Origin of the sequence: Micromonospora sp. DH13 (assembly GCF_020873825.1) — a bacterium.
Lineage (GTDB): Bacteria > Actinomycetota > Actinomycetes > Mycobacteriales > Micromonosporaceae > Micromonospora > Micromonospora haikouensis.
Map to the genome: position 1 here is coordinate 57672 of NZ_JAHWGR010000022.1, position 57319 is coordinate 114990.

Annotated in this window: 49 protein-coding genes and 1 riboswitch (2 of these 50 only partly in view); of the genes, 18 read left to right on the plus strand and 31 right to left on the minus strand. The window is 75.3% G+C overall.

Going from position 1 to position 57319, the window contains the following annotated elements:
* On the plus strand, positions 1-1194 hold the 3' portion of the coding sequence (locus LPA42_RS20865) for a bifunctional pyridoxamine 5'-phosphate oxidase family protein/GNAT family N-acetyltransferase (protein ID WP_228986794.1). 51 nt of this gene lie to the left of the window's left edge; only the last 1194 of its 1245 coding nucleotides appear in the window; the start codon falls outside the window, past its left edge; it ends in the stop codon at positions 1192-1194.
* Complete coding sequence (gene leuE / locus LPA42_RS20870) at positions 1191-1859, plus strand: leucine efflux protein LeuE (RefSeq protein ID WP_077936756.1); 669 nt, start codon at positions 1191-1193, stop codon at positions 1857-1859. The genes LPA42_RS20865 and leuE overlap by 4 nt, the downstream gene beginning before the upstream one ends.
* Before the next feature lie 124 nt (positions 1860-1983).
* Here leuE and LPA42_RS20875 read toward each other — a convergent pair whose 3' ends face one another.
* The 9 genes from LPA42_RS20875 to LPA42_RS20915 form a co-directional block, all read right to left on the minus strand.
* Complete coding sequence (locus LPA42_RS20875; RefSeq protein ID WP_077936755.1) at positions 1984-2913, minus strand: sporulation protein; 930 nt, start codon at positions 2911-2913, stop codon at positions 1984-1986.
* A 139-nt stretch (positions 2914-3052) separates the two neighbouring features.
* The gene (locus LPA42_RS20880; protein ID WP_077936754.1) at positions 3053-4120 is read right to left on the minus strand and encodes a hemolysin family protein; all 1068 of its coding nucleotides are present in this window, start codon (positions 4118-4120) and stop codon (positions 3053-3055) included.
* On the minus strand, positions 4117-5505 hold the full coding sequence (locus LPA42_RS20885) for a hemolysin family protein (RefSeq protein WP_077936753.1): 1389 nt from the start codon (positions 5503-5505) through the stop codon (positions 4117-4119). The genes LPA42_RS20880 and LPA42_RS20885 overlap by 4 nt, the downstream gene beginning before the upstream one ends.
* 275 nt (positions 5506-5780) lie before the next feature.
* The gene (gene mnhG / locus LPA42_RS20890; protein WP_077936758.1) at positions 5781-6119 is read right to left on the minus strand and encodes a monovalent cation/H(+) antiporter subunit G; all 339 of its coding nucleotides are present in this window, start codon (positions 6117-6119) and stop codon (positions 5781-5783) included.
* 47 nt (positions 6120-6166) lie between these two features.
* The gene (locus LPA42_RS20895; protein ID WP_043962461.1) at positions 6167-6430 is read right to left on the minus strand and encodes a monovalent cation/H+ antiporter complex subunit F; all 264 of its coding nucleotides are present in this window, start codon (positions 6428-6430) and stop codon (positions 6167-6169) included.
* A complete protein-coding gene (locus LPA42_RS20900) occupies positions 6427-7071 on the minus strand; it encodes a Na+/H+ antiporter subunit E (protein WP_228986795.1) in 645 nt (214 codons plus the stop codon). The genes LPA42_RS20895 and LPA42_RS20900 overlap by 4 nt, the downstream gene beginning before the upstream one ends.
* A gap of 212 nt (positions 7072-7283) precedes the next feature.
* Positions 7284-8798, minus strand: coding sequence for a Na+/H+ antiporter subunit D (locus LPA42_RS20905; protein WP_077936751.1), 1515 nt, complete (start codon positions 8796-8798; stop codon positions 7284-7286).
* Complete coding sequence (locus LPA42_RS20910; RefSeq protein WP_077936750.1) at positions 8795-9268, minus strand: Na(+)/H(+) antiporter subunit C; 474 nt, start codon at positions 9266-9268, stop codon at positions 8795-8797. Before LPA42_RS20910 ends, LPA42_RS20905 begins: the two co-directional genes overlap by 4 nt.
* Positions 9265-12108 (minus strand): Na+/H+ antiporter subunit A, encoded by a 2844-nt coding sequence (locus tag LPA42_RS20915; protein ID WP_228986796.1) that lies wholly within the window; start codon positions 12106-12108, stop codon positions 9265-9267. Before LPA42_RS20915 ends, LPA42_RS20910 begins: the two co-directional genes overlap by 4 nt.
* A 174-nt stretch (positions 12109-12282) precedes the next feature.
* On the opposite strand from LPA42_RS20915, the gene LPA42_RS20920 reads away from it, so the two are divergent.
* The gene (locus tag LPA42_RS20920) at positions 12283-13881 is read left to right on the plus strand and encodes a DUF4139 domain-containing protein (protein WP_077936748.1); all 1599 of its coding nucleotides are present in this window, start codon (positions 12283-12285) and stop codon (positions 13879-13881) included.
* Between the two features lie 5 nt (positions 13882-13886).
* Here the strand turns inward: LPA42_RS20920 and LPA42_RS20925 are convergent, their stop codons facing one another.
* On the minus strand, positions 13887-14234 hold the full coding sequence (locus LPA42_RS20925; RefSeq protein WP_077936747.1) for a hypothetical protein: 348 nt from the start codon (positions 14232-14234) through the stop codon (positions 13887-13889).
* A gap of 191 nt (positions 14235-14425) precedes the next feature.
* Here LPA42_RS20925 and LPA42_RS20930 point away from each other — a divergent pair, with 191 nt between their 5' ends.
* Positions 14426-19084: an ATP-dependent helicase gene (locus LPA42_RS20930; protein ID WP_228986797.1), complete on the plus strand. Its 4659-nt coding sequence runs from the start codon at positions 14426-14428 to the stop codon at positions 19082-19084.
* A 179-nt stretch (positions 19085-19263) separates the two neighbouring features.
* On the opposite strand, the gene LPA42_RS20935 is transcribed toward LPA42_RS20930, so the two are convergent.
* Entirely contained in the window at positions 19264-20631 is a 1368-nt protein-coding gene (locus LPA42_RS20935; protein ID WP_077936738.1) for a ricin-type beta-trefoil lectin domain protein, read from the minus strand.
* 397 nt (positions 20632-21028) lie between these two features.
* Between LPA42_RS20935 and rox the strand changes: the two genes are divergently transcribed.
* Positions 21029-22456 carry a rifampin monooxygenase gene (gene rox, locus LPA42_RS20940; RefSeq protein WP_077936737.1) on the plus strand — a complete coding sequence of 476 codons (1428 nt, stop codon included), beginning with the start codon at positions 21029-21031 and terminating at the stop codon, positions 22454-22456.
* Positions 22457-22498: 42 nt separating this feature from the next.
* On the opposite strand, the gene LPA42_RS20945 is transcribed toward rox, so the two are convergent.
* Entirely contained in the window at positions 22499-23401 is a 903-nt protein-coding gene (locus LPA42_RS20945; RefSeq protein ID WP_198956486.1) for an aminoglycoside phosphotransferase family protein, read from the minus strand.
* Between the two features lie 84 nt (positions 23402-23485).
* Entirely contained in the window at positions 23486-24787 is a 1302-nt protein-coding gene (locus LPA42_RS20950) for an MFS transporter (protein ID WP_228986798.1), read from the minus strand.
* Between the two features lie 182 nt (positions 24788-24969).
* Here LPA42_RS20950 and LPA42_RS20955 point away from each other — a divergent pair, with 182 nt between their 5' ends.
* The 3 genes from LPA42_RS20955 (at position 24970) to LPA42_RS20965 (ending at position 26235) form a co-directional block, all read left to right on the plus strand.
* Entirely contained in the window at positions 24970-25371 is a 402-nt protein-coding gene (locus tag LPA42_RS20955) for a nuclear transport factor 2 family protein (protein ID WP_077936734.1), read from the plus strand.
* A 91-nt stretch (positions 25372-25462) separates the two neighbouring features.
* Positions 25463-25813 (plus strand): hypothetical protein, encoded by a 351-nt coding sequence (locus LPA42_RS20960; RefSeq protein WP_077936733.1) that lies wholly within the window; start codon positions 25463-25465, stop codon positions 25811-25813.
* Positions 25810-26235: a hypothetical protein gene (locus tag LPA42_RS20965; RefSeq protein WP_077936732.1), complete on the plus strand. Its 426-nt coding sequence runs from the start codon at positions 25810-25812 to the stop codon at positions 26233-26235. The genes LPA42_RS20960 and LPA42_RS20965 overlap by 4 nt, the downstream gene beginning before the upstream one ends.
* On the opposite strand, the gene LPA42_RS20970 is transcribed toward LPA42_RS20965, so the two are convergent.
* The 3 genes from LPA42_RS20970 to LPA42_RS20980 all read right to left on the minus strand — a co-directional run bounded on the left by LPA42_RS20970 (position 26210) and on the right by LPA42_RS20980 (position 29328).
* Positions 26210-27025: an SHOCT domain-containing protein gene (locus LPA42_RS20970; RefSeq protein ID WP_228986799.1), complete on the minus strand. Its 816-nt coding sequence runs from the start codon at positions 27023-27025 to the stop codon at positions 26210-26212. The two genes, LPA42_RS20965 and LPA42_RS20970, sit on opposite strands and share 26 nt — an antisense overlap.
* Before the next feature lie 86 nt (positions 27026-27111).
* Complete coding sequence (locus LPA42_RS20975) at positions 27112-28584, minus strand: oxidoreductase (protein WP_144082577.1); 1473 nt, start codon at positions 28582-28584, stop codon at positions 27112-27114.
* Between the two features lie 198 nt (positions 28585-28782).
* Entirely contained in the window at positions 28783-29328 is a 546-nt protein-coding gene (locus LPA42_RS20980; protein WP_077936729.1) for an alpha/beta hydrolase, read from the minus strand.
* 130 nt (positions 29329-29458) lie between these two features.
* Here LPA42_RS20980 and LPA42_RS20985 point away from each other — a divergent pair, with 130 nt between their 5' ends.
* The 4 genes from LPA42_RS20985 (at position 29459) to LPA42_RS21000 (ending at position 35369) form a co-directional block, all read left to right on the plus strand.
* Entirely contained in the window at positions 29459-30241 is a 783-nt protein-coding gene (locus tag LPA42_RS20985) for an S-adenosyl-l-methionine hydroxide adenosyltransferase family protein (protein ID WP_077936728.1), read from the plus strand.
* Between the two features lie 56 nt (positions 30242-30297).
* Complete coding sequence (locus tag LPA42_RS20990; protein WP_043964189.1) at positions 30298-30573, plus strand: CPCC family cysteine-rich protein; 276 nt, start codon at positions 30298-30300, stop codon at positions 30571-30573.
* 63 nt (positions 30574-30636) lie between these two features.
* Entirely contained in the window at positions 30637-31494 is an 858-nt protein-coding gene (locus tag LPA42_RS20995) for a zinc finger domain-containing protein (RefSeq protein ID WP_077936727.1), read from the plus strand.
* 179 nt (positions 31495-31673) lie between these two features.
* On the plus strand, positions 31674-35369 hold the full coding sequence (locus LPA42_RS21000) for a multicopper oxidase domain-containing protein (protein ID WP_077936746.1): 3696 nt from the start codon (positions 31674-31676) through the stop codon (positions 35367-35369).
* A 7-nt stretch (positions 35370-35376) separates the two neighbouring features.
* Here LPA42_RS21000 and LPA42_RS21005 read toward each other — a convergent pair whose 3' ends face one another.
* The 7 genes from LPA42_RS21005 to LPA42_RS21035 form a co-directional block, all read right to left on the minus strand.
* Positions 35377-36210 carry a hypothetical protein gene (locus LPA42_RS21005; RefSeq protein ID WP_228986800.1) on the minus strand — a complete coding sequence of 278 codons (834 nt, stop codon included), beginning with the start codon at positions 36208-36210 and terminating at the stop codon, positions 35377-35379.
* Between the two features lie 70 nt (positions 36211-36280).
* Entirely contained in the window at positions 36281-37162 is an 882-nt protein-coding gene (locus tag LPA42_RS21010; protein ID WP_077936725.1) for a PspA/IM30 family protein, read from the minus strand.
* A gap of 207 nt (positions 37163-37369) precedes the next feature.
* Complete coding sequence (locus LPA42_RS21015) at positions 37370-37828, minus strand: helix-turn-helix domain-containing protein (protein WP_043962444.1); 459 nt, start codon at positions 37826-37828, stop codon at positions 37370-37372.
* A 156-nt stretch (positions 37829-37984) separates the two neighbouring features.
* Complete coding sequence (locus LPA42_RS21020; RefSeq protein ID WP_043962443.1) at positions 37985-38560, minus strand: CinA family protein; 576 nt, start codon at positions 38558-38560, stop codon at positions 37985-37987.
* A gap of 26 nt (positions 38561-38586) precedes the next feature.
* The gene (pgsA, locus tag LPA42_RS21025) at positions 38587-39189 is read right to left on the minus strand and encodes a CDP-diacylglycerol--glycerol-3-phosphate 3-phosphatidyltransferase (protein ID WP_043962442.1); all 603 of its coding nucleotides are present in this window, start codon (positions 39187-39189) and stop codon (positions 38587-38589) included.
* Positions 39190-39266: 77 nt separating this feature from the next.
* Positions 39267-40766: a 30S ribosomal protein S12 methylthiotransferase RimO gene (gene rimO / locus LPA42_RS21030; protein ID WP_077936724.1), complete on the minus strand. Its 1500-nt coding sequence runs from the start codon at positions 40764-40766 to the stop codon at positions 39267-39269.
* A gap of 85 nt (positions 40767-40851) precedes the next feature.
* Positions 40852-41775: an ornithine cyclodeaminase family protein gene (locus LPA42_RS21035; protein WP_077936723.1), complete on the minus strand. Its 924-nt coding sequence runs from the start codon at positions 41773-41775 to the stop codon at positions 40852-40854.
* A gap of 91 nt (positions 41776-41866) precedes the next feature.
* A riboswitch (guanidine-III (ykkC-III) riboswitch) is annotated at positions 41867-41931 on the plus strand.
* A gap of 66 nt (positions 41932-41997) precedes the next feature.
* Here LPA42_RS21035 and LPA42_RS21040 point away from each other — a divergent pair.
* Positions 41998-42312: a multidrug efflux SMR transporter gene (locus LPA42_RS21040; protein ID WP_043962439.1), complete on the plus strand. Its 315-nt coding sequence runs from the start codon at positions 41998-42000 to the stop codon at positions 42310-42312.
* Between the two features lie 75 nt (positions 42313-42387).
* Positions 42388-42633, plus strand: a complete 246-nt coding sequence (locus tag LPA42_RS21045; RefSeq protein ID WP_077936722.1) for a hypothetical protein — start codon at positions 42388-42390, stop codon at positions 42631-42633.
* Between the two features lie 611 nt (positions 42634-43244).
* Here LPA42_RS21045 and LPA42_RS21050 read toward each other — a convergent pair.
* On the minus strand, positions 43245-45713 hold the full coding sequence (locus tag LPA42_RS21050; protein ID WP_077936720.1) for a DNA translocase FtsK: 2469 nt from the start codon (positions 45711-45713) through the stop codon (positions 43245-43247).
* A 113-nt stretch (positions 45714-45826) separates the two neighbouring features.
* Here LPA42_RS21050 and LPA42_RS21055 point away from each other — a divergent pair, with 113 nt between their 5' ends.
* Both LPA42_RS21055 and LPA42_RS21060 read left to right on the plus strand, forming a co-directional pair.
* Positions 45827-46306 (plus strand): YbjN domain-containing protein, encoded by a 480-nt coding sequence (locus LPA42_RS21055; RefSeq protein WP_043962436.1) that lies wholly within the window; start codon positions 45827-45829, stop codon positions 46304-46306.
* A complete protein-coding gene (locus LPA42_RS21060) occupies positions 46303-48087 on the plus strand; it encodes a YbjN domain-containing protein (protein WP_228986801.1) in 1785 nt (594 codons plus the stop codon). The genes LPA42_RS21055 and LPA42_RS21060 overlap by 4 nt, the downstream gene beginning before the upstream one ends.
* 66 nt (positions 48088-48153) lie before the next feature.
* Here LPA42_RS21060 and LPA42_RS21065 read toward each other — a convergent pair whose 3' ends face one another.
* The 6 genes from LPA42_RS21065 to LPA42_RS21090 form a co-directional block, all read right to left on the minus strand.
* Positions 48154-49365 carry a S1 family peptidase gene (locus LPA42_RS21065; protein ID WP_077936718.1) on the minus strand — a complete coding sequence of 404 codons (1212 nt, stop codon included), beginning with the start codon at positions 49363-49365 and terminating at the stop codon, positions 48154-48156.
* A 221-nt stretch (positions 49366-49586) separates the two neighbouring features.
* The gene (locus LPA42_RS21070; RefSeq protein WP_077936717.1) at positions 49587-51275 is read right to left on the minus strand and encodes a ribonuclease J; all 1689 of its coding nucleotides are present in this window, start codon (positions 51273-51275) and stop codon (positions 49587-49589) included.
* A 57-nt stretch (positions 51276-51332) separates the two neighbouring features.
* Positions 51333-52256 carry a 4-hydroxy-tetrahydrodipicolinate synthase gene (gene dapA, locus LPA42_RS21075; RefSeq protein ID WP_043962432.1) on the minus strand — a complete coding sequence of 308 codons (924 nt, stop codon included), beginning with the start codon at positions 52254-52256 and terminating at the stop codon, positions 51333-51335.
* Positions 52257-52302: 46 nt separating this feature from the next.
* Entirely contained in the window at positions 52303-53046 is a 744-nt protein-coding gene (gene thyX, locus LPA42_RS21080) for an FAD-dependent thymidylate synthase (RefSeq protein WP_074474055.1), read from the minus strand.
* Between the two features lie 428 nt (positions 53047-53474).
* Positions 53475-54041, minus strand: coding sequence for a DUF2752 domain-containing protein (locus LPA42_RS21085; RefSeq protein ID WP_077936716.1), 567 nt, complete (start codon positions 54039-54041; stop codon positions 53475-53477).
* On the minus strand, positions 54038-55267 hold the full coding sequence (locus tag LPA42_RS21090; protein ID WP_077936715.1) for a winged helix-turn-helix domain-containing protein: 1230 nt from the start codon (positions 55265-55267) through the stop codon (positions 54038-54040). The genes LPA42_RS21085 and LPA42_RS21090 overlap by 4 nt, the downstream gene beginning before the upstream one ends.
* 79 nt (positions 55268-55346) lie before the next feature.
* Here LPA42_RS21090 and LPA42_RS21095 point away from each other — a divergent pair, with 79 nt between their 5' ends.
* Complete coding sequence (locus LPA42_RS21095) at positions 55347-55898, plus strand: GNAT family N-acetyltransferase (protein WP_077936714.1); 552 nt, start codon at positions 55347-55349, stop codon at positions 55896-55898.
* On the opposite strand, the gene LPA42_RS21100 is transcribed toward LPA42_RS21095, so the two are convergent.
* Entirely contained in the window at positions 55820-57064 is a 1245-nt protein-coding gene (locus tag LPA42_RS21100; protein WP_077936713.1) for a glycosyltransferase family 87 protein, read from the minus strand. The two genes, LPA42_RS21095 and LPA42_RS21100, sit on opposite strands and share 79 nt — an antisense overlap.
* A gap of 35 nt (positions 57065-57099) precedes the next feature.
* Between LPA42_RS21100 and LPA42_RS21105 the strand changes: the two genes are divergently transcribed.
* Positions 57100-57319 carry the 5' portion of a GNAT family N-acetyltransferase gene (locus LPA42_RS21105; protein WP_077936712.1) on the plus strand. Its footprint extends 377 nt past the window's final position, so 220 of the gene's 597 nt are visible here — the first part of the coding sequence; the start codon lies at positions 57100-57102; its stop codon lies off the right edge, out of view.

Below are 57319 nucleotides of genomic sequence, written 5' to 3' on the forward strand. Positions count from 1 at the left end.
AGCTACGACCGGGCCGCCGCGCACGCCGTGCTCGACGAGGCGTACCACTGCGCGCTCGCGTTCACGGTCGACGGCGAGCCCCGGGTGCTGCCCACCCTGCACGTCCGCGTCGGCGACACGCTCTACCTGCACGGCTCCACCGGCAGCCGGCCGCTGCTCGCCGCCCGGGGCGACGGCCTGCCCGTCTGCGTGGCGGTCACCCTGCTCGACGGCCTAATCTACGCCCGCTCCCAGTTCCACCACAGCGCCAACTACCGGTCGGTGGTCGCGCACGGCACCGCGCACCTGGTCACCGACGCCGGGGAGAAGTCGGCCGCGATGACCGCCCTGGTGGAGAAGGCCGCCGCCGGGCGCAGCGCCGACAGCCGCCCGCCCAGCCGCCGCGAACTCGCCGAGACCGCCGTGCTGGCCCTGCCGCTGCGCGAGGTCTCCGTCCGCACCCGCACCGGCGGCGTACGCGACGAACCCGGCGACCACGACCTGCCGCACTGGGCCGGGGTGCTGCCGCTGCGGCTGACCGCCGGGCGGCCCGAGCCCGACGCGGGCGTGACCGCGCCGCTGCCTGCGTACCTGCGGCCGGACCGCTCGCCCTGGCTGGAGCCGGCCGTGCTGCGGGGCGCGCACGTCGTCCTCGAACCGCTGGACCTCGCGCACGCCGACGAGCTGCACGCCGCCACCGCCGACCCGCAGGTGTGGCAGCACCTGGGCAGCCACCGCCCCGCCGACCCGGCCGGCACGGCCGAGACGATCCGGGTCGCCCTCGACGCCCACCACCGCGGGGAGCGGGTGCCGTGGGTGCAGCGCTGCGCCGTCACCGGGGCGGTCGTCGGCAGCACGTCGTACTACGAGGTCGACCCCGACCGCCGGGCGGTCGCCATCGGCTACACCTACCTGGGCCGGCCCTGGTGGCGCACCGGCATCAACACCGAGGCGAAGCTGCTGCTGCTCACCCGCGCCTTCGAGGAGCTGGGCGCGGTGCGGGTGGTCTGGCACACCGACATCCGCAACGAACGCTCCCAGCGGGCCATCGAGCGGCTCGGCGCCACCCGCGAGGGGGTGCTGCGCCGGCACCGGCTGCGCCCCGACGGCACCTGGCGGGACACCGTGCAGTACTCGCTGACCGACGAGGAGTGGCCGAACGCACAGGCCAGGCTGCGGGAACGGCTTCGCCCCGGCCCGGTGCCGGCGCGATGATGTCGGGCGTGCTGGGCATCACCGACATCTGGACGTACGTGCTGGGGACCGTGGCGATCGTGCTGCTCCCCGGCCCCAACTCGCTCTTCGTGCTCTCCACCGCCGCCAAGCGCGGGGTACGCGCCGGCTACCGGGCCGCCGGTGGGGTCTTCCTCGGCGACGCGGCGCTGATGACGCTCTCCGCGGCCGGGGTGGCGTCGCTGCTCAAGGCGTACCCGCCGCTGTTCCTCGTGGTGAAGTACGCGGGCGCGGCGTACCTCGGGTGGGTCGGGCTGACCATGCTGCGCGGCGCGTGGCGGCGCTGGCGGGACCGCAACGACCCCGCCACGCCGCGCCTGATCGACGCCGCCGAGCCGGCGGAGCTGCGCAGCCCGTTCCGGCGGGCGCTGGTGATCAGCCTGCTCAACCCGAAGGCGATCCTGTTCTTCGTGTCGTTCTTCATCCAGTTCGTCGACCCCGGGTACGCCTGGCCGGCGCTGTCGTTCCTGCTGCTCGGGCTGATCGCCCAGGTCACCAGCGCGCTCTACCTGACCGCGCTGATCTTCGCGGGCACGTTCCTGGCGGCGCAGTTCCGGCAGCGGCGGCGGCTGGCCGCCGGGGCGACCACGGGGGTGGCGGCGGTCTTCCTCGGCTTCAGCATCAAGGTCGCCACCGCCTCGGTGTAAGGAAGGGCCCCTTGTTAACTCATACGGTATAGAAGGGTCCCCTTCTTACCGCGCCCCCGGCGCACGCGGCGCACGGCAGGCGGCGCACGGCAGGCGGCGCACGGCAGGCGGCGCACGGCAGGCGTCACGTGCCGTCGCCGCCTCCGCCGCCCCCGCCGATGCCCGCGCCACCGGCGGTGCCGCCGAGGCCATAGCCGGGGCGGACCGGCTGGTCCGGGGGCCGACTGACGTGCGCCGACTCGGTGATCTGGGCCGACCAGTCGGCGTGCGCTGCCGCGGCGGCGTGCCGGTTGATCGCGTGGCGCAGCCAGCCGTCGACCACCGCCACCCAGTCGAGCCGGTCCGCGCCCGCGTGCCAGACCCGGAACCGGCTGATGCTCTGGTGGGTGACTCCGGCGAGGGAGAGCCGGCGGTCGGCCCACAGGAGCACCTCCAGGCCCGCCGCGTTCGCCACGAAGATCACCTCCAGCTCGGTGATCGGGCCGGCGTACAGCGGGGCCACCCACCAGCCGAGCCGCTGGTGCAGCGGGAGCGCCTGCTCCACCCCGGGCAGCCGGCCGTCGACCAGGCCGGCCTGGCGCATGCTGAAGCCGAGCGTGTCCAGCGCGGCGAGGACGTGCTGCTGGGTCGGCAGGGGATGCACGAAGATCGGCACCAGCGCGCCCTGCTCCAGGTCCACGTCGAGGGACGCCTCCGTGCGCAGCCCCATCCGCAGGCTCATCAGCGGCACCCCGCCGAAGATCGTCACCGGGGTCTCCCAGGGCAGCGGCACGGCGAAGTCGACCGCCCGCCGCCGCCCGGCCGGCACCACGAACGCGCCCGCGATCGTCACCTGGTGGAACTGGACGAGCCGCCGCGGCGCTCCCGGGTCGTCCGGCTCGACCTGGGTGACCAGGCCGAGCCGCAGCCGCCGGACCGGCACGTCGTCCGGCCCGGCGTGCAGGGTGACCCGGCCGGGCAGCCGCAGCCCGGGACGGGTGCTCGGGTTGGGCAGCGTGGTCCGCACCGACAGCCCGGTCCAGCCGGACTCCGGCGACACCCCGGTCAGCCGCACGGCGCTTCCTCCGTACCCCCTCGGTGGTGGCACGGCTTTCCCCGCCGGCGGCCGGACAGTCCTGCCCGCCCGGCGCGGACGCCGGGGCCGGCCCGGTGGTGCCGGGCCGGCCGCAGGCGTCGACGAGCGGCAGAGGGCGTCAGCGCATCCGGCGGCCCCGGGGCACCGGGTCGGTCTCGTCGTCGAACTCGCCGATGACCTCCTCCAGCAGGTCCTCCAGCGCCACGAAACCAATCGGGCGGGTCGGGCCGCCGCCGTTGCGGACCAGGGCGAGCTGGGCCCGCCGGCCCTTCATCGCGGTCACGGCCTCCGTCACCGACGCGGACGCCGGCAGCGTGAACGCGTCGGTCATCAGCTCCCCGGCGGTCGCCGCCCGGCCCGTCGTGGTGGCCCGCACGGCCTCCCGCACGTGCACCAGGCCGCACACCTCGCCGCCGGCGTCCAGCACGGCCAGCCGGGACCGGCCGCTGTCGCGGGAGACCTGCTCGACCCGCTCGGCCGGGTCCTCCCGGCCGACCGTGACGATCCGGTCGAAGGGCTCCATCACCTGGGCGACCGTGGTGCCCTGCAGCTCCAGCATGCTGGTGAGCATCCGGTGCTGCTCCGCGCCGAGCAGCCCGTGCTCGCGGGACTGCTCCAGCAGGATCCGCAGCTCGTCGGGGCCGTGCACCTGGGCGAGCTGGTCCTGCGGGCGCACCCGCACCAGCCGCAGCATCGCGTTGGCCAGCGCGTTCAGCGCCGACAGCACCGGCCGCGCCACCCGGGCGAAGGCCCGGAACGGCAGCGCCAGCAGGGTCGCCGACCGCTCCGCGTCGGTGATCGCCCACGACTTCGGGGCCATCTCGCCGACCACCAGGTGCAGGAAGGTGACCAGGCCGAGGGCGAAGACCAGCGCCACGACGTGGCTCGCCGCGGCCGGCAGCCCCACGGCGTGCAGCAGCGGGCTGAGCAGGTGCTCGATCGCCGGCTCGGCCAGCGCGCCGAGGCCCAGGGTGCACAGCGTGATGCCGAGCTGCGCGCCGGCCAGCATCAGGGACAGCTCGCGTACGCCGTCCAGCGCCGCGCGGGCCCCCCGGCCGCCGCCGGTCGCGACGGCCTGCTCCAGCCGGTACCGCTTGCTGGCCACCAGCGCGAACTCGGCGGCCACGAAGAACCCGTTCAGCGCCAGCAGCACGACGGAGACGACGAGGGCGATGCCGGGGCTCATGCCGCCGCCTCCCCGTCCCGACGGCTGCCCGCCGCCCGACCCGTGGCGGCGGCGGTGCCGCCCGCGAGCCGGAGCCGGACCGAGTCGGCGACGTGCCGGTCCACGGCCAGCACCTCGACCAGGGCGCGCGCCTCGGTCTCGGCGTCGCCGTCGACGGGAAGCACGATCTCCAGCCGGTCGCCCACCTCGGGCACCCGGCCCAGCTCCCGCATGACCAGCCCGGACACGGTGTCGTACTCCGGCGCCTCGGGCAGCTCGATGCCGGTGCTGTCGGCGACCTCGTCGATCCGCCAGCGCGCCGGCACCACCCACGACCCGTCGTCCTGCCGGGCCGGCGCCCGCTCCGGCGGGTCGTCCTCGTCGCGGATCGGGCCCACCAGCTCCTCGGCCAGGTCCTCCAGCGTGATCACGCCGGCGAAGCCGCCGTACTCGTCGACCACGCAGGCGAGCTGCCGGTGCCCGGACCGCAGCCGGTCCAGCACCGTCGGCAGCGGCAACGTCTCGGGCACCAGCAACGGGGGTACGGCCACCGCGCTGACCGGGGTCGTCGCGCGCTCGGCCGGGGGCACCGCCAGCACGTCGGCGATGCCGACGACGCCGGCCAGGTCGTCGACGCCGTCGGCGCCGCGTACGGGGAACCGGGAGTGCCCGGTGTCGAGCAGCTCCACCACCCGGCTCAGCGGCTCGTGCGCCCGGACGGTGTGCACGTCGACCCGGGGCACCATGGCCTCCCCGGCGGTCAGCTCCCGGAAGTCGAGCCCCCGGTCGAGCAGGTCGGACATCTCCGCGTCGAGGTGCCCCTCCTCGCGGGACTCGGCGATGATCTGCTCCAGGTCCTCCGGGGTGGCCCCGCTGGGCAGCTCCTCGATCGGCTCGATGCCGAGCCGGCGCAGCAGCCGCACGGCGGCCTTGTCGAACAGGGTGATCACCGGCCCGGCGATCTTCAGGTAGATCAGGGTGGACCGGCTCAGCGCCCGGGCCAGCGACTCGGCGCGGGCGATGGCCAGGTTCTTCGGGGCCAGCTCCCCGAGGACCATCTGCACCACGGTCGCGATGACCAGCGCCAGCGCGACCGACAGCGGCAGGGCGACGGCCGTGGATACCCCGGCCACGCCGAGCAGCTCGGCCAGCCCCGCGCCCAGGTACGGCTCGGCGACGTAGCCGACCAGCAGCGCGGTCACGGTGATGCCGAGCTGCGCTCCGGAGAGCATGAACGACAGCCGACCGGTGACCTCCAGGGCCCGGGCGGCGGCCTGGTCGCCGTCGTCGGCGAGCTGCCGGAGGCGGCCCCGGTCGACGGCGACGTAGCCGAACTCCTGGGCCACGAAGTAGCCGGTGGCGGCGGTGAGAACGGTGATGAGGGCAAGCCCGACGACGATCAACACGGGTCGCTCAGGGCTCCCGGGGTCGTCGGGACGGGAAGATGCCGGGCACGACCCGGCTGGCTACTGCTGCCCTCCTGGGCAGAAGAGTCGATCATGCCGCCCATTTTATCGGCGTCGGCTGAGCGCCCGCTGAAGGTGCAAGGAAGGGCCCCTTGTTAACGCATACGGTAGAGAAGGGCACCCTTCTCACCCCGCTGGGTGGAACGTGGCCTGGGGCCCGATCTCGTTAACAAGGGGCCCTTCCTATACAGAATGCGTTAACAAGGGGCCCTTCCTTACCCCCCGTCGGCGAGTTCGTCGGCGTCGAGGAGGGAGCGGTCGACCCGGCCCGAGCGGTACGCCGCGCGGCCGACCATCTGGGCCGCCACCGGAGCGGTGGCCAGTTGGAAGACCGCCACCAGCACGATCATGCCGACGTCGTCGGGGGTACGCAGCCGCAGCGCCACCCCGGCGAGCAGCAGCAGCACGCCGAGCACCTGGGGCTTGGTGGCCGCGTGCATCCGGTCGAGCACGTCCGGGAAGCGCAGCACGCCGATCCCGGCGGCGAGGCTGAGCAGTCCCCCGGCGACCAGGCAGCCGGCGCCCAGCCAGTCGGCCACGACACCCGCACTCAGCGGAACGCCGAGAGCGGCGCCCAGCGGGGCGACGACGACACCCACGTTCACGACTCCTCCCGGACGGCGAAGCGGACCAGGGCCACCGCGCCGACGAAGCCGAGCAGGGAGAGCACCACGAGCACGGGCAGGGTCGTGGCGTGCCGGTTGACCGCCGCCTCCGCCCCGACCGCGCCGGCCATCGTGTTGAGCAGGACGTCGGCGGCGATCACGCGGTCCAGCAGGGACGGGCCGCGGTACATCCGGGCCAGCGCCAGCAGCGCGGTGACCGACAGGAGCACGGTGAGCACGGTGGCGAGGACGACCTTCACCGGTCGGCCCCCCTCTCGGTGGGAGGAACGGGAGCGGCGGGGGCGGCGAGGAGGCGGAGTTCGGCGGCCGAGCCGATCGCGCGGACGATCCGCGCCTCGGTGGCGAGGATCCGGTCGCGGCTGCCGGTCAGGTCCTCCGGTCCGCGTACGTCGAGCACGTGCACGTAGAGCACGCCTCGTTCCCGGTCCACCTCGACGATCAGGGTGCCGGGCACCAGCGAGATCGCCTCCGCCGTGAGCGCCAGGTTCAGGTCGGTGCGCACGCGCAGCCGCACCGCGATGATCGCGCCGCGGGGCCGGTAGCCCGGCTGCACCGCGATCCACGCCACGTGGATGCTCGCGCTGACCAGCTCGGTGACGAACCGGCCGGCCAGTTCCAGCAGCGCCCGCAGGCGCAGCCGGCCGCCGAAGGTGACCGGCGGCAGGGGGAAGAAGAGCAGCACCGCCCCGCCGACGAGCAGCCCGCCGAGCAGGTTGCCCCAGGAGAACCGCCCCCAGAGCAGGCACCAGATCAGCGCCATCCAGGCCAGGGTCAGCAGCCGGTCCCGCCAGCGGCCGAGCCGGGCGCGCACCCGGGTCACCGGGGCGTCGGGGTCGGCGACCGGCCCCCGACGCCGGCCCCCGGCCGCCCGGCCGCTCACCGCACACCCCCGACGACCGCCGGCGCATCGCCAGGACGAAACGCCCGGCCGCTCACCGCACACCCCCGACGACCGCCGGCGCATCGCCAGGACGAAACGCCCGGCCGCTCACCTCGCACCCCCGACGGCCGCCGGCGCATCGCCAGGACGAAACGCCCGGCCGCTCACCGCGCTCCCCCGACCGGGACCGCCGGGACGGCCGGCCCGCCCGGTCACGGCGCGCCGCCGGGGAGGACGGCGCGCACGTACGGGGTGCGGGCGCGCAGGTCGGTCGCCGCGTCCGTGGTCACCCCGAACAGCGGGCCGGCGGCCACGGTGAGCACCAGGCCCAGCGCGACCAGCGCCGTGGTGGCGCCGACCATCAGGGTGGGCAGTCGGGTCGGCGGGTCGGTGGCGACCAGCTGCGGTGCCCGCCAGAACGCGATGTTCCACACCCGGGACGCCACGTAGAGGGTGAGCAGGCTGGTGGCGGTGCCGGCGGCGACCAGCACCCAGGGGAGCGCGCCGCCTTCGCCGACGCCCGCCTGGAGCAGGCCCAGCTTGCCGAGGAACCCGGACAGCGGCGGGATCCCGGCGAGGTTCATCGCCGGCACGAAGAAGAGCACCCCGAGCAGCGGGGCCACCCGGGCCAGGCCGCCGAGCCGGCGCAGGTCGGTGCTGCCGGCGCGCGCCTCGACCAGCCCGGCGACCAGGAACAGGGTGGTCTGGATGGTGATGTGGTGCACCACGTAGAAGATCGCCCCGGACAGGCCGGCGACGCTGCTCAGCGCCACCCCGAAGATCATGTAGCCGATGTGGCTGACCAGCGTGAACGAGAAGAGCCGCTTCATGTCCGACTGGGCGACCGCGCCGAGGATGCCGACCACCATGGTCAGCGCGGCCACCACCATCAGCAGCCCGGCGACGTCGCCGCCGGGGAACAGCAGGGTCTCGGTGCGGATGACCGCGTACACGCCGACCTTGGTGAGCAGGCCCGCGAAGACCGCGGTGACGGGGGCGGGCGCGGTCGGGTAGCTGTCCGGCAGCCAGGCCGACAGCGGGAACACGGCCGCCTTGATCCCGAACGCGAGCAGCAGGGTGAGCTGCAGGGCGAGCCGTACGTCGTCGGGCAGCGCGTCGAGCCGCCCGGCGAGCTGGGCCATGTTGAGGGTGCCGGTGGCGGCGTAGACGAGCCCCACCCCGGCCAGGAAGATCATCGAGGACAGGATGCTGACCACCACGTACGTCGAACCGGTCCGGATCCGGCCCTCGGTGCCGCCGAGCGTGATCAGCACGAAGCTCGCCGCCAGCAGGATCTCGAAGCCGACGAAGAGGTTGAACAGGTCGCCGGCGAGGAAGGCGTTGGTGACGCCGGCGGTGAGCACCAGGTAGGTGGGGTGGTAGATGGTGACGGGGGCGGACTCGCCGATGTCCCCCCGGCCCTGCCCGATCGAGTAGAGCAGCACGCACAGCGTCACGGCGGAGGAGACCACCAGCATCAGCGCGGCGAGCTGGTCGGCGACCAGCACGATCCCCACCGGCGGGGGCCAGCCGCCGATGCTCACCACGACCGGCCCGTGCCGGTACGCCTCGACGAGCAGCACCACGGCGACCACCAGGGTGACGGCGAGCACCGCCACGCTGACGGCGCGCTGGAGCCGGGGCCGGTTGGCCAGCAGCAGGGTGAGGGCGGCGCCCAGCAGCGGCACCACCACCGGCAGCGGAACGAGCGGCCCGTACCCCGTCACGGCGTCTCCCCCCGGTGCTGCCGGCGCAGGTGCGGCTCCGGGTCGACCTGTTCCGGGTCGCCGTCGGGGCCCTCGCCGCCGAGGTCGCGCGCGGGCAGCTCGTTGCGGGCGGCCAGCTCGGCGACCTGGCGGTCCTCCAGGTCGTCCTGCACCTCGTCGTTGCCGGTGAGATACCAGCTGCGGTACGCGACGGCCAGCAGGAACGCGGTGAGCCCGAAGGTGATCACGATGGCGGTGAGGACCATCGCCTGCGGCAGCGCGTCGCTCATCCGGTCGACCGGTGCGGTGCCGACGACGGGCGCGTCCCCGGACCGGCCGCCGAGCAGGATCAGCAGGTTGACCCCGTTGCCGAGCAGGACGACGCCGAGCAGGATCCTCGTCAGGCTGCGCTCCAGCAGCAGCGTGACGCCGGTGCCGGCGAGCACCCCGACGAGGACGACCAGCACCAGGGTCGCTCCGCTGCCGTTCACGGCCGCCGCCCCTGCGGGTCGACGATCAGCCCGCGTTCGGTCTTGCCGGCCGCCTCGATGTGCCGGTCGACCTCGGCGCCGAGGCTGCGCAGGATGTCCAGCACCAGGCCGACCACGATCAGGTACACCCCGATGTCGAAGAACAGCGACGTGACGACGTAGAAGTCGCCGACGCCGGGCAGCCACAGGTCGATCTTCGCGCTCTGGAGCACGGACCCGCTGGCGAGGAGGGCGAACGCGCCGGTGCCGACGGACACCGCCAGGCCGGCCCCGAGGACCGTGCCGGCGCCGACGGGGGCCGCCTCGGCCAGCTCGTACCGGCCGCCGGCGAGGTAGCGCACGGCCAGGGCGAGGCTGGCGACCAGGCCGCCTGCGAAGCCGCCGCCGGGGGCGTTGTGGCCGGAGAAGAGCAGGAACAGGGAGAACAGCACGATGGTGTGGAAGAGCAGCCGGGTGACGACCTCGAAGACGATGGACCGGCGGCGCTCGGCGAGGGTGGGGCCGCCGCGCAGCCACACCGGCCGCTGCGGGCCCCGCTGGGCGGGGCGCTCGGGGCGGCGGGGGCGGCGCGGGCGGGGGCCGGTGCGGGAGCGCTGGAAGATCAGGCTGGCCACCCCGGTCGCGGTCACCACGAGCACGGAGATCTCGCCCATGGTGTCCCAGGCCCGGATGTCGACCAGGGTCACGTTGACCACGTTGCGGCCGTGCCCCTCGCTGACGGCGAGGTCGGGGAACGCCCGCGAGACCGACGGCGCGGTGCGGGCGCCGACCGCGACCAGGCAGAGCCCGGCGAGGACGACGCCGACGGCGGCCCCGACGGCGCGGCGCGCCCACCGGCTGCGGCGCAGCGGGCGGGCGGAGAACCGTTCGGGCAGCCGGCGCAGCACCAGCACGAAGACCGCGATGGTCGCCGTCTCCACCAGGAACTGGGTGAGGGCCAGGTCGGGCGCGCCGTGCAGGACGAACATCATCGCGGTGCCGTAGCCGGTGACCCCGACCAGCAGCATGGCGGTGAGCCGGCGACGCGCGCCGACGGCGAGCAGCGCGGCCACCGCCGAAACCACGCCGACGACCGGTTGCAGCGGGGTGTCCCACAGCGGGACCCCCTGCCGCCACGGGCCGGCGGCGAGCATCGCCCCGCCGGGCACGACGACGAGGACCAGCAGTATCGTGCCGAGGTACAGCGGCAGGGAGCCGCGCTGGGTGGCGCTGGTGACCTCGATGGCGAGCCGGTCGAAGCGGTGGGTCAGCCACTCGTACCCCTGGGCGCCCCCCACCGGCGCGCGCACCCGGGCCAGCGCGGGGGCGAGCGGGCCGCGCAGCGCGAACAGGGCCGCGCCGCCGGCGAGGGCCAGGGCGGACAGGCCGAGCGCCAGGGTCGGCCCGTGCCAGAGCGCGAGGTGCTCGGGCACCGGGCCGAAGAGTTCGGCGTACGGGCGCAGCAGCGCGCCCGCCGGGCCGGCGAGCACCCCGGCGGCCAGCCCGGCGACGGCCAGCAGGGCGGGCGGCCCGAGCATGGCGGCGGGTACGGGCTGCGGCTCGGTCCGTTCGGCGTGCGGGCGCGTGCCGAACGCCCCCCAGACGAAGCGGGCCGTGTAGGCGACGGTGAGCACCGTGCCGGCGACGAGCCCGGCGAGGACCACCGGCTGGTCGGTGAACGCGGCGAGGACGGCCTCCTTGGCGACGAAGCCGACCAGCGGGGGCAGCCCGGCCATCGAGGCGGCGGCCAGCGTCCCGACGGCGGCCAGCAGCGGGGCCCGCCGCCCGAGCCCGGACAGTTCCCGCAGGTCGCGGGTGCCGGCGCTGTGGTCGATCGCGCCGACGACGAGGAACAGGGCCGCCTTGAACAGGGCGTGCGCGAACAGCATCGCCGTGCCCGCGAGGGCGGCTTTCGGAGTGCCCGCGCCCAGCACCACGGTGAGCAGGCCGAGCTGGCTGACGGTGCCGTACGCCAGCAGCAGCTTCAGGTCGCACTGGCGCAGCGCGGCCCACCCGCCGACCAGCATGGTGAGCAGGCCGGCGGTGACCGTCACGGGCCGCCACGGGCCGGCGGTGGCCAGCACGGGGGCGAGCAGGCCGAGCAGGTAGACGCCGGCCTTCACCATCGCCGCCGCGTGCAGGTACGCGCTGACCGGTGTCGGCGCGGCCATCGCCTGCGGCAGCCAGCCGCTGAACGGCAGGACCGCCGACTTGGCCAGCGCCCCGGCCAGCACCAGCAGCACGGCGGTGACCAGGTAGCCGCCGGCCGGCAGCCCGGCCCCGGCGAGTTCCGACCAGCGGTACCCGCCGGTGTGCCGGCCGAGCATCAGGAACCCGACGAGCATCGCCAGCCCGCCGAACGTGGTCACGGTGAGCGCCTGCGCCGCCGCCCACCGGCTGGCCCGCCGCGTGGTGCTGTGCCCGATCAGCAGGTAGGAGAAGATCGTGGTCAGCTCCCAGAAGACGTAGAGCAGCAGCAGGTCGTCGGCGAGGACCAGGCCGAGCATCGCGCCGGCGAAGGCGACCAGCACGGCCGCGAACCGGGCCAGCCCGGCCGACCCGGCGGCGAAGTAGCGCGCGCAGTAGACCAGCACGAGCGCGCCGACGCCGCCGACGAGCAGGGTCATCAGCCAGGACAGGGTGGTCAGCCGCAGGGCCAGCTCCAGCCGCAGTTGCGGCACCCAGGGGTACGCCTCGACGACGGCCCCGCCGTCGCGCACGGCCGGCGTACGGGCCACGGCCCAGCCGAACGCGGCGGCCGGCGCGAGCGCGAGGGGGTAGCAGGCGCGCGGGCCCCACCACCGCACCAGCAGCGGCGCGACGAGCGCCGCCACCAGGTGGAGGATCAGCAGTACGAGCACCCGCGCTCCCGGTCGTGGTGGCAGCAGCGCGCCCGAGGGAGACGCCTATCATCGATCAGACGCCAGTTTCCGGCCTGATGGGCGGTTTTGCCGGATTTTCCCGTGGCGGGTGTGGGCGGAGACCCCGTGCCGGCCCACCGGGGCCACGAGCATCGCCCGGCTATCCTCGCCGCCGTGAACGCAGTGGAGATCGAAGCACCCGTCGTCGGCGTCACCGTCTATCCGGACCGGGCCCGGGTCACCCGCCGGGGCAGCGCCCGGCTGACCGCCGGCGAGCACCGGGTACGCATCGCCCCGTTGCCGCTGGGGCTGCACCGGGACTCGCTGCGGGTCGGCGGCCGGGGCGCGGCGACCGTGCTCGGCGTGGACGTGACCACGTGGCGGCAGGCGCGCAGCGCCGACGGGCAGGTCCGCGAGCTGGAGGAGCGCAGCCGGGAGCTGACCGACGAGCTGGCCGGGGTCGACGACGCGTACGCGGTCGAGGAGCAGCGGGGGCAGTTCCTCTCCGGGCTGGCCGAGCGGGCCGGCGGCACGTACGCCCGCGCGCTCGCCGCCGGCGACGCCGAGCCGGCCGACGTGGCGGCCTTCGCCGACTCGGTGGCCGGGCAGCTCGCCGACTCCCACGGGCGGCGGCGGGAGCTGGCCCGGCGGCGGACGGAGCTGACCGAGGACCTGGCGGCGGTGCGGCGGCAACTGGAGGCGGCGCACGGCAAGCGGGAGCCGGACCGGCTGGCCGCCGAGGTGACCGTGGCGGTGGACGTCGACGACGCCGAGCTGGACCTGGAGCTGACCTACCTGGTCGACGGGGCCCGCTGGCAGCCCTCCTACGACCTGCGGCTGGTCGACGACACGGTGACCGTCACCTGGTTCGGCCTGGTCAGTCAGGACACCGGCGAGGACTGGCCGGAGTGTGTGCTCCAGCTCTCGACGGCCCGGCCGGCGGCGGCGACCGGCGTGCCCGAGCTGTCGCCGTGGTATCTCGACCGGGTCCGGCCGCTGCCGAAGGCGGCCATGCCGGCGGCGAGCTTCGGCGCGGTGCCGGCGCCCGCCCCGCCCGGCGGGCCCGCGTTCGAGGTCGCCGCGGTAGGCGGGGCGGCCCGGTCGGGCGCGCCGCGCCCCAAGGTGCACGAGAGCGTGGCAACGGTCGAGCAGGGGGTCAGCGCGGCCACCTACCGGCCGGCACGGCCGGTGGCGGTGCCGGCGGACGGCAGCGCGTACCGGGCGACGATCGCCGTGCTGGAGCTGCCGGCGCGGCTGGACCACGTGACCGTGCCGGTGCGCGCGGCCGAGGCGCACCTGCGGGCGACGGTGCGCAACACCTCGGCGCACACGCTGCTGCCCGGCCCGGCGGCGGTCTTCCACGGCGCGGACTTCGTCGCGGCCACCCGGCTGCCGACGTGGGCGCCCGGCGAGGAGACGGAGCTGGCGCTCGGCGTGGACGACCGGGTGCGGGTGGAGCGGAAGCTGGGTCGGCGCGCCGACACCCGGGCCACGCTCGGCTCGACCCGACGCCGGGACGTGGAGTATCGGATCACCGTTGCCAACCACACGCCCCGGCCGGCGACCGTGGAGGTGCGCGACCAGGTGCCGGTGTCCCGCGACGAGGCGGTGGTCGTGCGGGAGGCCACGATCGCACCGGCGCCGGCCGATCGCACCGAGCTGGGCGAGCTGACCTGGCGGCTGCGCCTCGAACCGGGCGACAGCGGCGAGATCACCATGGGCTTCCGGGTCGAGCTGGCCAAGGGGGTGGAGCTGGCCGGCTGGCGGGAGTGACGGTCTCAGACCAGCAGGTCGCGGCGGGTCTCGACGAGCAGGTCGGGGCGGTCGAGCTGGACGACGACCTTGTTGACCACGCGCTGGGCGGCGGCGAGCGAACGCACGGAGAGCAGCCGCCCCCGGCTCTCCCGACGCAGGACGAAGTAGTGGACGGCGGCGCGGACCTGCCCCCGGTCGGCCGCGCTGGACTGGGCGGTCTGCCGGACCAGCTCGCGCAGGCAGGCCGCGAGCCGCTCGGCGAGCTCCAACTCGGGGCCGTGCAGGCCGGCGCGGAGTGCGGCAAGATGGCTGTCGACCTTCCGGATGAGCACGTCGGTGCCCGCACCGGCTACCCGCTCCTCGACGACCATGCGCACTCCTCCACGTCTCACTTCCGCAAAGTTACTTTAGGTGGCGACGCAGAAGCAAGCAGTTAAGTAAGACTTAACGGAACAATGCCCCATTCCATCCACAAACCGGCCTTGCGGCACTTCGCGCGTGTCGACCGCCGGCACCGGTCCGGCCCAGGCGGATGTCCCACCCCCGGGGCAGGATGGAAGGCGTGGCGGAGGTGACGGCCGGTTTCGGCGCGGCGGAGGCGGCCCGGGTGCTGGCGGGATTCGGCCCGGCGACCCGGGAGTGGTTCTCGGCGGCCTTCGCCACGCCCACCCCCGCCCAGATCGGGGCCTGGCGGTCGGTGGCGGCCCGCCGCAACGCCCTGGTGGTCGCGCCCACCGGCTCCGGCAAGACCCTCGCGGCGTTCCTCTGGTCGCTGGACCGGCTGGCCGCCTCGCCGCCGCCGGCCGAGCCCCGCCAGCGCTGCCGGGTGCTCTACGTCAGCCCGCTCAAGGCGCTCGCCGTCGACGTGGAGCGCAACCTGCGGGCGCCCCTGGCCGGCATCCGGCAGGCCGCCACCCGGCTCGGCGTCGCCCCGCCGGAGATCACCGTCGGGATGCGCACCGGCGACACCCCCGCCGACGAGCGGCGGGCCTTCGCCCGCACCCCGCCGGACGTCCTCATCACCACCCCCGAGTCGCTGTTCCTGCTGCTCACCTCCGCGGCGCGGGATTCGCTGCGCGGGGTCGAGACGGTCATCGTCGACGAGGTGCACGCGGTCGCCGGAACGAAGCGCGGCGCGCACCTGGCGCTCTCCCTGGAACGCCTCGACGAGTTGCTGCCCGCCCCCGCCCAGCGCATCGGCCTGTCCGCCACGGTCCGGCCGATCGACGCGTGCGCCCGGTTCCTCGGCGGGGCCCGCCCGGTCGACGTGGTGCAGCCGCCCAGCGCCAAGACCATCGAGGTCAGCGTCGAGGTGCCGGTGGAGGACATGACCCGCCTCGACGAGCAGGAGCCGCCGCCCGACGACCTGGGCGGCCCCGGCCCGCGCCGGGCGTCGATCTGGCCCGCCGTCGAGGAACGGGTCTACGCGCTGGTCCGGGCGCACCGGTCGACCATCGTCTTCACCAACTCGCGGCGCAGTGCCGAGCGGCTCTGCGCCCGGCTCAACGAGCTGGCCGACGCGGAGCTGGCCGACGCCGGGTCGGCCGGCCCGGGGCAGGCCGGCCCGGGGCCGACCGCCGCAGGGCCGGGTCCCGGGTCCCCGGGCGGCCCGCCCGCCCGGCTGCCGGCCGAGGTGATGGCCCAGGCGGGCGCGGCGGCCGGGGCCGCCCCGGTGGTCGCCCGCGCCCACCACGGCAGCGTCTCGCGGGAGGAACGCAAGCACATCGAGGAGGCCCTCAAGTCCGGCCAGCTCCCCGCCGTGGTGGCCACGTCCAGCCTGGAGCTGGGCATCGACATGGGCACCGTCGACCTGGTGGTGCAGATCGCCGCCCCGCCCAGCGTCGCCGCCGGCCTGCAACGCGTCGGCCGGGCCGGGCACCAGGTCGGCGCGGTCTCCCGGGGCGTGGTCTTCCCCAAGCACCGGGGCGACCTGCTCTCCTGCACCGTCGTCGCCGAGCGGATGGCCGCCGGGGCGATCGAGGAGCTGCACCACCCGCGCAACCCCCTTGACGTGCTGGCCCAGCAGATCGTCGCGATGGTGGCCCTCGAACCGTGGCGGGTCGGCGACCTGGCCGTCGTCGTCCGCCGGGCCGCGCCGTTCGCCGAGCTGCCCGACTCCGCGCTGCACGCCGTGCTGGACATGCTCTCCGGGCGTTACCCGTCGACCGCGTTCGCTGAGCTGCGGCCCCGGCTGGTCTGGGACCGCGCCGCCGACGTGCTCACCGGCCGGCCCGGCGCGCAGCGGCTCGCCGTCACCAGCGGCGGCACCATCCCCGACCGGGGCCTGTTCGGCGTCTTCCTCGCCGGGGCGGAGCGGGCCGCCCGGGTCGGCGAGCTGGACGAGGAGATGGTCTACGAGTCGCGGGTCGGCGACGTGTTCCTGCTCGGCTCGTCGTCCTGGCGGATCGAGGAGATCACCCCCGACCGGGTGCTGGTCTCCCCCGCCCCGGGCCAGGCCGCCCGGATGCCGTTCTGGAAGGGCGACCAGCTCGGCCGCCCGGTGGAGCTGGGCCGGGCCATCGGCGCCCGGGTGCGGACCCTGCTGCGCCACGGCGACGAGGCGGCGGTGGCCGCGCTGCGCGCCGGCGGGCTCGACGACTGGGCCGCCGGCAACCTGCTGGCCTACCTGCGGGAGCAGCAGGCCGCGACCCGGTCCCTGCCCGACGACCGCACGGTGCTGGTCGAGCGGTTCCGCGACGAGCTGGGCGACTGGCGGCTCGCCGTGCACAGCGTGCTCGGCGCCCGCGTCAACGGCCCGTGGGCGCTGGCCATCGGCCGCCGGCTCGCCGAGCGGTACGGCGTGGACGCCCAGGTCATGCCGTCCGACGACGGGATCGTGGTGCGGCTGCCCGACACCGCCGACTCCCCGCCCGGCGCCGACGTGGTGCTCTTCGAGCCCGACGAGATCGCCCAGCTCGTCGAGGAGTCGGTGGGCACGTCGGCGCTGTTCGCGTCCCGGTTCCGGGAGTGCGCGGCCCGGTCGCTGCTGCTGCCCCGCCGCGACCCGCGCCGCCGCCAGCCGCTGTGGCAGCAGCGCCAGCGGGCCGCCCAGTTGCTCGACGTCGCCCGCGAGTACGCCGACTTCCCGGTCACCCTGGAGGCCGCCCGGGAGTGCCTCCAGGACGTCTTCGACCAGCCGGCCCTCGCCGGGCTGATGCGCGACCTGGCCGCCCGCAAGGTGCGCCTGGTCGAGGTCGAGACCGAGCGGCCGTCGCCGTTCGCCCGCTCGCTGCTGTTCGGCTACGTCGGGGCGTTCCTCTACGAGGGCGACGCGCCGCTGGCCGAGCGGCGGGCCGCCGCCCTGGCGCTGGACTCGGCGCTGCTCGGCGAGCTGCTCGGCCGGGTCGACCTGCGGGAGCTGCTCGACCCGGCGGTGCTCGCCGAGACCGACCGGCAGCTGCGCTGGCTGACCGAACAGCGCCGGCCCCGCGACGCGGAGGACGCCGTCGAGCTGCTGCGCACCGTCGGCGACCTGTCGGAGGCGGAGCTGGCCGAGCGGGGCGTGCCCGTCGACTGGCTCACCGCCCTGGCGGCGGCCCGCCGGGTGCTGCGCGTGCGCGTCGCCGGCGAGGAGCGCTGGGTCGTCGTCGAGGACGCCGCCCGGCTGCGCGACGCCCTCGGCGTGGCCCTGCCGGTCGGGGTGGCCGAGGCGCACCTCGCCCCGGTGGCCGACCCGCTCGGCGACCTGGTCGCCCGGTACGCCCGCACCCACGGCCCGTTCGCCGCCGCCACCTGCGCCGCCCGTTTCGGGCTCGGGGTGGCCGTCGTCGAGCAGGAGCTGCGCCGCCTCGCCGCCGCCGGGCGGGTCGTCTCCGGCGAGTTCGCCCCCGACACCGTGGGCACCCAGTGGTGCGACGCCGAGGTGCTGCGGCTGCTGCGCCGCCGCTCCCTCGCGGCGCTGCGCCGGGAGATCGAGCCGGTGCCGCCGAGGGCACTGGCCGCGTTCCTGCCCCGCTGGCAGCAGGTCGGCTCGTCGGCGCGGGGGGTGGACGCCGTCGCCGCCGCCGTCGAGCAGTTGCAGGGCGCGGCCGTGCCGGCGTCCGCCCTGGAACGCCTCGTGCTGCCCGGCCGGGTCGCCGACTACTCCCCCGCCCAGCTCGACGAGCTGTGCGCCGGTGGCGAGGTGCTGTGGGCCGGGTCCGGGGCGATCTCCGGCGGCGACGGCTGGGTCACCCTCGCGTACGCCGACGCCGCGCCGCTGCTGCTCCCGCCGCCGGACGACGCGCTCGCGCGTACCCCGTTGCACGACGCCGTGCTCGACGCGCTCGGCGACGGGCAGGCGCTGTTCTTCCGGTCGCTGTCCGACCGGGTGGGCTGCACCGACGACGCGGCGCTGACCGCCGCGATCTGGGACCTGGTGTGGGCGGGGCACCTCACCAACGACACCCTCGCCCCGCTGCGGGCGGCGCTCGGCGGCGGCGGGGCGCACCGGTCGCGGCCGGCCGCGCCGCGCACCCGGTTGCGCCGTCCCGGCCGGGTGGCGCTGCCCAGCCGCAGCGGCCCGCCCACGGTGGCGGGCCGCTGGTCCCGGCTGCCGGAGCGCGACCTCGACCCGACCCGGCGGGCCGCCGCGCTCGCCGACGTGCTGTTGGAGCGGCACGGCGTCGTCACCCGGGGGGCGGTCGTCGCCGAGCAGGTGACGGGTGGCTTCGCAGCCGTCTACCCGGTGCTGTCGGCGCTGGAGGAGCGCGGGGCGGCCCGGCGGGGCTACTTCGTGGAGGGGCTGGGCGCGGCCCAGTTCGCGGTGCCCGGGGCGGTCGACCGGATCCGCGCCCTCGCCGACCCGACCGCGAGCCGTGGCGGCGGGGGTCAGGAGGCCGGGGGCCGGGGCGGGGCGCTCGTCCTCGCCGCCACCGACCCGGCCAACCCGTACGGTGCGGCGCTGCCCTGGCCCGAGCGGGCCGTCGACTCCGGCGACGGGGCCGCCCCGGCGAGCGGGCACCGGGCGGGGCGCAAGGCGGGCGCGCTGGTCGTGCTGGTCGGCGGCGACCTGGTGCTCTACGTCGAGCGGGGCGGCCGGACGATCCTCTCCTTCGCCGACGCCCCCGACGCCCTCGCGGCGGCCGGCAGGGCGCTCGCCGACGCGGTGCGCACGGGCGCGCTCGGCGCGATCTCGGTGGAGCGGGCCGACGGGGAGGCCGTGTCGGCGTCCCCGCTGCGCGACGCGCTGACCGCCGCCGGTTTCCGGGCCACCCCGCGCGGCCTGCGACTGCGCGGCTGAGACCGCTGACCGACCAACCGACCAACCGGCCGGTCGGCCGGCCACAAGGCGTCGACGGTGAGCTGCCCGGTGGCGACCCGGTCGCGCACGAGCCGGCGACGATGCCGGCCCGGCGGATCGAGAGGCCGGGCCGGCATCGACTGGTCGCCCGAGGGCCACCGGTCAGGGTCGGTCGCGGGTCAGCGCAGGCTCCACTGCTGGTTCTGCTGCCCGTTGCACGACCAGAGGATGAGCTTGGTGCCGTTGGCGGTGCCCGCGGCGTTGGCGTCCAGGCAGAGCCCGGACTGGGCGTTGGTGATGGTGCCGTTGGCGTTGACGTTCCACTGCTGGTTGGTGCCGCCGTGGCAGTCCCAGATGATCACCTGGGTGCCGTTGCTGGTGCCCGCGCCGCTGGCGTCGAGGCACTTGGTGCCGTACACCTGGAGTTGCCGGCCCGCGGTGTGGGTCCAGCTCTGGGCGGCGGCCCCGGTGCAGTCCCACAGCTGGGTCTGGGTGCCGTTGGTGGTGCTGCCGTTCGGCACGTCGACGCAGCGTCCGGACTGGCCGCCGACGACCTGCTTGCCCTGCGCCGGGCTGCTGGTCGGGGTCGGGGTCGGCGAGGACGTCGGCGGGGTGGTGCCGTCGAACTGGGTGAAGAAGCTCCACACGACCGGCCGGGTCCAGGACTTCTCGCCCGGCGCGTACGGGTCGGCGGAGCCGTCGACGGCGTTGGGGGCGTGCGGGCCGTCGAACGGGGCCCACGCCACCGGGTAGCCGGCCCGGCATCCCGAGTAGTAGGTGAGGGTGTGCGTGAGGCTGCCCTGCGCCGGCTCAGGCGGGTTCTGCGGGGTGCAGCCGTTGTTCCTGACGAACCTGTCGCGCAGCGAGCGGCCGGTGGAGATGGGGATCGTGCCGTCCCGCAGCCCGTGGATGCCGATGTACGCGATGGGCTGGGTGCCGCCGCTGCATCCGCTGAGCTCCGCGCCGGAGTAGACGGCGACCGCCCGGAAGACCGTGGCCCGCGCGCAGGCGATGGCGTAGCTCATGCCGCCGCCGTAGCTGAAGCCCATGGCGAAGCGCTGCGTGGTGTCGACGCACAGGCCGGCCTCGATCTGCCGCTGCATGTCGTCGACGAAGGTCAGGTCGCGGCCGCCGCTGTTGGCCCAGCCGTTGCCGATGCCCTGGGGCGCGACGAAGATCGCCGAGTTGTTCGACAGCGCGCGGAGGCCGTAGTAGGACCACGGGTATCCGCTGGTGCCGCCCGAGTCGACCTCGTTGGCGGTGCCGCCGTTCCAGTGGAACGCGAAGATCAACCGGTAGGGATGGTTGCGGTCGTAGTTGTCGGGGATCCGCAGGATGAACGAACGGTTCTGGCCGCCGCTGGAGATCGTGCGGGTGCCGCTGGTCAGCGCTGGCGCCTGGCCGCATCCGGCGGTTGTCGCGAGGGTGCCGACGTCATTGGCGTAGGCGACCGGGCCGGGTCCGGCGGCGATCGCCGCGCCGCCCGCCGCGAGGACGAGCGCCGCCGCTCCCGCGACGGCACCGACGACGAGCCGATGTCTCCACATGGGCGACTCCTTCTGGATCGGGTGCGTGGTGGATCGGCCCTCCGGCGGGCAGGCGTCGGGTACGCGGCCGGAGGCGCCGCCCATCCATCGATTAACGTTAAAGTAATACGTATGACGTATGCGGTCAACACGGGCCGCCTACGCGGGCTGCACCACAGGCCCGGCGATCGCGGCCGCATCACTCGCGCCGCATCACTCGGGAAAGAAGCCGGCAACAGGGCCGGAAAAGACGAAAGGCAAGGAGTCGACGACTCCCTGCCACTCTCAACATATACCGCACCCGGGGCCTTGCGGCAAGACCCGGGTGATGCCGCAGAATCGTCCGCCGGGCCCCGTAGCTGCGCATATCGGTGATCCGCGCAGTATGGACGGGCTCGTCTACGTATGGGGGACATCCATGTTCGACGTGATCGTGGTCGGGGGCGGACCGACCGGCCTGATGCTGGCCAGCGAGCTGCGGCTGCACGGCGTACACACGCTGCTGCTGGAGAAGGAGGCGGAGCCGACCCCGGTCGTGCGCGCGCTCGGGCTGCACGCGCGCAGCATCGAGATCATGGACCAGCGCGGCCTGCTGGAGCGGTTCCTCGCGCTCGGCCAGCAGTACCCGGTCGGCGGCTTCTTCGCCGCCATCCCCAAGCCGCCGCCCACCGGCCTGGACACCGCGCACGCGTACGTGCTCGGCATCCCGCAGACCACCACCGACCGCCTGCTGGCCGAGCACGCCGTCGAACTCGGCGTCGAGATCCGGCGCGGCGGCGAACTGGTCGGGCTGAGCCAGGACGACCACGGCGTCACCGCCGAGCTGGCCGACGGCACCCGGCTGCGCTGCCGCTACCTCGTCGGCTGCGACGGCGGCCGCAGCACGGTGCGCAAGCTGCTCGGCGTCGGCTTCCCCGGCGAACCCAGCAAGGTCGAGACGCTGCTGGGCGAGATGCGGCTGACCGCGTCACCCGAGACCCTCGCCGCCGTGAGCGCCGAGGTCCGCAAGACCCAGCTGCGCTTCGGCGCGATGCCCCTGGGCGACGGCGTGTACCGCGTCGTCGTGCCCGCCGAGGGGGTGGCCGAGGACCGCCGGATCCCGCCGACCCTCGACGAGGTCAAGCGACAACTGCGGGCGTACGGCGGCACCGACTTCGGCGCGCACTCGCCGCGCTGGCTGTCCCGCTTCGGCGACTCCACCCGGCTGGCCGAGCGCTACCGGGTCGGCCGGGTGCTGCTGGCCGGCGACGCGGCGCACGTCCACCCGCCGACCGGCGGGCAGGGGCTCAACCTCGGCATCCAGGACGCGTTCAACCTCGGCTGGAAGCTCGCCGCCCAGGTCGACGGCTGGGCGCCGCCGGGGCTGCTGGACAGCTACGAGACCGAGCGGCGTCCCGTCGCCGCCGACGTGCTGGACAACACCCGCGCGCAGATGGAGCTGATGTCCACCGAGCCGGGGGCCCAGGCCGTGCGCCGGCTGGTGGCGGAGCTGATGGACTACGAGGACGTGAGCCGGCACCTGACCGAGAAGATCATCGCCATCAGCATCCGGTACGACTTCGGCGCGGGCCACGACCTGCTCGGCCGGCGGCTGCGCGACGTCCGGCTGGGGCGCGGACGCCTCTACGAGCTGACGCGCGGCGGCCGGGGGCTGCTGCTCGACCGGACCGGCAAGCTCTCGGTGGCGGGCTGGGCCGACCGCGTCGACCACGTCGCCGACGGCAGCGAGGAACTGGACGTGCCCGCCGTGCTGCTGCGGCCCGACGGCCACGTGGCGTGGGTCGGCGACGACCAGCAGGATCTGCGCGACCACCTACCCACCTGGTTCGGCCCCGCCACCGCCTGACCCGCCCGCTCCGGGTGGGGTGGCCACCCCGGTGAGGTTCGGTCAGGCCAGCTCGGCGATGACCGCGCGGACCATCAGGCGGCCGTGTTCGGCCATGCGGGGGAAGGTGTGCCGGTAGTAGTCGATGCCCGTCAGCGAGGGCGCGAGCGCCCAGCCGCAGGCGCGCCGCCAGGTGGCGTCGTCGTACCCGATCGCCTCCCGGTAGGTTTCCCGGGCCGCGCCGGTGAACGTCCACAGCGCCGGGGCCACGTCCGGGGCCGGATCGCCGACGCCGAGCGCGCCGAAGTCGATGGCCGCGACCAGCCGTCCGTCGTCGGTGACCAGGTTGCCCGGTTGCAGGTCACCGTGGATCCACACCGGCTCGCGGTCCCACTCGGGAGCCGCCAGGCAGACCTCCCACGCCGCCTCGGCCGCGCGCACGTCGAAGCCGTCGTCGTGCGCGGCGAGCCGGGGCAGCACCCGCCGCACGGCGTCGTCGACGTGGCGCAGGGCGGCCCCCCGGGCACCGGGCGCCTTGGCCGGGCCCCCGGCCGGGTCCACCCGGTGCAGGGCCCGCACGAAGTCCGCCAGGTCGCGGGCCAGGCGCACGTCGTCGCAGCCGAGCCGGGGCGGCGTGCGTCCCGCGAACCACGGCACCACGGTCCACGGCCACGGGAACCCGGCGCCCGGCTCGCCGACGTGCAGCGGGACGGGTACCCGCGCGGGCAGGTGGGGGGCGAGCGTGGGCAGCCACCGCGCGTCGGACTCGGCCTGGCCGACCGCCCCGGCGATCTTGGGCATCCGGGCGACGAGTTCGTCGCCGATCCGGAAGAGGACGTGATCGGTGCCCTCCACCTCGTCGGGCAGGGGCGTCACGGGAAGGTCGGCCCAGCGGGGACACTGGTCCGCCACCAGGCGGCGCACCTGCTCGGCGGTGGCGCGAATCTCATCGGCGTGAATGGGCACCACCGGCACGGTAGAAGACACCGCCGCCGGCATCCACCGGTTATCCGCGTGGGCCGGGGTGGGGATGCGCCGTGAGCTGCCGCGTCAGCCGACCGGGGTCCTGTCGGCGGCGTCGCCGCCCGCCCCGGCCGGCGCCGGGTCGGCCGGCCGGCCGTCGGCGGCGGGTGGCTCCCCGGCGGGCCGGCCGGGTGGCAACGCCCGCAGCCGGCGCACGTCCCGGCTGGCCAGCATGCCCCCGACGGCGAGCACCACCAGCCCGGCGAGGGCCAGCAGCGTGTCGCGGGCCCCGATCGTCGCGGCGAGCGGCCCGACCGCCACCTGGCCGAGCGGCATGGCGATCCAGGACCCCAACATGTCGTACGAGTAGACGCGCGCCAGCCGGTCGGCCGGGATGTGCTGGGCGATCGACGTGTCCCAGGCCACCGTGAACTGTTCGACGGCGATGCCGACGGCCAACGCGGCGGCCACCAGCACGAGGATCGTGGGTGCCAGGGCCAGCCCGAGCAGCAGGAGCGACTCGGCGAACATGCAGGCCACGCCGAGCAGCAGCAGCCGGCGCACCCGGATCCGCAGGGCGATCAGCCCGCCCAGCACCATCCCGACGGTCTGCGCGGCCAGCACCACGCCCCAGCCGCCGCGGCCGATAGTCGAGTCGGCGACGGCCGGGCCGAGCACGTTGACGCCGCCGGCCAGGCACGCGTTGAGGACCATGAAGCCGAGCACCACCGCCCACACCCAGGTACGCGCGGTGAACTCCGTCCAGCCCACCCGCAGGTCGGCGACGACACCCGTACGGCTGCTCCTGGCCTTCGGGGCGGCGACCCGGACCCCGGCGAAGGCCACGGCCGCGACGGCGAAGGTGGCCGCGTCGACGGCGAGCCCCCAGCCGGGCCCGACGGCGGCCACGAGGAGGCCGCCCGCCGCCGCGCCGCCGATCGAGCCCGCGTTGATGCCGAGCCGGATGAGCGCGTTGGCCTGCTGGAGCAGTTCGGGCGGAACGGTCTGCGGCGTCGCGGCGGCCGACGCCGGCTGGGCCAGGGCGCTCACGACGCCGTTGGCCGCGCCGAGCGCCAGCAGCAGCGGGATCGTCGCCGTGCCGGTGAGCACGACGGCGGCCACCGCCGCCTGCGTCGCCGCGCCCAGCACGTTGGAGCCGACCAGCACCAGCCGGCGCGGAATCCGGTCGGCCACCACGCCGCCGAAGAGCACGAACAGCACGGTCATCAGGGATCTGACGCCGACCACCAGGCCCAGGTCACGCACCGAGCCGGTCAGGTCGAGCACGGCGAAGGCCAGGGCGATGGGCGCGACGCCGTTGCCCAGCATGTTGACCATGCGGCCGGCGGCCAGCCAGCGGAACGCGCGATGGCGCAGCGGAGCGAGCACCGGTCCCCCACGTGAAGTCGGTCGCGCCCCGCCGGCCGCGAGACACCCGCAAATGGTCGCCGATCCGCATGGCCCGATCGACCCATTTTGGACCGGTGTCGACCTGCGCAGGATGGCTCCCGGCGGAAGCGGGCGCATCGTCAACGGCAGGCCGAGTGCGACCGGGTGGCAGGCTGGGGCTCATGGACCGGAAACACGTGACCGGCTGGATCGCGGCATACGAGCGCGCATGGCGGACGCCGGGGACGGCGGCGCTCAGCGCGATCTTCACCGAACAGGCCAGTTATCTGCAGGGGCCGTACCAGAAGGCGGTCGTCGGGCTGCCGGCCATCGCCCGGATGTGGGAAGCCGAGCGGGAGGGCCCCGATGAGGTGTTCCACATGACCAGCGAGGTCGTCGCGGTCGAGGACGACACCGCGGTGGCGCGGGTGGAGGTCCGGTACGGCGACCCGGCCGACCAGGAGTTTCGCGACCTGTGGATCATGCGCTTCGCCGAGGACGGGCGCTGCGACTCGTTCGAGGAGTGGCCGTTCTGGCCGACGCAGCCGTCCACCGCCGATCCCGGCGATCCCTCCGACCGCTGACCCGCAAGGGCGGCCGTCGCCGGATCGGGCGGTCGGGATTGAGTACGGATGCGGATGGGCCAGGCACCATAGCCCTGGCAACGTCACGAGCATGAATGTTGCGGAAGCGCCGCGCCGGGGCTCGTTCGGGTCGAGCCTCCTCGTCGCGTTCGGCTGGTACGCCACCGTGACCGCCGCGGTCTTCGTCGGACTCGTAGGCGTGCCGGAGAACCCGAACCGGGACTGCTCGGTCATTTTCGCCTGCCTGACACCGCAGGAGGGGTTCGCCCTGGCGGCGATCGTCGGCGCGCCGGTTCTCGCGGCCATGCTGCTCACCACGCTGGCGATCACCCCGCTGCTCGCGCGCCGGGTCCCCTCCCCGGTCCTCGCCGGCACCCTGTCGGTGTCGGTCACCGTCGGGCTCGCCGTGCTGGCCGGCGGATTCTGGCAGGCCGCCCGATGAGGCGCGTCGGGCTCGGCGTGCTCTTCTTCGCCTGGCTCTACGGCGTGCCGTTCCTGTTCGTCGTCGGGCTGGTCCGCCGGGTGTCCTCGCCCTACGTGCCGACCCACACGGCGGCGCGGGCGTTCGGCTCGACCACGGAGACCCTCCTGACCACGGCGGTGGTGCTCAACCTGGCGCTACCGATAGTGGGGGCGCTGCTCGCGCGGCTCGCCCGAGACAACTACTGGATGCGCCACTTCGCCTGGTCACCGGCGGGCGTGGTGCTGATCTACCTGGTTGTCGCGCTGGCGGGGAGCCTGGCCACGGGACCGTTGTTCACGTGGACGCCGACCGTCGAGGGCGCACCGTCGAGCGTCGTCCCGCACATCCCGGCCGGCGACGGCCTCGAAGCCCGGGTCAGTCGACCCGTTCACCGCGCATGACGCCGCGCTTGCCGACCTCGAACTCCTCCGCGCTCAGGGCTCCCGAGGCCCGCTGGTCGGCAAGCTGTCGGATCAGGGCGACGCGGTCGGTCGCCGGTGCCCGCCGGCCGTCCGACGCGGAGTCGGCCAGGTCGGCTCTGAGCGCGACGAACTCCTCCCGCGTCAGCGCCCCGGTGCTCCGCAGGTCGTTCAGGGCCTTCAGCCGCGACCAGGGATCGCGCCCGGCACCCGGTTGACCGTCCCGACCCCGTGGGTCGCCGTTCCTCGTCCGGCGGGGACCGCTGCCGCGCCCGCGCCGCCCGCGGACGAGCTGCACGATCCCGACGACCCCGACGCCCAGGCCCATCGGGATGAACACGGCGGCCACGATGGACGCGCCGAGCCTCGCGTCCGGTGGCATGGACGGCTGGGTGAGCACCTTGACCAGCATGGCGGCGCCGCCTCCGGCGAAGCCGACGGTCCACAGGACCTGCCCGGCGCCCGGCTCGGTGAAGCTCCGCCTACCCGCAACGAGGCCCAGGATCCACATGATCGCACCGGCCGTCGGCAGCCAGAACCAGATCGCCGAGCCCTCGGGGCACGGGCGGGCGACCACGTAGGATCCGCCCGTGGAACAGCTGCCGATGTCGAGCACCCGATCCAGCCCGACGCCCAGCAGCACGATGCCGGTCAGGCCGACCCCCAGGGCGGCGATCTCACGCACTTCGGCCTTCACATCCACGCTCCCGGAGACGGTCGAAGCTCGATGATCGCAAGTCCCGTCAACGGGCGGCGGCGCGGTGAGCGGCATCCTGCGGGCGCCCCACCTGCCGCCGCCGAGGACGCCCGCGCGACCCGGCACACGCCCAGGTCGAGCAAGGCACACCGCGCGCGTGGTCAGCGGTTGAGCAGGCGGGTGAGGCCGGCGACGACCGCGGTCGTCAGCGTCCATCCGACGAGGACGAGCAGCGCCGAGACGTACTGGCTGGCGCCGACGGGAAGCCAGGCACCGTCGTGCCCGAGGTTGATGATCGGCAGGAGGAGATCGAGGGACTGTAGTGCCGGGTTGCGTTCCGGCGCCGTGCCGGCGCGGGGAGTCGACGGCTGCACCGTGAACGTCACCGTTCCGAGCAGCCAGAACCCGGCCAGCCAGGCGCCGGCGAGCCAGTTGCGGTAGCCGTAGCCGATGACACCGTCGAGGACGTACCCGAGGATCCGCTTGGGGAGGCTCAGGGTGGCCCGGCGTCGGCGCTGCTTCTCCAGGAGCACGCGCCGGGCCTCCTGGTCCTGGCCGTTCTGCCGGTAGTGGGCGGCCAGTTGCTCGTACGGCGCGGGCGCGTACCCGTCGGGGCTCCGGCGCAGCCAGTCCAGGCGCTGCGCGACGGTGACCGGCTGCGGTGGCAGTGGCGAGCCGCGCGGTGCGGGTGATCGTGCGATCAGCAGCCGGTAGGTGCATCCGAGCAGGTCGAGTGCCGCCGGCCAGGTCGCCGGATCGTCGAAGATCGAGTCGGCCTGCAGGCCGCTGAGGCGTACCCGGCCGACCGGCGGCGTGGCGAAGGTCAGCCAGAGACTCGCGACCCGGGCACCGCCGACGTGCAGGGCCCAGCCGCCCGCGGCGTCGATCCGCGCCTCGGTGAAGTTGAGCTGGTTGCCGATCTGCGCGTGCACCAGGATGATGCCGCCCTCGGCGGTGAACCCGTACCTGGCCGAGAAGCTGCCGGCGATGGTGAGGCGGTTGGCGTCGATGGCCGGCCCGGCCGGGTTGCGGACGGTGGCACCGCTGAGCAGCACGTCACCGCCGATGGTCGCCGAGGACAGCCACACCCGGCCGTACGCGACGAATCCGGCCCTGGCGCTCAGATCACCGGTCACGGTCATCCGCGCGGCGGCGAGCGCGTCGCCCCCGGCCTCCGGGTCACCCAGGGTGGAGCGGTCGAGGGTGACGGATCCGCCGATCCGCGCATCGCGCAGGTCGACGGCGCCGGTGACCTCGCACCCGGTCAGGTCGAGGTCACCTCGCACCTCCACGAGCCGGGCCCGGAGGCCGGGCAGCACGCAGTCGACGAGAGTGACGCCTGCGGTGCGGGCGTTGGTGAGGTCCACGACGTCGGTGAAGCTCACCCCGGCGAGGAACACCGGCGCGGCGACGTTGGCCTGCCGGGAGTCGAGGCGGCCGACGATCCTGGCGTTTCGCAGTCGCAGCGCCGCCCTCGGATGATCGGCCTGGTCGACCGCGCGCGTCAGCAGATCGGCGACGATGTCGGCGCGGACCGCATCACGCGCGCCTGCGAGGTCGAGTTCCACGCCGCGCAGGAACGCCGAGCGGAGCCGTCGCTCGGCCGGGTTCAGCCGTTCGCGACGACCTCTCATGACCGCGATGATCGCATGTCGCCGGCTGGCGCCCGAACCCCTTCTCGCCCCGCCCACTCCCATCGGTGTTCAAGAGGAAAGCGGCGGGATTGATCTCCGAACTTCAGGTCAACGGTGCAACGTCGCCGTCGAGCGCCATGATCGTCTGCTGTTCCGCGAGAGAAGGGACGGCGTGTCGCCTCACTGAACGACAAACGATCATGGGAGCGGCGCGTCGACGGTGGTCAGGCGGGCGATCAGGGTCTCCGCCAGGGGCCACGGGCCGTAGCCGTCGGCGGTCGTCAGGTGCCCCGCGTCGCCGAGGTCGACCAGCTCGGCTCCCCACCGCCCGGCCCAGTGCTCCGCCCGGTCGTACGTCATCACCGGGTCGGTGCGGCTGGCCGCCAGGATCGACGGGAACGGCAGCGGAACGTCGGGCAGGGCCGGCAGCACCGACGTCCCGTCCGTCCACGGCTCGTCGAGGTCGGGCGGGGTGACCAGCAGCGCGCCCCGCACCGGGCCCGGCCCGCAGGAGGCCGCCCACAACGCCACGGTGAGGCAGCCGGCGCTGTGCGCCACCAGCACCGTCGGCTCGGTGACCCCGTCGAGGGCGGCGGCGAGGGCGGCGACCCGCTCGTCGGCCACGTACCGCCCTCCGGTGGCGTGCCGGACCCAGCGGCGCGCGGGATCTCGGCGGGCCAGCCACTCCTGCCAGTGCTCGGGCAGGGGGTCGTTGCGGCCGGGCACCAGCAGCACGCGCGTCATGCCTCGGGAGGCTAGCGTCGAGCCGGCAGCCGCGCCGCCCCGCGCCGGTCAGGCAGGCAGGCAAGCAAGCAACCGGCCAGGCAGGCGCGAGGCCGAGCACGAGCACGAGCGAGCACGAAGGAGGACACCGATGGCGTGGATCTCGTTGACCACCGACTACGGCCTGGCCGACGGTTTCGTGGCCGCCTGTCACGGGGTGATCGCCCGGATCGCCCCGACCGTCCGGGTGATCGACGTGACCCATCTCGTCCCGCCGGCCGACGTGCGGCGGGGCGCGGCCGTGCTCGCCCAGACGGTGCCGCACCTCCCGGTGGGGGTGCACGTCGCGGTGGTCGACCCGGGGGTGGGCACCGCCCGGCGCGGGGTGGCCCTGGCCACGCCGGGCGGGACGCTGGTCGGGCCGGACAACGGGCTGTTGCCCGACGCCGCCGCCGCGCTCGGCGGGGTGACGTCCGCCGTGGAGTTGACCAACCCGGAGTGGCTGGCGCCCGAGGTGTCGCGCACCTTCCACGGCCGGGACGTCTTCGCCCCGGTGGCGGCCCGGCTGGCGTCGGGCGCGCCGCTGGCCGAGGCGGGGCCCGCGGTCGACCCGGCGGGCCTGGTCCGGCTGCCCGGGCCGGTGGTGCGGGACGAGCCGGGCGGGTTCGCCGCCGAGGTGCTGACCGTGGACCACTTCGGCAACGTGCAGCTCGCCGCGCCGGGCGACCGGCTCGCCCCGCTGCCGGCCCGGCTGCGGGTGGCCGGTCGGGCGGCGACGCACGGGCGCACGTTCGGCGACGCCCCGCCCGGCGCGCTGGTCGCGTACGTCGACTCGGCCGGCCTGGTCGCCGCCGCCCTCAACGGCGGACGGGCCGCCGACGTGCTGGGCGTGGCACCGGGTGACCTGGTGACCGTCACCGCCGAAGAGGGCTGACCGTCACCGCCGAGGAGGAGGTGGCCGGAACGTGAAATCGGCCCACCGTCGGAGTGATGCCGGATCGTCGGTTGTGGAATGCTCTCCCGGTGGGTGTTCAGTGGGTTCCTTCGGCATGTCCCTGTTGCGCCTCGCTGACCGGGGGCGGCACGTGCCCGGTCTGCTTCTGGACCGACGACGGTCAGAGTGACGCCGACGCGGACGTGGTCCGGGGCGGCCCCAACGGCGACCTGAGCCTGACCCTCGCCCGGCTCAACTTCGCCGTCTACGGCGCCAGCCACCCCCGCTACCAGGACATGGTGCGCCCGGCCCGCCCGGAGGAGCGCCCCTGACCCTCGGGGCGCCCACACCGCCCCGGCCAGGGTGAACGCCGCCCGGGCGGGGACAATGGCGGCATGCCCGAGGGCGACACCGTCTGGAACACCGCCCGCGTGCTGGGGCGGGCGCTCGGCGGTGCCCGGCTGACGGCCTCCGACTTCCGGGTGCCCCGGCTGGCCGGCACCGACCTGGCCGGCTGGACGGTGCGCGAGTCGGCGAGCCGGGGCAAGCACCTGCTGCTGCGGCTCGCCGCGCCCGGCCGGCAACCACAGGCCGGCCCGCCTCCGGGCGGGCGCAGCCGGGCGTCGGGCGGCCCGGGCGGGGTCACCGACTGGACGCTGCACTCGCACCTGCGGATGGACGGGGCGTGGCGGGCGTACGCGCCGGGGGAACGCTGGACGGGCCGGCCCGCGCACCTGATCCGGGTGGTGCTGCGCGCGCCCGACGCGGTCGCCGTGGGCTACCACCTGCACGAGCTGGCGCTGGTGCCGACCGCCGAGGAGGACGCCCTCGTCGGTCACCTCGGGCCGGACCTGCTCGGCGCGGACTGGGACCCCACCGAGGCGGTCCGCCGGCTCGCCGCCGCACCGGAGGCGACGATCGGCGAGGCGCTGCTCGACCAGCGCAACCTGGCCGGGGTGGGCAACCTCTACAAGTGCGAGGTGCTGTTCCTGCGCGGGCTGTCGCCGTGGACGCCGGTCGGCGCGGTGCCCGACCTGGCCGGCACGGTGGCGCTCGCCCAGCGGCTGCTGGCGGCCAACCGGGGACGGTGGACGCAGAGCACCACCGGGTCGCTGCGCCGGGGCGAGACGAGCTACGTGTACGGCCGGCGTGCCCAGCCGTGCCGCCGCTGCGGCACGGCGATCCGCAAGGAGGAGCTGGGCGAGCGGGTCACCTACTGGTGCCCGGCCTGCCAGCCCGCGCCGACACCCTGACCTGCGGCGACACGCCGTCCCAGCGTCCGGGACGTCCGCAGATAGGGACGATTGGGTAGTTCCGCACCGACCCTCCGACGTCGCATGCTGCGGTTGAGTGCTCACCGACCGTCAACGGGCGGGTGCGGCCGCCCCGAGGGGGTGGCGGTCGCCACGCCACGATCGATCCGGGGAGAGCCATCGTGCTGTTCCGCAGACTGCGCTCCAACTTCGTCGACCGGCCCGCGCGTACCGGCGCGGAGCCGGGGCCGACCGTGCCGGCGGCCCGGACCGCCGAGGCGACCGGGCCCGACGTGGCCGAAGCCGAGGAGGTGGCGCCGGCCAGCCTCGACCCGGGGGCCGTCCCGCGCTGCTTCGGCCCGGTGCCCAACTTCGCCACCAGCCCGCTGCCGGTGCCGGTCCCCGCGCCCGACGAACGCGCCGGGGTCGCCCCCGGCACGGGCCTGCGCAAGTTCGTCGACGCGCTGCCCCGGCCCGGCGAGGGGGGCCGCACCGAGCTGGGCGGGTGGCTGCCGGTCGCCGTGCCGGACACCATCACGTGGCCGGGCTGCGACTACTACGAGATCGGCCTCCAGGAGTACGCCCAGCGCCTGCACCGCGACCTGCCCGCCACCCGGCTGCGCGGCTATCGGCAGCTCAACCTCGGCACCGACGGCACCGGGCACAACACGGTGGCCCCGCCCGACCGGCCGTACCTGTGCGGGCCGGTGATCGTGGCCCGGCGCGGCCGGCCGGTGCGGATCAAGTTCATCAACCAGCTGCCCACCGGCCGGGCCGGGGAGCTGTTCCTGCCCGTCGACGCGACGCTGGACGGGGCCGGGCCGGGCCCGCTGGACGGTCCGGCGCCCTACCCGCAGAACCGGGCGGTGCCGCACCTGTACGGCGGGCAGACCGGCTGGATCAGCGCCGGCAACCCGTGGCAGTGGGTGACGCCGGCCGGGGAGATCACGCCGTACCCGACGGGGGTGGGGTTGACCCACGTGCCGGACATGCCGCCGCCCGGCCCGGGGGCGACCACGCTCTACTACCCCAACGAGCAGAGCGGCCGGCTCATGTGGCTGCACGACAACACCCTCGGCCTGTCCCGGCTCACCGTCTGCTCCGGGCAGCTCGCCGTCTATCTGCTCACCGACGAGGCCGAGGAGGGCCTCGTCGCCGACGGGGTGCTGCCCGCCGAGCAGCTCCCGCTGGTGGTCACCGACCGCACGTTCGTGCCCGACGACACGCAGCTCGCCGGCCAGGACCCGACGTGGGACCGGGACCGCTGGGGAGCCCGGGGCAGCCTCTGGCACCCGCACGTCTACCAGCCCCGGCAGCACCCGTCCCGCCCGTCGGGGACGAACCCGACCGGCCGCTGGGACTACGGCCCGTGGACCCGCCCCACGCCCCCGGCCGACGCGCCGCCGGGCCGGCCCGGCCCCGACGACGCGCAGCCGGCGACCGCGCCGGGGGCCACGGGCGGGCCCGTGCCGAACCCGCACCACGATCCCGTCGCCGACCCCGACGAGCCGCCGCTGGCCCCGGGCGTGCCGCACCCGTCGGCGGTGCCCGAGGCGTACGGGGACACCCCGCTGGTCAACGGCGTCGCGTACCCGTACCTGACGGTCGCGCCGAAGGCGTACCGGTTGCGGATCCTCAACGCCTGCGCGGACCGCTCCCTCAACCTCCAGCTCTACCGGGCCCGCTCCGACGGCCCGATGTGGGACGCGGACGGCGGGCTGCTCGACGCCGACGCGGGCGAGGTGCCGATGGTGGAGGCCGCCCGCGCGCCCGGCCGCCCGCCGCACTGGCCCGTGGACGGGCGCGACGGCGGGGTGCCCGACCCGGCCGCCGCCGGGCCGGCGCTGATCCAGGTCGGCAACGAGTGCGGCCTGCTGCCGGCCCCGGCGGTGCTGCCGAACCGGCCGGTCGGCTACCGGTACGACCGGCAGGACCCGACGGTGCTCAACGTCGACGGGCACACCCTGCTGCTCGCCCCCGGGGAGCGGGCCGACGTCGTCGTCGACTTCTCGGCCGTCCCGCCCGGGTCCACCCTGATCCTCTACAACGACTGCCCGGCCCCGCTGCCCCGCTTCGACCCCCGCAACGACCACCACACGGGCGCCCCGGACCGCACCGCCGTGGGCGGCGTCCCCGGCACCCTGCCCGGGTACGGGCCGAACACCCGCACCCTGCTCCAGTTCCGGGTGGCCGGCGAGCCGGCCGAGCCGTACGACCTCGACCGGCTGGCCGAACGGCTGCCCGGCGCGTACGCGGCCAGCCAGCGCCCGCCGATCGTGCCGCAACCGGCGTACGACCGCGCGTTCGGCACCCGCACGGCCCGGGAGACGGTCGGCACGGCGCACGCCATCGCGGTCAGCTTCACCCCGGTCGGCGCCGCCGCGCCGGTGACGCTGCCGCTGACGGTGAAGGTGGTGCAGCACGTCTTCGACCCGGCGTACGGGCGGGTCGCCGGCCGGCTCGGGGTGGCCCACCCGCACGCCGGGCCGCTGGGTCCGGCCACCCTGCCGCTCGGGCCGGTCGACCCGGCCACCGAGACGCTGGTGATCGCCGACCCGACGGTGCAGGTCGGCGCGCCCGCCGACGGCACCCAGCTCTGGCGGATCGTCGGCAACACCCCGCAGACCCACCCCGTGCACGTCGGCGGCTGCGACGTGCAGGTGGTCAACCGGGTCGGCTGGGACGGGGCGATCCGCCCGCCCGAGCCCAACGAGCTGGGCTGGAAGGAGACGGTACGGGTCAACCCCCGCGAGGACGTGATCGTGGCGCTGCGGCCGGTCGCCCCCGCCCTGCCGTTCAAGATCGGCGACAGCGTACGGCTGCTCGACCCGACCCGCCCGGCCGGCGCCCGGATCGGCTCCACGGCCGTCAGCCCCGTCGACGGGCGGCCGGCGGCGGTGGTCAACCAGCTGGTCAACATGGGGTGGGAGTACCGGTGGCACAGCCAGCTCGCCGGCCACCGCGACCAGGGCATGAGCCGCCCGCTGGTGCTGCGGGTCGCCCCGCTCGCCCCGACCGGGCTGACCGCCACGCCGGTGCCCGGATCGGCGACCGTGCTGCCGGCGATCGCGCTGACCTGGACCGGCAACGGCGGCCGGCCCCCGGCCAGCAGCCACCTGCTCCAGCGGGCCACCGACGTCGCGTTCACCGAGGGGGTCACCGCGATCACCGTGGCCGCCGCCGCGACCCGGTACACCGACTCCACGGTCACCCCCGGCGTCACCTACCACTACCGGATCCGGGCGGAGAACGAGGTGAGCTGCTCGGCCTGGTCCAACGGCGTGCCGGCGTCGGTACGCCTCGCCGCGCCCACCGGGCTGGCCGCGGTGATCCCGCCGGCCGCCCCGCTGCGGGTGGCGCTGCGCTGGGCGAACCGCTCCTTCGCCACCGGCGTCGACGTGCAGCGGGCCACCAACCCGACGTTCACCAGCGGCCCCGCCACCACGGCCGTCGGGGTGCAGGAGCAGCACGTGGACGCCGTCGTCGCCCCGGAGACCACCTACTACTACCGGGTGCGCACCACGTACCTGGGGGTCGCGTCGCCGTGGTCGACGGTCGCCGCCGTCACCAGCCCGCCCCGGCCGGCCGCGCCGACCGGGCTGACCGCCGTCGCGAGCGCCCCCGCGCCGGACACCGCGACGGTGACGCTGACCTGGGCGGCGGACCCGCCGGGCGGCCCGGGGGCCGGGTTCCTGGTGCAGCGGGCGGTCGACCCGGCGTTCGAGCGGGAGGTCGCCGCGTTCACGGTGCACGGGCGGGGGTTCGTCAACACCGGCCTGGCCCGGGGCGTGACCTACCACTACCGGGTGCGGGCCGGCAACGTCGTCGGCAGCTCCCCGTTCACCCCGGCGGTCGCCGTGACCACGCCCGGGTGACGCCGGGTCAGTGGGTGGGGGTGCGCAGCGGGTCGCCGACGGTGCGCAGGGGCTCGCCGACGGTGCGCAGCTCGGCCAGCGCCGACGCCACCCCGTGCAGCAGGTCCGTCGCCTCGGCGAGCCGGGACGCGGCGGCCTGCTCGCTGGCGGCCCGGCCGCCGAGGTGACCGGCGTCGGAGCGGGCGTCCTCGGCGAGGTAGCCGGCGGCGGCCACCACCAGCCGCTCGTACGCCGCCACCCCGCTCTCCAGCTGCGCGGACAGCTCGCGGTGGGCCTCGGCGAGGGGGGCGCGGGCGTCGGCGGGGGCGAGCCGCAGGGCCCGCTCGACGCTGGCGACCCGCCCCGCCAGTTCGCGCAGCGACCGGTCGGCGGCGGCGACCTCGGACACCGCCGGCTCGGCCAGGCCGGTCAGCCGGCCGGTCATCCCGCCGAGGGTGAGCGCGGCCCGGTCCAGCCGGGCCCACGGCTCGGCCACGCTGGTGCCGCGCAGGGCCAGCCGGGACCGGGCGCGGCGCACCTCCGCCACCACCCCCTGCCCGGCGGGGAGCCGCTCCACGGCGGCGACGAGCCGGGCCCGGGACCGGGCCGCGGCCTCGGCCGGGTCGAGGGCCGGGGGCGCGGGGCGCGCCGCGAGGGCCCGCAGGTCGATCCACCGCCAGGCGGCCAGGGCCACCGCGCTGCCGGCCGCGCCGGCCCACGCCGCGTCGGGCAGACCCAGCCCGGCGTACGGGGTGAGCACCGCCGCCGCCCCGGTCAGCCCGCCGCCCAGCACGCTCCACCGGCGGGCGGACCGCCGCAGCCTGCGCAGCTGGCGGAAGTATCGTGCTCGCTCGTCTGCCACCCGTGCCTCCTCGTTCCGGCCGCCGGGTCGGCGGTGCCGGGGCCGCCCGGCCGGCGGCCGTCGGTGCCGCTCAGCCGGCGGTGCTGGTGTCCCCGGTGCCGCGGTCCTGGCCCATGCTGGCCCGGAGCTGGTCGAGCCGGGCCGCGGCGGCCGGGTCGACGGCCGGGGCGGCGGGCGCGGCCTGCCCCTGCTGCCCCACGGCCGGGCGGTCCTGCCGGCCGGCGAGCTGCTCGCCGGCCATGCTCGCGCGGATCTGCTCCAGCCGGGACGAGCCGGCCGAGTCCAGGGACGCCTTCTGGATCTCCAGCATCCGGCCCTCGACGGAGTTGCCGGCCAGCTCGGCGCGGCCCATCGCGGTGGCGTAGCGCTGCTCGATGCGGTCCCGCACCGCGTCCAGGGACGGGGTGCTGCCGGAGGCGGTGAGCGACGACATCGACTCCAGCGACTGGGCCACGCTCTCCTGCATCTTGGCCTGTTCGAGCTGGCTGAGCAGCTTGGTGCGCTCGGCCAGCTTCTGCTGGAGGATCATCGAGTTGTTCTCCACCGCCCGGCGGGCCTGCGCGGCGGCACCGAGCGCCTGGTCGTGCAGGGTCTTCAGGTCCTCGGTGGCCTGCTCGGCGGAGACGAGCTGGGTGGCGAGGACCTGGGCGGTCTGCTCGTACTTGCCGGCCTCCGCCTCGTCGCCCCGGGCGCGGGCCTGGTCGGCGAGGACCAGGGCCTGCCGGGCGTTGCCCTGGAGCCGCTCGACCTCGGTCATCTGGCGGGACAGCTTCATCTCCAGCTGCCGCTGGTTGCCGATCACCGCCGCCGCCTGCTGCACCAGCGCCTGGTGCTGGCGCTGCGCCTCCTCGATCGCCTGCTGGATCTGCACCTTGGGGTCGGCGTGTTCGTCGATCCGGGCACCGAAGAGCGCCATCAGGTATTTCCAGCCCTTGACGAACGGGTTCGCCATCTCCGCGGTATCCCCTCAGTAGAGTCGCGCCGCCCGGCCGGGCCGGGCGGTCCGGCCGGTGGTCGTGCGGCGGTGACCCCCATCGTCCCAGCCGGGCGCCAGCCCGGCATCCGTACGTCACCGGCGGCACGCCACCGTCTGATCAACAGTACGCGGCGCGGGAAAGCCCGACCACGTCCTCGGGCGACCTGCGGGCAGGCGGTGGGATCAGGCGGCGCAGACGACGTCGCGGTCGCGCTCGGCGGGGCGCACACGGGTGCGCAGGGTCGCCTTCAGCGGCGAGTCCTGGTGCACCGCCACGGCCACCGGGCCGCCGGAGGTGACCTGCCGGACCCCCCGGCCGGTCGACTTGCGCACCGAGGCGCGGGCCACGGGGGACTCGACCGGCTCGGCCGGCTCGTCCTGCACCGGCACCAGCACGCCGGGAAGCTGCTCGGCGAGCGCCACCGTGTCGCTGACCTCGCGCAGCAGCTCGGAGAGGCGGGCGCCCAGGGCGTCGCAGATGGCGGCCAGCAGCTCGCTGGAGGGCTCCTTCTGGCCGCGCTCGATCTCGGACAGGTAGCCCAGGCTGACGTTGGCCGCGGAGGAGACCTCGCGCAGGGTGCGGTGCTGCCCCTGCCGGCGCGCCCGCAGTGCGTCACCGATCACCCGGCGTAGCAGGACCATCGCACCTCCCCTGACGGGTCTCACCCTCTTCACCGACGCCGTGCCGGCGCGGCGTGCCGCCCCGGCGTCGACGCCACGCGTCGGAGCCTTCCCGCAACCGTACCCGCTGCGGGCCCCGGTGACATCCCACCCCGCCCGTCCTTCTGGCCGACAGGCTCAGCGGCGGGCCGCCCCGGCGGGCGCGGCGTCGCCGTCGCCGGCCTCCGGCGCGCCCGCCCCGGGGACCGGCCCCGCCGCGTCGATCCGCTCGGCGAGCAGCCGCAACGCCTCGATCACCGCGGCGGTCCGGATGTGATCGCGGCCCCCGTCCAGGTCGAGCCGGCGGACCTCGGCGCCGGCCGGCCCGGCCACCGCGACGTAGACCAGCCCGACGGGCTTGCCGTCCTGCGGCTGCGGCCCGGCCACGCCGGTGGTGGCGAGCCCCCAGTCCGCGCCGCAGCGCCGCCGGCCGCCCTCGGCCAGGGCGCGGGCCACGTCCGGGTCGACCGGGCCGCGCTCGGCCAGCAGGTCCTCCGGTACGCCCGCCAGCACCGACTTCAGCTCGGTGGCGTAGACGACCAGGCCGCCCCGGTAGACACCGCTGACCCCGGCGATCTCCACCACCGAGGCGGAGAGCAGCCCACCGGTGAGCGACTCGACGGTGGCCAGCGTCTCGTGCCGCTCGGCGAGGCGGTGCACCACGCCGGCCGCCGGGCTGCCCACCGGCCGGTGCCCGTTCGCGTCAGTTCCCATGGAAACGTCCCTTTCCCCGCGCCGGCCTACGCATCCTCGCGGGCGGGCCGGCGCAGGCGCAGCGCCTGGGCCACGTAGTCGAAGCCGGTGACGACCGTGACGCCGACGGCGGCTGCCATCAGCCAGGGGCCGACGGCGGCGAGCCCGGCCGGCATCGGCCACAGGTACCAGGTGATGGCCAGGATCTGCAGCGCCGTCTTGATCTTGCCACCCCGGCTGGCCGCGATGACGCCGTGCCGGATCACCCAGAACCGCAGCGCCGTGATGCCCAGCTCCCGCACCAGGATGACGCCGGTCACCCACCAGGGCAGCAGGTCGTACCAGGACAGCAGCAGCAGGGCCGCGCCGGTGAGCGCCTTGTCGGCGATCGGGTCGGCCACCTTGCCGACCGAGGTGACCAGACCGAAGCGGCGGGCGATCCAGCCGTCCACCAGGTCGGTGACCGAGGCGACGGCGAAGATCAGGCAGGCCGCGATCCGCCACCCGGCGTGGGTCGCGCCGGAGGCGACCACCGAGGCCGCGAAGACCGGCACCAGCACCAGCCGCAGCAGGGTCAGCCCGTTGGCCGCGTTGAGCACCGGGACCCGGGCGACCACCGGCGGCTGCGCCGGCTCCGCCGCCGGCGTCACCGACGCACCCCGCTCGGGCTGCCGCGGCGAACCTGACACCGCACCACGTGGCTCCCCCGCCTTCTCAGGGCCCGCCGTCACCGTGCCGCGCCGGGCGCAGCCGAGATCATCTCATCCGGGACGGCGACGAGGTCCACCCCTTCGGTGGCGGTCACCGTGGCGCGCACGAGGTCGCCGGGGCGCAGCGCCGCCAGGTCCACCCCGCCGTCGGCCGGGGCGACCAGGGTGGTGGAGCCGTCCACCTCGGGGGCCTGGTGCGCCGCCCGGCCCTCGACCACACCGTCGTCGACCGAGTCGACCAGCACCTCGACCGTGGAGCCGAGCCGCTCCTCGGCCCGCTGCGAGCACAGCTCGTCGGCGAGGGCGCTGAGCCGGTCGTACCGGCGCTTGATCGTCGCGGCGGAGACCTTGCCGGGCAGGCCGGCGGCCTCCGTGCCGTCCTCGTCGCTGTAGTCGAACATGCCGATCGCGTCGAGCCGGGCCGCGCTGAGGAACCGGACCAGCTCGTCGACGTCGCCCCGGGTCTCGCCGGGGAAGCCGACGATGAAGTTGCTCCGCGCGCCGGCCTCCGGGGCCAGGGCACGGGCGGCGGCCAGCAGCTCCAGGAACCGGTCGGTGGAGCCGAAGCGGCGCATCCGGCGCAGCACCGGCTCGCTGGAGTGCTGGAACGACAGGTCGAAGTACGGCGCGACGCCGGGTGTCGTGGCGATCGCCTCGACCAGGCCGGGGCGGGTCTCGGCGGGCTGGAGGTAGCTCGCCCGGACCCGGACGATCCCGTCGATCGCGGCGAGCTGCGGCAGCAGCTTCTCCAGCGCCCGGGGGTCGCCGAGGTCCTTGCCGTACGACGTCGAGTTCTCGCTGACCAGCACCAGCTCCCGCACGCCCGTCCTGGCCAGCCACTCCGCCTCGGCGAGCAGCTCGTCGGGCGTACGCGAGACGAACGCGCCGCGGAAGGCGGGGATGGCGCAGAACGCGCAGCGGCGGTCGCAACCACTGGCCAGCTTGAGCGACGCGACCGGGCCGGTGTCGAGCCGACGCCGCAGCACCTGCCGCAGGTGGGCCGGGGTGTGCTCGTCGGTGGTCACGGCGGCCCGGGGCGTGCCGTGGCCGGGCAGCGAGACGGCGCTGTCGCGCCGGGCGACCGGGGTCAGCGGCAGCAGCTCCCGCCGGTCGCGCGGGGTGTGCGCGTCGAGCGCCTCGCCGGCGACGACCGCGTCGAGCCGGGCGGCGATGTCGGGGTAGTCGTCGAAGCTCAGCACCGCCTGCGCCTCGGGCAGGCTGTCGGCCAGCTCCCGGCCGTACCGCTCGGCCATGCAGCCGGCCGCGACCACCTTCGCGCCGGTGTCGGCGGCGGCGAGCAGCGTCTGGATCGAGTCCTGCTTGGCCTTCTCGACGAAGCCGCAGGTGTTGACGACCACCACGTCGGCCCCCTCGCCGTCGGTGGTGACCTGCCAACCGTCGGCGTGCAGCCGGGCGGCCAACTCCTCCGAGTCGACCTCGTTGCGGGCGCAGCCCAGGGTCAGCAGGGCGACGCGGCGGCCGGCGGATTGCGGGGAGGGGGCGGTGGCAGACACCATCCGAGGGTACCGGGCGGGCGGACGGCGGCCCGCAACGGCGGCCACCCGGATCGCCCCCGCACGTCGCCCGCCGCCCGGGGCCGGCTCAGGCCATCGCCGCGCCGACCCGGACCAGCCGGTCGAGCAGGAAGACCTCCGTGCCGGCCAGGCCGGTCGAGCAGAAGACCGACACCTGGTCCGCGCCGGTCCGGCCGGCGGCGTCGCCGGCCAGCACCGCGCCCAGGTCACCCAACCGCCCGGCGTACGCGGGCAGCGTCGCCAGCATCGGCGGGTCGTACGCCGCCGCCTGCGCCGGCGAGTCGGTGACCAGCACATCGGCGGCGTCCAGCAGGTCGGTGCCGAACTCGTGCCGGTCGACCTGCTTGAAGCCGACCGTGTTGACGTGGGTGCCAGGGGCCAGGTCGGCGGCGTCGAGCACGGGAGTGACGGCGGTGGTGGCGAGCACCACGACGTCGCGTTCCCGCACGGCGGCCCGCGCCGAGTCGACCGCCCGCGCCGGCACGTCCAGCTCGGCGCGGACGCGGGCGGCGAACGCCTCCCGCCGGGCGGCCGAGCGGCTGTGCACGGTGACCTCGCGCAGCGGGCGCACCGCGGCGGCGGCCCAGACCTGGGTCCACGCCTGCGTGCCCGAGCCGACCACGCCCAGCGTGACGGCGTCCGGCCGGGCCAGGGCGTCCACGGCGACCCCGCCGAGCCCCCCGGTACGCCGGGAGCCCAGCTCGTCCCCGACCGCGACCGCCCGCACCGCCCCGGTGCGCCCGTCGTGCAGCACGACCACCTGCTCGCCCTCCGGGTGCCCGAACGTGTCGTACGAGCGGAAGCCGTACCACTCGCCGGTGAGGTGCCCGGCGGTGAGCACCATCCGTCCCCCGCCCAGCGCCGCGGCGGCCCGGGGCGGGGCCACCAGGCGGCCGGCGTGCGCGGCGAGCAGGGCGTCGCGCATCGCGGCCACCGTGGTGGGGGCGTCCAGCGCGGCGGCGACGTCGGGGTCGGCGAAGAGCAGCGGCATGACCGAATACTGCAACTTGAAGTGAGGTTCATGTCAATCGGTGGTGGTCCGGCTCACCCCCGGCACCGCCCGGCCGGTGCTAACGTCGGTCGCGGCGGCCCCAGGGTCGCCCCGGACGAGTGGTGGGCGTACCCGGTCAGGCCAAGACGCCTCACGTGTCAGTACCGAGCCCCACTCGCCCCGACACCGCAGGTCCGGGCGCCGAAGCAGAGGTGTCGCGCCATGGCCTGGATCGTGCTGGTGATCTCCGGACTCCTCGAGACCGCGTGGGCGGTCGCCCTCGACCGCAGCGCCGGCTTCACCCGGCTCGTGCCGTCGGTCGTGTTCGCGGTCGCGCTGGTGCTCAGCATGGCCGGCCTGGCGTACGCGCTGCGCGAGATCCCCGTCGGCACCGGCTACGCGGTCTGGGTGGGCATCGGCGCGGTCGGCACCGCGCTGGTCGGCATGCTGGCGCTGCACGAGTCGGCGAGCCTGCCCCGCATCGTCTGCCTGCTGCTGGTCGTCGCCGGGGTGGTCGGCCTCAAGGTCTTCCACTGACCGGGATGCGTAGTTTCCGGCGCCGGTGGGTAGTGATCGATCGACGGTAGAACGAGGCTCACCACGGAGGACGTCATGGCCGACACCCACGCCACCACCCGCCCGCGCACCAACGCCGCCCGGATCTGCACGATCGTCGCGTTCGTCTTCGCCGCCCTCGCGGTCTTCGTGTCACCGCTGATCTTCGGCCTGCTCGGCGTGATCCTCGGCGTGGTCGGCGCGGTCCTCGGCGACAAGCCGCTCGGCTGGTACGCCGCCGCTGCCAGCGTGGCCGGCGCCGTGCTCGGCATGATCCTCAGCGCGGTGATCCTGAACGCCTGAGCACCCAGCCCACCCCACAGCGCCACAGCGCACCCGACCGCGACCGAAGGGGCCCGCCGGATTCCCGGCGGGCCCCTCGCCGTCGACCCGCCCTCGCCGTCCACCCCGCCCTCGCCGGCGCGGGCGGCCGGCGGCGGCGGGTGGCCGTGCTCCACCCGCCCCGGATCGTGACACGCAGCAACCGCTCCGCTCGACGCCACCACCTCCCTCGCTCCCTTTGCTCTGCACCCGGATACGCAACAGTTCACGCAGCGCGATCGGCCGGTCCTTCCCGCCGCCCGTCGGTTTCACAGACCTGCTGTTCAAGGGGGTGATGCGTCCCTGGGTGCAGAGCAAAGGGCGCGCGGCGAGTCCGGCGCGCCGGACTGAACATGACCCTGAGTGAGATCGACAGATCCATCACCCACGGTGAGCAAGCTCGGTCGGCCCGCGTCGGGGCCGGCAACCGGGGAAGCGGGGCTCAGGGCGTTGCCCGGCCACGCCGGTGAAGGACGAGAGCAGGGGCAGCGCCGAAGTGCCGGGCCGGAAGAAAGGCCGCGAAGAAACCGGGGAGGGGCCGGGAGGGCCGGGGAGGAGCCGGGGAGGGCTCGGGAAGGGGTCCGGCGGGCGGGTCAGTCGTCCGCGCCGCCGAGGCCGGCGAGGACCTCCTCCAGCTCGTCCGGCTTGACCAGCACGTCGCGGGCCTTGGAACCCTCCGACGGGCCGACCACGCCCCGGGTCTCCATCAGGTCCATCAACCGGCCGGCCTTGGCGAAGCCGACCCGCAGCTTGCGCTGAAGCATCGACGTCGAGCCGAACTGCGAGGTGACCACCAGCTCGACCGCCTGCACCAGCAGGTCCAGGTCGTCGCCGATCTCCTCGTCGATCTTCTTCTTGTTGTCCTGTGCCGGGGCCAGCACGTCCGAGCGGAACTCCGGCTCCCGCTGGTCCTTGCAGAACTTCACCACGTCGGCGATCTCGCGCTCGGTGACCCAGGCGCCCTGGATGCGGATCGGCTTCGACGCGCCCATCGGCAGGAAGAGCCCGTCGCCGCGCCCCAGCAGCTTCTCCGCACCCGGCTGGTCGAGGATGACCCGCGAGTCGGCCAGCGACGAGGTGGCGAACGCCAGCCGGGACGGCACGTTGGCCTTGATCAGACCGGTGACCACGTCCACGCTCGGCCGCTGGGTGGCCAGCACCAGGTGGATGCCGGCGGCCCGGGCGAGCTGGGTGATGCGGACGACCGAATCCTCCACGTCGCGCGGGGCGACCATCATCAGGTCCGCCAGCTCGTCCACGATCACCAGCAGGTACGGGTACGGCCGCATCTCCCGCTCGCTGCCCGGCGGGGCCTTGATCTCCCCCGTGCGCACCTTGCGGTTGAAGTCGTCGATGTGTCGGACCCCGTTCGCGGCGAGGTCGTCGTAGCGCATGTCCATCTCGCGGACGACCCACTCCAGCGAGTCGGCCGCCTTCTTCGCGTTGGTCACGATCGGGGTGACCAGGTGCGGGATGCCCTCGTAGCCGGTCATCTCGACGCGCTTCGGGTCGATCAGCAGCAGCCGCACCTCGTCCGGCGTGGCCCGGGTGAGGATGGACACCAGCAGGGTGTTGAGGCAGCTCGACTTGCCGGCGCCGGTGGCCCCGGCGATCAGGATGTGCGGCATCTTCGCGAGGTTGGCCACCACGAAGCCGCCCTCGATGTCCTTGCCGAGCGCCACCACCATCGGGTGGTGGTCGCTGGTGGCGGCGCGGGAGCGCAGCACGTCGCCGAGCGCCACGTTCTCCGGGTCGGTGTTCGGGATCTCCACGCCGACCGCGCTCTTGCCCGGGATCGGGCTGAGGATGCGGACGTCCGGGGACTTCACCGCGTACGCGATGTTGCGGGAGAGCTGGGTGATCCGCTCGACCTTCACGCCCGGGCCCAGCTCCACCTCGTACCGGGTGACCGTCGGGCCCCGGGTGAAGCCGGTGACCTCGGCGTCGACGCCGAACTGGTCGAACACGCCGGTGAGGGCGGCGATGACCTCGTCGTTGGCCTTGCTGCGGGTCTTCGGGGCGGCCCCGCCGCTGAGCAGGTTGGCCGGGGGCAGCGTGTAGTCGCCGGCCAGGCCGGTGAGCGCGAGCTGCTCCGCCCGGGTGGGCGGCGGCGAGTGCTCCGGCGGCTCGACCGGCTTGCGGGTGGCGGGCACCTTCGCCGGGGGCTTGCGGGGCAGCACCACGGTCTCCTGGAGGTCGGCGCCCTCGTACGCCTCCTCGTCGAAGTCGTCCGGGTCCGGCAGCGGCGGCGCGGCGCGCTTGGCCGGGCGGCGGCGGGCCGGCTTCTTCTCGACGGGCTCCGCCTCGGCCTCCTCGGCGGCCGGCGGCGGGCCGACCACCGCGCCGGCGAGCAGCCCGAGCCGCTCCGGGATCTTGTTGATCGGCGTCGCGGTGACCACCAGCAGGCCGAAGACCAGCAGCAGGAGCAGCAGCGGCACGGCCACCCAGGCGGTCACCGCGGTCTCCAGCACGTTGCCGACGCCCGCGCCGATCAGGCCGCCCGCATAGTCACGCTGGACCGGGTCCACCGGGTTCTGTCCGATGTGCAGCATCGCGGCGGTGGCGACCAGCATGGACCCCCAGCCGACCAGACCCCGCCCCCGGTGCTCCGGGTCGGACGGCGTGCGCATCAGCCGCCACGCCCCGATCGACAACAGCACCGGGACGACGATCGAGATCGCGCCGAGGAAGAGCCGCACGGTGTCGGCGAGCCGGGCACCCACCGGGCCGGCACCGGAGAACCAGAGGGCCACCGCGCTGAGCAGGGAGAGCCCGAGCAGCAGCAGGCCCGCGCCGTCGCGGCGGTGCTCCGGGTCGAGGTCGCGGGCCGAGGCGGCCTGCCGGCCGGCGGCCCGCACCGCCCACCCGACGCCGTGCGCGAGCCCCATCCACACCGCACCGATCGCCCGGCCCACGTGGACGGCCGGCCCCGGCCGGGGGGCGGTGCGCCGCCGGGGCGCCGCCTTGGTGGTCTTCTTCGCCGGCTGACGGGCACGACTGTTCGTGGTGCCGCGCGGCGACGCGCCGCGTCGCCGGCTCGCCTGAGAGGTACGGCCCGCCATAGAGTCACCGTAACGGCGGGACCCGGCGGATCGCCGCTTTTCCGGGTCGTGTCCGCGCGTCGCAGCACGGGCGACGCCGCCTGCTGTGTTATTCGCCTCAGAAGGGATGCCCGATGGCGTCGCCCGAGATCGAGGACGGCCCGGACGGCCCCCTGGCCGGGCACCCCGGGGCGTTGCGGCCGCTGACCGACGAGCTGATCGCGGCCGTGCTGCGCCGTCGGGGGTACGCGGTGGCGGCGGATCCGGCGGGCCGGCTGCTCGGCCGGTGGGATGACGCGCTCGTCTGGTTCCTGCGGATGGGGGCGGGCGGCGAGATCCTCCAGGTGCGCACGATAGCCGCGCCGACCTTCCCGATCGAGTACGTGCCGACCCTGCACGCCTTCTGCAACTCGTGGAACCACGACCGGTACTGGCCCAAGGCGTTCGTGCACGTCGACGACGACGGGCGGGCCCTGGTCTGCGGCGAGGTGATCGCCGACCTGGAGCGCGGGGTGACCCCGCACCAGCTCGACCAGCTGCTCGACTGTGGCATCTCGACCGGCTGTCAGCTCGCCGCCGCGGTCGGGCAGCTCGCGGGCGGGGCGCGGCCGTGACCGGGCAGCCGCGCCGGTGGGCCGACCGGCTGGCCGCCGCCGGGGACCTGCCCGACGGGGAGGAACGCGCCGTCGAGCTGGACCGGATCGCGTCGGCCGCCGACGCGGCCGGCGACCTGGCCACCGGGCTGGACGCGCGGTTCGCGCTGATGGACCTGTATCTGCGGCGGGGCGAGCGGTGGCGGCTGTTCGAGCCGGTCCGCCGCTGCCGGGAGCTGCTCGACGCCGCCTCCGCGGACGCCACCGCCGAGGTCCCCACGACCGGGCCGGTCGCCGAGCGGGCCGCCGAGCTGCGCCGCTACCAGCGCTTCGCGGTCGAGGCCGCGTTCGGCACGCCCCGGGTCGGCCTGGGCCAGACCCGCGCGGCGCTGGACGACCTGGCCCGGCCCACGCCGGGGCTGAAGGGCCTGGCCCGGCCCGCCCCGGGTGGGGCCGGCGACCCGGCGGTGAGCGATCTGGTGGCCGAGCTGCGCTGCCGCCTCGCCGACCACCTCGGCGACGAGCCGGAGGCCCGCCGCTGGTACGACCGCTGGCGCACCGCCCCCGCCGACCCGGCCGCCGGCTGTCCGGCCTGCGCCCCGTCGCGCCGCGCCGACCTGCTGGCCGGCTGGGGTGACTGGGCGGCGGCGCTGGCCGAGCTGCGCCCGATCGTCGACGGCCCGACGGCGGCGACCCCGGCCGAGACTGGCGGGGCCGGGACAGCCGGGGGCGGCGGGGCGTACTGCACCGACCAGCCGGAGCGGGCGCTGGCCGGGGCGCTGCTGCCGCTGCTGCGCGCCGGCGAGCCGGAGCGGGCGGGCCGGGCGCACGTCACGGCGTACCGGCGACACCGGCGGGAGCGGACGGCGTTCGGGCAGCTCGCCGCGCACCTGCGGTTCTGCGCGCTGGGCGGGCACCTGGACCGGGGGCTGGACATCCTCGCCGAGCAGTTGCCCCGGCTGGACCGTCCGTCCGACGACCTGGCCGCGATGGAGTTCGCCGCCGCCGGGGCGCTGCTGTGCGCCCTCGCCGCCGAGGCGGGGCGGGGCGACCGGCGGATGCCCGGACCCGCCGCCCCCGCCGGGAGGGGGGCCGATCGGGCCGGCGACGACATCGACGTGGCCCGGCTCGGCGGGCTGCTCGCCGAACTGGCGACGGGGCTCGCCGGCAGCTTCGACGCCCGCAACGGCACCGGGCACCAGTCCGGCCGGATCGCGGCCCTGCTGGCCGAGCGGCCGGTCGCCGGTCCGGTGGTGCCGCTGCCCGCCGACGAGGCGGCCGACGACGGAAGCGACGACGACGGCGGGACCGACGAGTTCGACGAAGACCGCGACGGCAGCGGCAAGGGCGGCAGCGGGCCAGCGGGGCGGGAGGCCGGGCGGGAACTGGCCGGGGACGAGGTGGGGGCGCTGACCGTCGCCCTGGTCACCCAGGCCCTGGACCGGCGCGGCGACGCCTGGACGATGCGCGGCCCGGCGGTGGTCGGGCGGTGGGGTCCGGCGGTGATCGAGTTCCGGCAGGCCGGCGAACGGGGCGAGATCCTGCACGCCCGGGTGCTGGCCGTCCGGCGGCTGGCGGCGGGGCGGCGCGCGGAGGCGTACGCCTTCTGCAACGCCTGGAACCACGACCGGCTGCTGCCGAAGGCGTACGCGCACGACGACGGCAGCGGGGAGCTGGTGCTGGCCGGCGACGTGACCACGGACCTGGCCCACGGGGTGGCCCCCACCCAGCTCGACGTGCTGCTCACCGCAGCCGTGGCCACCGGCGTCGCGTACGCGGAGGCGGTCGCGGCGCTGCCCTGACCGGCCCGGCTCGCCCTGACCGGCCCGCGCGGTGGTGCCGGGCCGGTCAGGGCACACGGGGCGGAATCAGCGCCGCACGCGGCGACCGCTCTGGAGGTTGTTGCCACCGTCGGCGGTGACCAGGGTCAGCCCGTTGACCTGGAGGATCTCGTTGACGGGCTGGAAGAAGGTGACCCCGCCGACGGTGCAGTCGCCCGCCCCGCCCGAGGTGACCCCCTGCGCCTGGTCACCGGAGATCCACGACCCGCCGGAGTCGCCCGGCTCGGCGCAGACGTTGGTCTGGGTCAGCCGGGTGACCGTGCCCTCCGGGTAGTTGACCGTCGCGTTCTTCGCCTGGATCACCCCGCAGAACGCACCGGTGGTGGAGCCGGAGCGGCAGATCGACGCGCCGACGGGGGCCTCCTGCGAGCCGTTGACGGGCACCGCGCCGCCGTTGAAGTCGTTCACCACGGGCTGCGGCTGGAAGTCGCCGGTGACCCGCACGACGCCCCAGTCGTCGCGGGGGAAGGACGACGCGGCGAAGACGCCCTGCGGCGAGCCGTCGACCCCGGTGGTGCGGTCGCCGGCCTGGCCGCAGTGCCCGGCGGTGACGAAGCCGCCGACCACGGCGAAGCCGACCGAGCAGCGGGAGTTGCCGTTGATGAGGTAGGCGTCGCCGCCCTGCAGGTCGGCGAGCAGCCGGGGGGCCCGCGTCGAGCTGACCACCCGCACCGCCGACGCCGGGAGCCCGCTGGCCGCCGCGAACCGGCGACCGGCCGCCTCCTGGCCCGCCCGGGCCACCACCACGACGGAGTTGGTGGGCGCGTCGACGTACCAGCCGGTGACGGCCCGGCCGACCGCGCCGCCGGACCGGTCGAGCCGGGTCTTCATGGTGTCCAGCTCCCCCACGCCCCGGGCGACCTGCTTGGGCACCGCGCCGGCCGCGCGTACGGCGTCGGCCCGGCCGGGGTCGGCGACCGCGACGGTCAGGGTACGGCCGTCGGCGCTGAGCCAGGCGCCGCCGTAGTCCTCGCCCAGCTCGGTCCGGAGCTTGTCGACGGTGCCGGCGGCCCAGCGCTCGGTCTTCAGCCGCTGCGCCGCCTGCTCGCGGGTGAGCCGCAGGTCGCGGCTCATCGCGTCCACGACCTTCTGGTCCACCCCGGCCGGGGCGGTGGCCCGCCCGGAGTCCCCGGCCGGCGGCGCGGCACCCTCCCCGGCGAACGACGGCAGGGCCACGACCGCCGCCGCTCCCGCCGCCACCACCAGTACGCCGATGGCTGTCATCCGTCTGCGGTCCATCCGCCACGCTCCTCCCGGCCGACGCGGGTACGCCTGCCGGCACGGAGTACGGGACAAACCGCCGGATGGTTGAACGATCGACCCGGAACAATTTTTCCCGTCGGCGTTGAACCCTGCGGCGTCGGTGTCCGTACCCCAGGCCGGCGGGAGAAGCGCCGACGCCGGCCCACCGCTCGGGGGTGGGCCGGCGTCGGTACGCGCGGAACGCGGCGGTGCGGGCGTCAGACCTCGACGACCGTCGGCACGATCATGGGCCGGCGGCGGTACTTGTCGTTGACCCACCGGCCGACGGTGCGCCGGACGATCTGCTGGAGCTGGTGCGGGTCGGTGATGCCGTCGGCGGCGGCCCGGTTCAGCGCCTCGGTCACCAGCGGCACGACCGGGTTGAACGCCTCCGGGTCCTCCGAGAAGCCCTTCGCCGAGACGGTGGGGCCGCCCACGACCTTGCCGGTGACCGAGTCGACCACGACGGTGGTGGCGATGAACCCGCCGTCGCCGAGGATCCGCCGCTCGGTGAGCAGGGACTCGCTGACGTCGCCCACGGCGAGGCCGTCGACGTAGACGTACCGGCTCTTGACGTGGCCGACGAGGCTGGCGCGGCCCTCGACCAGGTCGACGACGTCGCCGTCCTCGCAGAGCACCACCCGGTCCGGGGCGACCCCGGACTCGATGCCGAGGCGGGCGTGGGCCCGCAGGTGCCGCCACTCGCCGTGCACCGGCATCAGGTTGCTCGGGCGGGTCACGTTGAGCAGGTAGAGCAGCTCACCGGCGGGGGCGTGGCCGGAGACGTGGACCTTCGCCACGTCCTTGTGCACGACCACCGCGCCGGCCCGGGCCAGCCGGTTGATCACCCGGTAGACCGAGGTCTCGTTGCCGGGCACCAGCGAGGACGCCAGCACCACCGTGTCACCGGGGGCGATGGTGATGTGCCGGTGGTCGCCGCTGGCCATCCGGCCGAGCGCGCTCATCGGCTCGCCCTGCGACCCGGTGGACATCAGCACGATCTGCTCCGGCGGGAGCGCCGTCGCCTCCTCGATGCTGATCACCAGGCCGGCGGGGATGTTGAGCAGGCCGAGGTCCCGGGCGATGCCCATGTTGCGGACCATCGAGCGGCCGATCAGCGCCACCTTGCGGCCGTGCTCGACGGCCGAGTCGAAGACCTGCTGCACCCGGTGCACGTGCGAGGCGAACGACGCGACGATGATCCGTCCCTTCGCCTTCGCGAAGATCGAGTCGAGGACCGGCCCGATCTCCCGTTCCGGGGTGACGAAGCCGGGGATCTCCGCGTTCGTGGAGTCCGACAGCAGCAGGTCGACGCCCTCCGCGCCGAGCCGGGCGAAGCCGGCCAGGTCGGTGATCCGGCCGTCCAGGGGGAGCTGGTCCATCTTGAAGTCGCCGGTGTGCAGCACCAGGCCGGCGGGGGTGCGGATGGCCACCGCGAGGGCGTCGGGGATCGAGTGGTTGACGGCGAAGAACTCGCACTCGAACGGGCCGAGCCGCTCCCGGCCGCCCTCCCGCACGGTCAGCGTGTACGGCTGGATGCGCCGCTCGGCCAGCTTCGCCTCGACCAGGGCGAGGGTGAACTGCGAGCCGACCAGCGGAATGTCCGGCTTGTGGGCGAGCAGGTACGGCACCGCGCCGATGTGGTCCTCGTGGCCGTGGGTGAGCACGATCGCCTGCACGTCGGCGAGCCGGTCCAGGATCGGCCCGAAGTCGGGCAGGATCAGGTCCACGCCCGGTTGCTCGACGTCGGGGAAGAGCACCCCGCAGTCGACGATGAGCAGCTTGCCGTCGTACTCGAAGACGGTCATGTTCCGACCGATGGCGCCGAGCCCGCCGAGCGGGATGATCCGCAGGCCGCCCTCCGGCAGCGGCGGGGGCAGTTCGCCCTCGTTGTGCGCCTCGGTCACGCGTCCACCTCATTCTGCGACGCCGTCGCCCGGCGTCCGTCGTGTCGTTCGGTCATCTCAGGGGAGCTCCAGACCCGCCGCCGCGCAGTCCGCGCGCAGCTGGGCGATCTCGTCGGGGGTGGCGTCCACCAGCGGGGGCCGCACCGGGCCGGCCGGCAGGCCCAGGGCCGCCAGGCCCGCCTTGACCAGGATCGTGCCCTGGGTGCGGAAGACGCCGGTGAACAGGGGCAGCAGCCGCCGGTGCAGGGCGAGCGCGGTGCCGGGGTCGCCCGCGTCGTACGCCTCGATCATCCGCTGGGTGAGCGCACCGGTGAAGTGGGTCGAGGTGCCGACGACCCCGACGCAGCCGACCGCCAGCGCGGGCAGGACGAGGGAGTCCTCCCCGCTGTAGAAGGCCAGGTCGGTGCGGCTGGTCACCCACGAGGTGGCGGTGAGGTCACCCTTGGCGTCCTTGACCGCGACGATGCGGTCGTGCTCGGCGAGCCGGACCAGGGTCTCGGTTTCGATCGGCACCCCGGAGCGGTGCGGGATGTCGTAGAGCATGATCGGCAGCCCGGTGGCGTCCGCGACGGCGGTGAAGTGCCGGACCAGCCCGCTCTGCGGCGGCTTGTTGTAGTACGGGGTCACCACCAGCAGGCCGTGCGCGCCGGCCTTCTCGGCCGACGCGGCCAGCTCGATGGTGTGCCGGGTGTCGTTGGTGCCGACCCCGGCGACCACCCGCGCCCGGTCGCCGATCGCCTCCACCACGGCCCGGATCAGGCGTTCCTTCTCCGCGTCGGTGGTGGTGGGCGACTCGCCGGTGGTGCCGTTGAGCACGAGCGCGTCGTTGCCCTGCTCGTCGACGAGGTGGTTCGCGAGGCGTACGGCGCCGTCGAGGTCCAGGGAACCGTCGGAGGTGAACGGGGTCACCATGGCCGTGAGCACTCGGCCGAACGGGCGGGACACCGCCCGGTCGGCGGCAACAGGGTGGTCGTGCGTCATGCTCACAACCTAGCGGACGACCACCGGCGGGCCGGTGGGGAAGGGTTCAGGACAGCTCGGCGAGCGGGCTGGCCGCCACCTCCGTGCCGTCGGGCAGCGTGGAGATGACGAAGTCGGCGAACACGTTCGGGGCGACCCGCTGGAGCTGACGCAGGCACTCCACGGCCAGCTCGCGGATCTCCACGTCGGCGTGCTCGGTGGCCCGCATCGCGACGAAGTGCCGCCAGGCCCGGTAGTTGCCGGTGACCACGATCCGGGTCTCGGTGGCGTTGGGCAGCACCGCGCGGGCCGCCTGCCGGGCCTGCTTGCGGCGCAGCGTCGGGTTGGGCTCGGCGGAGAAGCGCTGCTCCAGGCCCTCCAGCAGCTCCGTGTACGCCCGCACGCTCGCCTCGGCGGCCTCGACGAACCGCTTGTGCAGCTCCGGGTCGTCGGCGATCACCGCCGGCTCGACCATCGCGGCGTCGCGCTCCGGGACGTACCGCTGGGAGAGCTGGGAGTAGGAGAAGTGCCGGTGCCGGATCAGCTCGTGGGTGAACGAGCGGGACACCCCGGTGAAGTAGAAGCTCACCGAGCCGTGCTCCAGCACCGACAGGTGCCCCACCTCCAGGATGTGCGCCAGGTAGCCGGCGTTGGTGGCGGTGGCCGGGTTCGGCTTGGACCAGCTCTGGTAGCAGGCCCGGCCGGCGAACTCGGCGAGCGCCTGGCCGCCCTCGGCGTCGGTCGACCACGGCACGTCGTCCGGGGCCTGGAACTGGGTCCACGCGACGAGCTTGACCTGGGGCTGCACCATCTCCGGCATGCCAGGGACTGTAGTGGCCCGCCGGCCGGCCGCCCAAGTCGGGCGCGCCCGGTGCAACGGCGGTCACCCGCTGGCCCGGCGCGTCGCCCACCGGAAGGGACCGTCCCGGTTTCCCGCCTAGGGAGCTGAGTCATTTACGACATCAGGGTGGGGTCGGGACGAGGCCGGGGCCGGGCCGCAGCCGGAGTCGGGCCGCAGCCGGGTCACGGCCGGCTCCGGGCCGCAGCCGGAGTCGGGCCCCAGCCGGAGTCGCGGCAGCCCGTGGGCGGCGGTGATGTCGTAAACGACTCAGCTCGCTATGGCCCGCAGGCTCCGCATCCGATCGCGCAGGCGTGCGCCAAGCTGCCCGCCCGGGCCAGACACAGGCCGGGCCAGACACAGGCCAGGTCAGACGCGGCCCCGGCCAGGCGGGGCCCAGGTCAGACGTAGAGGGAGGTGAAGGGGGCCCAGGGCAGGTTGCGGGCCACCGAGAAGACCAGCCACAGGGCCAGGAAGCCGCCGATCACCTTCGAGCTGACCTGGGGCTGCGGCAGCCGCCAGCCGAACGCCTGCCGGCCCGCCCAGGCGACGAACAGGTAGGTCAGGAAGGGCAGCGCGAAGACGAAGAGGAAGTGGTGCCGGGCGGCGGCCGGCAGGTCGCCGTGCAGCACGTACCACAGCGCGCGGGTGCCGCCGCAGCCCGGACAGTCCAGCCCGGTGGTGAGCTTCAGCAGGCAGCTGGGGGCGGCGTCGGGCGCGGCCCGGGTCGGGTCGCTGAGCAGCGCGTACGCCATGCCGAGGCCGACGCAGCCGAGCGCGGCCAGGGGGGCCGCCCAGCGCGGCGACCGGGCGTGCACCCGCATCACGAGGCGGGTCAGCCGGTCGGGTTCCGCCACCGGGTACGCCCCCGGCGGCCACTCCCCCGGCGCGGGCGCGGGCGCCTGCGCGTCAGGGTGCGGGTGCGGGTGCGGGGCCGCCGGGCCGTCGACGCTCGTCACGCCGCTCACGGTACACCGGCCACGCTCCTCAGGGCGGCGGCCAGCGGAACAGCGAGGTCACCGGCGGCGGGCGGGGCTACCGCGCTGAGGCCCAGCCAGCCGGCCAGGCGGTGCAGCTCGGCGGCCAGGGCCACCGCCGTCTCCCCCGCATCGACGCCCGGCTCGGCCCAGGCGGCCGGCACCAGCAGCACGCCGGCCTTGCGGTCGGCCTTGAGGTCGACCCGGGCGGTGAACCGCTCCCCCTGCAGGAACGGCAGCACGTAGTAGCCGTGGACCCGCTGCGGGGCCGGGACGTAGATCTCGATGCGGTAGGCGAAGCCGAACAGCCGCTCGGTGCGGCTCCGCTCCCACACCAGCGGGTCGAACGGGCTGACCAGGGTGTTGCCCCGCACCCAGCGGGGCAGCCGGGCGGTGGCGTGCAGGTAGGCCGGGTGCCGCCAGCCCTCGACCGTGACCGGGGTCAGCTCGCCCGCCTCGACCAGCTCGGCGACCGCCCGCCGGGCCCCGGCGACGGGCAGCCGGAAGTAGTCGCGCAGCTCCGGCTCGGCGGCGACGCCGAGCGAGCGGGCGGCGATCGCGACCAGGGCGCGGTGCGCCTCGGCGTCGGTCGGGGTGGGCGCGTCCAGCACGGCGGCCGGCAACACCCGCTCGGGCAGGTCGTAGCGGCGGGCGAACGAGGGGGTGCGGTCGGCGGCGGTGACCTCGCCGGCCCAGAAGAGGAACTCCAGCGCCCGCTTCACGGTCGACCAGTTCCAGCCCCAGTTGCCGGTCTCCCGGGGCGCGTCGTGCTCGATCTCGGCGGCGGTGAGCGGGCCCCGGGCGGCGACCTCGTCGCGCACCCACGCCACCAGCTCGGGCTGCTCCTGCGCGATGCGGCGCATCCCGCCCCACGCCTCGTCGCGGGCCTTGGCCATCCGCCAGCGCAGCGCCGCGTGCAGCCCGACGGGGACCAGCGACGCCTCGTGCCCCCAGTATTCGAACAGCTCGCGGGGGCGGCGGTAGGCGGCGGCGTCGAGCAGGGCCGTCGGGTAGGGCCCGAGCCGGCTGTAGAGCGGCAGGTAGTGCGCGCGTTGCAGCACGTTGACCGAGTCCATCTGGATCAGCCCGACCCGGTCGAGCACCCGGCGCAGGTGCCGGCGGGTGGGCACGCCGGCGGGCGGTGGGTCGGCGAAGCCCTGGGCGGCCAGGGCGACCCGGCGGGCCTGGGCGAGCGAGAGCGATTCCGGTGCGGTCATCGTCGGGCACCCTAATCCAGGGGTACGACACCGGTGCGGCTGGCTGGACGTCACGGCCACCGGGGCATACAACGGACGCATGCTGATCATCCGCCCCGAGGAGCCGGACGACGCCGAGGCGGTGGCCCGGGTGCACGTGCACGGCTGGCAGGACGGCTACGCCGGGTTCATGCCGGCGGAGGTGCTGGCCCGGCTCAACGTGGCGGCCTGGGCACAGCGCCGCCGGGACCTGGGCACGGCCGACCCGGAGCACCCGTTCACCACGCTGCTCGCCGAGCGCGACGGCGCGGTAATCGGGTTCACCACGTTCGGCCCGTACCGCAACCGGCAGGACCGGGCCGACCTCGACCATACGCTCGGCGAGGTGATCGCCATGTACGTCGAGCGGGCGCACTGGGGCGACGGGACGGCCGGGCGGCTGCTGGCGGCGGCGAAGCAGCGGCTGGCCGGGCGGGGCTGGACGGCGTACCGGCTGTGGGTGTTGCGGGACAACCGGCGGGCCCGGCGCTTCTACGAGCGGTCCGGGCTGTCGCCGGACGGCGAGCGGACCACCTACCCGGTGCCGCTGGCCGGCGGGGCGCCCCCGCTCGGGCTGGTCGAGCTGAGGTACGCGGGGCTGCTCGACGGCTGACCCGCCGGGCGGCGCACGGGCAGGAACAGCAGCAGGGCGAGGCTGATCCAGACGTAGGTGTTGCTGCCGAGGAAGCCGTCGATGCCGGTGAAGTCCTTCTCCCAGGCCCAGACGATGCGGCTGCACAGCAGGGCGTACCCGATGATCGCGGCGGCCAGCAGGACGCGGCGCTGGCGGCTGCGCGCGGGCGCCGCCGTGCCGTTGTCGACCAGCAGGATCAGCCCCGGCAGCAGCCAGACCAGGTGGTGCACCCAGGTCACGGGGCTGACCAGGCACATCAGCGCGCCGGTCAGGGCCAGGCCGGTGGCCTCGTCGCCGGCCCGGACCGCGGCCCGCGAGCGCCACGCCCAGACGGCGAGGGTGGCGAGGACCAGCGCCAGCCAGGCCACGGTGCTGGGGTGTTCGGGGTTGAGCCGGGCGACCACGCCCTGCAGCGACTGGTTCGACACGAACGCCAGCTCGCCGACGCGGCCGGTGTTCCACAGCGCGGAGGTCCAGAACTCGCGGGACGCGTCGGGGAAGAGCGCGGCGGCGACGAGGGTCGCCCCGGCGGCCGTGCCGGCGGCGGTCAGGGCGGCCCGCCAGCGGCCGGTGACCAGCAGGTAGACGAGGAAGATCCCCGGGGTCAGCTTGATCGCGGTGGCCAGCCCGATGCCCACTCCCGCCCAGCGGTTGCCCGCCGGCAGCAGCCGCAGCAGGTCCACCGCGACGAGGAACAGCAGCAGCATGTTGACCTGGCCGAAGTTGACCGTCTCGCGCATCGGCTCGAACGCGGCGGCCAGGCAGAGCGCCACGGCGAGGGCGAACCAGCCGGTCCAGCCGCAGCGGCGGGCGACCGGGGCGAGCAGCCACCAGATCAGCACGGCGCTGGTCACCACGGACGCGGTCACGCTCACCGCGATCGCGGCGGGCCACGGCAGGAGGGCCATCGGCAGCATGACCAGGGCGGCGAACGGCGGGTAGGTGAAGCCGTACTGGGTGCCGGGCTTGAGGAAGTCGTAGATCTCCCCGCCGTCGTGCACCCAGAAGTGGAGCGCGCCGTAGTAGACCTTCAGGTCGAAGAAGCCGTGCCGCACGGCCGCCACGGACAGGAACGCGGTCACCGCGACGGCGAGCCCGACCACCGCGGCGACCTGCCCGATCGTCCGTTTGGCACCCTGCGCCACCGTGGCCTCCCTCGCCCTGCGTAGGCTTCCGTCCCATGGCTCTCGGGTACGTCCGCCCGGCGCGTCCGGAAGACGCCGGCGAGATCGCACGCATCCAGCTCGCGACCTGGCGGGTCGCGTATCGCCGGATCCTGCCCCGGCACGTGCTCGACAACCTGGACGAGGAGTATCTCGCCAGGCGGTGGAGCGCGGCGGTTCAGGAGCCGCCCTCGGGCGCGCACCGGGTGCTCGTCGCCGTCGAACAGGCCGAACAAT

Coding starts and splice junctions, on each gene's coding strand:
- LPA42_RS20935 (WP_077936738.1), bottom strand. CDS start 20,631: ATGTGGAGACATCGGCTCGTCGTCGGTGCCGTCGCGGGAGCGGCGGCG.
- LPA42_RS20970 (WP_228986799.1), bottom strand. CDS start 27,025: ATGCCGCTCACCGCGCCGCCGCCCGTTGACGGGACTTGCGATCATCGA.
- LPA42_RS21050 (WP_077936720.1), bottom strand. CDS start 45,713: ATGGCGGGCCGTACCTCTCAGGCGAGCCGGCGACGCGGCGCGTCGCCG.
- LPA42_RS20925 (WP_077936747.1), bottom strand. CDS start 14,234: ATGGTCGTCGAGGAGCGGGTAGCCGGTGCGGGCACCGACGTGCTCATC.
- rox (WP_077936737.1), top strand. CDS start 21,029: ATGTTCGACGTGATCGTGGTCGGGGGCGGACCGACCGGCCTGATGCTG.
- dapA (WP_043962432.1), bottom strand. CDS start 52,256: ATGACGCACGACCACCCTGTTGCCGCCGACCGGGCGGTGTCCCGCCCG.
- LPA42_RS20980 (WP_077936729.1), bottom strand. CDS start 29,328: ATGACGCGCGTGCTGCTGGTGCCCGGCCGCAACGACCCCCTGCCCGAG.
- LPA42_RS21020 (WP_043962443.1), bottom strand. CDS start 38,560: ATGGGAACTGACGCGAACGGGCACCGGCCGGTGGGCAGCCCGGCGGCC.
- LPA42_RS21095 (WP_077936714.1), top strand. CDS start 55,347: ATGCTGATCATCCGCCCCGAGGAGCCGGACGACGCCGAGGCGGTGGCC.
- leuE (WP_077936756.1), top strand. CDS start 1,191: ATGATGTCGGGCGTGCTGGGCATCACCGACATCTGGACGTACGTGCTG.
- LPA42_RS21015 (WP_043962444.1), bottom strand. CDS start 37,828: ATGGTCCTGCTACGCCGGGTGATCGGTGACGCACTGCGGGCGCGCCGG.
- LPA42_RS20955 (WP_077936734.1), top strand. CDS start 24,970: ATGGACCGGAAACACGTGACCGGCTGGATCGCGGCATACGAGCGCGCA.
- LPA42_RS20975 (WP_144082577.1), bottom strand. CDS start 28,584: ATGAGAGGTCGTCGCGAACGGCTGAACCCGGCCGAGCGACGGCTCCGC.
- LPA42_RS20960 (WP_077936733.1), top strand. CDS start 25,463: ATGAATGTTGCGGAAGCGCCGCGCCGGGGCTCGTTCGGGTCGAGCCTC.
- LPA42_RS21090 (WP_077936715.1), bottom strand. CDS start 55,267: ATGACCGCACCGGAATCGCTCTCGCTCGCCCAGGCCCGCCGGGTCGCC.
- thyX (WP_074474055.1), bottom strand. CDS start 53,046: ATGGTGCAGCCCCAGGTCAAGCTCGTCGCGTGGACCCAGTTCCAGGCC.
- LPA42_RS21010 (WP_077936725.1), bottom strand. CDS start 37,162: ATGGCGAACCCGTTCGTCAAGGGCTGGAAATACCTGATGGCGCTCTTC.
- LPA42_RS21055 (WP_043962436.1), top strand. CDS start 45,827: ATGGCGTCGCCCGAGATCGAGGACGGCCCGGACGGCCCCCTGGCCGGG.
- LPA42_RS21035 (WP_077936723.1), bottom strand. CDS start 41,775: ATGCCGCTGCTCTTCGCCGACCCCGACGTCGCCGCCGCGCTGGACGCC.
- LPA42_RS20990 (WP_043964189.1), top strand. CDS start 30,298: ATGCCGGATCGTCGGTTGTGGAATGCTCTCCCGGTGGGTGTTCAGTGG.
- LPA42_RS21065 (WP_077936718.1), bottom strand. CDS start 49,365: ATGGACCGCAGACGGATGACAGCCATCGGCGTACTGGTGGTGGCGGCG.
- LPA42_RS20995 (WP_077936727.1), top strand. CDS start 30,637: ATGCCCGAGGGCGACACCGTCTGGAACACCGCCCGCGTGCTGGGGCGG.
- rimO (WP_077936724.1), bottom strand. CDS start 40,766: ATGGTGTCTGCCACCGCCCCCTCCCCGCAATCCGCCGGCCGCCGCGTC.
- LPA42_RS21045 (WP_077936722.1), top strand. CDS start 42,388: ATGGCCGACACCCACGCCACCACCCGCCCGCGCACCAACGCCGCCCGG.
- LPA42_RS21040 (WP_043962439.1), top strand. CDS start 41,998: ATGGCCTGGATCGTGCTGGTGATCTCCGGACTCCTCGAGACCGCGTGG.
- LPA42_RS20985 (WP_077936728.1), top strand. CDS start 29,459: ATGGCGTGGATCTCGTTGACCACCGACTACGGCCTGGCCGACGGTTTC.
- LPA42_RS20880 (WP_077936754.1), bottom strand. CDS start 4,120: ATGAGCCCCGGCATCGCCCTCGTCGTCTCCGTCGTGCTGCTGGCGCTG.
- LPA42_RS20965 (WP_077936732.1), top strand. CDS start 25,810: ATGAGGCGCGTCGGGCTCGGCGTGCTCTTCTTCGCCTGGCTCTACGGC.